48 protein-coding genes (2 of these 48 cut by a window edge) are annotated in these 57,671 nt (G+C 51.3%); 33 read left to right on the plus strand and 15 right to left on the minus strand.

The window, feature by feature from the left end; translation table 11 throughout:
* From rsxD to ACCI51_RS07040, 4 genes are all read left to right on the plus strand, one after another.
* Positions 1-19: the 3' portion of an electron transport complex subunit RsxD gene (gene rsxD, locus ACCI51_RS07025; protein ID WP_371843090.1), read on the plus strand. 1,034 nt of this gene lie to the left of the window's left edge; 19 of the gene's 1,053 nt are visible here — the last part of the coding sequence; its start codon lies off the left edge, out of view; it ends in the stop codon at positions 17-19.
* Positions 19-723: an electron transport complex subunit RsxG gene (gene rsxG / locus ACCI51_RS07030; RefSeq protein WP_371843091.1), complete on the plus strand. Its 705-nt coding sequence runs from the start codon at positions 19-21 to the stop codon at positions 721-723. The genes rsxD and rsxG overlap by 1 nt, the downstream gene beginning before the upstream one ends.
* Positions 723-1,436, plus strand: a complete 714-nt coding sequence (locus tag ACCI51_RS07035) for an electron transport complex subunit E (protein WP_371843092.1) — start codon at positions 723-725, stop codon at positions 1,434-1,436. Before rsxG ends, ACCI51_RS07035 begins: the two co-directional genes overlap by 1 nt.
* Before the next feature lie 352 nt (positions 1,437-1,788).
* The gene (locus ACCI51_RS07040; RefSeq protein ID WP_371843093.1) at positions 1,789-2,499 is read left to right on the plus strand and encodes a TetR/AcrR family transcriptional regulator; all 711 of its coding nucleotides are present in this window, start codon (positions 1,789-1,791) and stop codon (positions 2,497-2,499) included.
* Positions 2,500-2,587: 88 nt separating this feature from the next.
* Here ACCI51_RS07040 and ACCI51_RS07045 read toward each other — a convergent pair whose 3' ends face one another.
* Together ACCI51_RS07045 and ACCI51_RS07050 are read right to left on the minus strand one after the other, a co-directional pair.
* Positions 2,588-3,742 (minus strand): SO2930 family diheme c-type cytochrome, encoded by a 1,155-nt coding sequence (locus tag ACCI51_RS07045; protein WP_371843094.1) that lies wholly within the window; start codon positions 3,740-3,742, stop codon positions 2,588-2,590.
* Positions 3,735-5,036, minus strand: a complete 1,302-nt coding sequence (locus ACCI51_RS07050) for a parallel beta-helix domain-containing protein (RefSeq protein WP_371843095.1) — start codon at positions 5,034-5,036, stop codon at positions 3,735-3,737. Before ACCI51_RS07050 ends, ACCI51_RS07045 begins: the two co-directional genes overlap by 8 nt.
* Positions 5,037-5,288: 252 nt before the next feature.
* Between ACCI51_RS07050 and ACCI51_RS07055 the strand changes: the two genes are divergently transcribed.
* Complete coding sequence (locus tag ACCI51_RS07055; protein ID WP_371843096.1) at positions 5,289-5,789, plus strand: hypothetical protein; 501 nt, start codon at positions 5,289-5,291, stop codon at positions 5,787-5,789.
* A 165-nt stretch (positions 5,790-5,954) separates the two neighbouring features.
* Here ACCI51_RS07055 and ACCI51_RS07060 read toward each other — a convergent pair whose 3' ends face one another.
* From ACCI51_RS07060 to ACCI51_RS07070, 3 genes are all read right to left on the minus strand, one after another.
* Positions 5,955-6,890 (minus strand): alpha/beta hydrolase, encoded by a 936-nt coding sequence (locus ACCI51_RS07060; protein ID WP_371843097.1) that lies wholly within the window; start codon positions 6,888-6,890, stop codon positions 5,955-5,957.
* Between the two features lie 244 nt (positions 6,891-7,134).
* Complete coding sequence (locus tag ACCI51_RS07065; protein WP_299580185.1) at positions 7,135-7,731, minus strand: Yip1 family protein; 597 nt, start codon at positions 7,729-7,731, stop codon at positions 7,135-7,137.
* A gap of 356 nt (positions 7,732-8,087) precedes the next feature.
* On the minus strand, positions 8,088-9,155 hold the full coding sequence (locus ACCI51_RS07070; protein ID WP_371843098.1) for a branched-chain amino acid aminotransferase: 1,068 nt from the start codon (positions 9,153-9,155) through the stop codon (positions 8,088-8,090).
* Between the two features lie 587 nt (positions 9,156-9,742).
* On the opposite strand from ACCI51_RS07070, the gene ACCI51_RS07075 reads away from it, so the two are divergent.
* The 15 genes from ACCI51_RS07075 (at position 9,743) to glpQ (ending at position 28,057) form a co-directional block, all read left to right on the plus strand.
* On the plus strand, positions 9,743-11,038 hold the full coding sequence (locus ACCI51_RS07075) for a tetratricopeptide repeat protein (protein ID WP_299580191.1): 1,296 nt from the start codon (positions 9,743-9,745) through the stop codon (positions 11,036-11,038).
* A gap of 167 nt (positions 11,039-11,205) precedes the next feature.
* Complete coding sequence (locus ACCI51_RS07080; RefSeq protein ID WP_371843099.1) at positions 11,206-12,363, plus strand: hypothetical protein; 1,158 nt, start codon at positions 11,206-11,208, stop codon at positions 12,361-12,363.
* Between the two features lie 17 nt (positions 12,364-12,380).
* Complete coding sequence (locus tag ACCI51_RS07085; protein WP_371843100.1) at positions 12,381-13,607, plus strand: hypothetical protein; 1,227 nt, start codon at positions 12,381-12,383, stop codon at positions 13,605-13,607.
* A 95-nt stretch (positions 13,608-13,702) separates the two neighbouring features.
* Complete coding sequence (locus ACCI51_RS07090; protein WP_371843101.1) at positions 13,703-15,256, plus strand: tetratricopeptide repeat protein; 1,554 nt, start codon at positions 13,703-13,705, stop codon at positions 15,254-15,256.
* 275 nt (positions 15,257-15,531) lie between these two features.
* A complete protein-coding gene (locus tag ACCI51_RS07095) occupies positions 15,532-17,622 on the plus strand; it encodes an SUMF1/EgtB/PvdO family nonheme iron enzyme (RefSeq protein WP_371843102.1) in 2,091 nt (696 codons plus the stop codon).
* Positions 17,623-17,631: 9 nt separating this feature from the next.
* Positions 17,632-17,841: a hypothetical protein gene (locus tag ACCI51_RS07100; RefSeq protein ID WP_299580206.1), complete on the plus strand. Its 210-nt coding sequence runs from the start codon at positions 17,632-17,634 to the stop codon at positions 17,839-17,841.
* A 22-nt stretch (positions 17,842-17,863) separates the two neighbouring features.
* Positions 17,864-18,658, plus strand: coding sequence for a MotA/TolQ/ExbB proton channel family protein (locus tag ACCI51_RS07105; protein ID WP_299580209.1), 795 nt, complete (start codon positions 17,864-17,866; stop codon positions 18,656-18,658).
* A 48-nt stretch (positions 18,659-18,706) separates the two neighbouring features.
* Complete coding sequence (locus tag ACCI51_RS07110) at positions 18,707-20,011, plus strand: hypothetical protein (RefSeq protein WP_371843103.1); 1,305 nt, start codon at positions 18,707-18,709, stop codon at positions 20,009-20,011.
* Positions 20,001-21,083: a VWA domain-containing protein gene (locus ACCI51_RS07115; RefSeq protein WP_371843104.1), complete on the plus strand. Its 1,083-nt coding sequence runs from the start codon at positions 20,001-20,003 to the stop codon at positions 21,081-21,083. The genes ACCI51_RS07110 and ACCI51_RS07115 overlap by 11 nt, the downstream gene beginning before the upstream one ends.
* Positions 21,080-22,084, plus strand: a complete 1,005-nt coding sequence (locus ACCI51_RS07120; RefSeq protein WP_299580218.1) for a VWA domain-containing protein — start codon at positions 21,080-21,082, stop codon at positions 22,082-22,084. Before ACCI51_RS07115 ends, ACCI51_RS07120 begins: the two co-directional genes overlap by 4 nt.
* A 23-nt stretch (positions 22,085-22,107) precedes the next feature.
* Positions 22,108-22,776: a hypothetical protein gene (locus ACCI51_RS07125; protein WP_371843105.1), complete on the plus strand. Its 669-nt coding sequence runs from the start codon at positions 22,108-22,110 to the stop codon at positions 22,774-22,776.
* A gap of 11 nt (positions 22,777-22,787) precedes the next feature.
* On the plus strand, positions 22,788-23,450 hold the full coding sequence (locus ACCI51_RS07130; RefSeq protein WP_299580224.1) for a hypothetical protein: 663 nt from the start codon (positions 22,788-22,790) through the stop codon (positions 23,448-23,450).
* 28 nt (positions 23,451-23,478) lie between these two features.
* Positions 23,479-24,939: a M48 family metalloprotease gene (locus ACCI51_RS07135; RefSeq protein ID WP_299580227.1), complete on the plus strand. Its 1,461-nt coding sequence runs from the start codon at positions 23,479-23,481 to the stop codon at positions 24,937-24,939.
* A 210-nt stretch (positions 24,940-25,149) separates the two neighbouring features.
* Positions 25,150-26,781, plus strand: a complete 1,632-nt coding sequence (locus ACCI51_RS07140) for a long-chain fatty acid--CoA ligase (RefSeq protein WP_371843106.1) — start codon at positions 25,150-25,152, stop codon at positions 26,779-26,781.
* A gap of 178 nt (positions 26,782-26,959) precedes the next feature.
* Positions 26,960-28,057, plus strand: a complete 1,098-nt coding sequence (glpQ, locus tag ACCI51_RS07145) for a glycerophosphodiester phosphodiesterase (RefSeq protein ID WP_371843107.1) — start codon at positions 26,960-26,962, stop codon at positions 28,055-28,057.
* Between the two features lie 39 nt (positions 28,058-28,096).
* Here glpQ and ACCI51_RS07150 read toward each other — a convergent pair whose 3' ends face one another.
* The 3 genes from ACCI51_RS07150 to ACCI51_RS07160 all read right to left on the minus strand — a co-directional run bounded on the left by ACCI51_RS07150 (position 28,097) and on the right by ACCI51_RS07160 (position 31,510).
* A complete protein-coding gene (locus tag ACCI51_RS07150; protein WP_371843108.1) occupies positions 28,097-28,876 on the minus strand; it encodes an enoyl-CoA hydratase in 780 nt (259 codons plus the stop codon).
* Between the two features lie 387 nt (positions 28,877-29,263).
* Positions 29,264-30,184: a dimethylarginine dimethylaminohydrolase family protein gene (locus ACCI51_RS07155; RefSeq protein ID WP_371843109.1), complete on the minus strand. Its 921-nt coding sequence runs from the start codon at positions 30,182-30,184 to the stop codon at positions 29,264-29,266.
* Positions 30,185-30,262: 78 nt separating this feature from the next.
* A complete protein-coding gene (locus tag ACCI51_RS07160; RefSeq protein WP_371843110.1) occupies positions 30,263-31,510 on the minus strand; it encodes a Zn-dependent hydrolase in 1,248 nt (415 codons plus the stop codon).
* A 128-nt stretch (positions 31,511-31,638) separates the two neighbouring features.
* Here ACCI51_RS07160 and ACCI51_RS07165 point away from each other — a divergent pair, with 128 nt between their 5' ends.
* Positions 31,639-31,845, plus strand: a complete 207-nt coding sequence (locus ACCI51_RS07165; RefSeq protein WP_371843111.1) for a tryptophan 2,3-dioxygenase family protein — start codon at positions 31,639-31,641, stop codon at positions 31,843-31,845.
* Between the two features lie 563 nt (positions 31,846-32,408).
* Here ACCI51_RS07165 and ACCI51_RS07170 read toward each other — a convergent pair.
* Together ACCI51_RS07170 and ACCI51_RS07175 are read right to left on the minus strand one after the other, a co-directional pair.
* Positions 32,409-32,831 carry an ExbD/TolR family protein gene (locus ACCI51_RS07170; RefSeq protein WP_299580252.1) on the minus strand — a complete coding sequence of 141 codons (423 nt, stop codon included), beginning with the start codon at positions 32,829-32,831 and terminating at the stop codon, positions 32,409-32,411.
* 186 nt (positions 32,832-33,017) lie between these two features.
* Positions 33,018-33,470 (minus strand): methylglyoxal synthase, encoded by a 453-nt coding sequence (locus tag ACCI51_RS07175; RefSeq protein WP_299580255.1) that lies wholly within the window; start codon positions 33,468-33,470, stop codon positions 33,018-33,020.
* A gap of 268 nt (positions 33,471-33,738) precedes the next feature.
* Here ACCI51_RS07175 and ACCI51_RS07180 point away from each other — a divergent pair, with 268 nt between their 5' ends.
* Positions 33,739-34,143: a hypothetical protein gene (locus ACCI51_RS07180; RefSeq protein WP_371843112.1), complete on the plus strand. Its 405-nt coding sequence runs from the start codon at positions 33,739-33,741 to the stop codon at positions 34,141-34,143.
* 1,357 nt (positions 34,144-35,500) lie between these two features.
* On the plus strand, positions 35,501-36,370 hold the full coding sequence (locus tag ACCI51_RS07185) for a hypothetical protein (RefSeq protein ID WP_371843113.1): 870 nt from the start codon (positions 35,501-35,503) through the stop codon (positions 36,368-36,370).
* A gap of 31 nt (positions 36,371-36,401) precedes the next feature.
* Here the strand turns inward: ACCI51_RS07185 and ACCI51_RS07190 are convergent, their stop codons facing one another.
* From ACCI51_RS07190 to ACCI51_RS07205, 4 genes are all read right to left on the minus strand, one after another.
* Positions 36,402-37,430, minus strand: coding sequence for a phosphoribulokinase (locus ACCI51_RS07190; protein WP_371843114.1), 1,029 nt, complete (start codon positions 37,428-37,430; stop codon positions 36,402-36,404).
* Between the two features lie 24 nt (positions 37,431-37,454).
* Positions 37,455-40,607: an efflux RND transporter permease subunit gene (locus ACCI51_RS07195; RefSeq protein WP_371843115.1), complete on the minus strand. Its 3,153-nt coding sequence runs from the start codon at positions 40,605-40,607 to the stop codon at positions 37,455-37,457.
* Positions 40,608-40,609: 2 nt separating this feature from the next.
* Complete coding sequence (locus ACCI51_RS07200; RefSeq protein WP_371843116.1) at positions 40,610-41,806, minus strand: efflux RND transporter periplasmic adaptor subunit; 1,197 nt, start codon at positions 41,804-41,806, stop codon at positions 40,610-40,612.
* 282 nt (positions 41,807-42,088) lie between these two features.
* Positions 42,089-42,799: a cyclic nucleotide-binding domain-containing protein gene (locus tag ACCI51_RS07205; RefSeq protein WP_371843117.1), complete on the minus strand. Its 711-nt coding sequence runs from the start codon at positions 42,797-42,799 to the stop codon at positions 42,089-42,091.
* A gap of 342 nt (positions 42,800-43,141) precedes the next feature.
* On the opposite strand from ACCI51_RS07205, the gene ACCI51_RS07210 reads away from it, so the two are divergent.
* From ACCI51_RS07210 to ACCI51_RS07230, 5 genes are all read left to right on the plus strand, one after another.
* A complete protein-coding gene (locus ACCI51_RS07210) occupies positions 43,142-44,380 on the plus strand; it encodes a TonB family protein (protein WP_371843118.1) in 1,239 nt (412 codons plus the stop codon).
* Positions 44,381-44,612: 232 nt separating this feature from the next.
* Positions 44,613-46,682, plus strand: a complete 2,070-nt coding sequence (locus ACCI51_RS07215; RefSeq protein WP_371843119.1) for a M13 family metallopeptidase — start codon at positions 44,613-44,615, stop codon at positions 46,680-46,682.
* A 241-nt stretch (positions 46,683-46,923) separates the two neighbouring features.
* Positions 46,924-48,810, plus strand: a complete 1,887-nt coding sequence (locus tag ACCI51_RS07220) for an MFS transporter (protein WP_371843120.1) — start codon at positions 46,924-46,926, stop codon at positions 48,808-48,810.
* A 182-nt stretch (positions 48,811-48,992) separates the two neighbouring features.
* Positions 48,993-50,840, plus strand: a complete 1,848-nt coding sequence (locus tag ACCI51_RS07225) for an MFS transporter (protein ID WP_371843121.1) — start codon at positions 48,993-48,995, stop codon at positions 50,838-50,840.
* A 214-nt stretch (positions 50,841-51,054) separates the two neighbouring features.
* Positions 51,055-51,531 carry a hypothetical protein gene (locus tag ACCI51_RS07230; protein WP_371843122.1) on the plus strand — a complete coding sequence of 159 codons (477 nt, stop codon included), beginning with the start codon at positions 51,055-51,057 and terminating at the stop codon, positions 51,529-51,531.
* A 191-nt stretch (positions 51,532-51,722) separates the two neighbouring features.
* Here the strand turns inward: ACCI51_RS07230 and ACCI51_RS07235 are convergent, their stop codons facing one another.
* Positions 51,723-53,654 (minus strand): FTR1 family protein, encoded by a 1,932-nt coding sequence (locus tag ACCI51_RS07235; protein WP_371843123.1) that lies wholly within the window; start codon positions 53,652-53,654, stop codon positions 51,723-51,725.
* A gap of 161 nt (positions 53,655-53,815) precedes the next feature.
* Between ACCI51_RS07235 and ACCI51_RS07240 the strand changes: the two genes are divergently transcribed.
* The 5 genes from ACCI51_RS07240 to rimI all read left to right on the plus strand — a co-directional run.
* Positions 53,816-54,295, plus strand: a complete 480-nt coding sequence (locus ACCI51_RS07240; RefSeq protein WP_371843124.1) for a glutathione peroxidase — start codon at positions 53,816-53,818, stop codon at positions 54,293-54,295.
* A gap of 2 nt (positions 54,296-54,297) precedes the next feature.
* A complete protein-coding gene (locus tag ACCI51_RS07245; protein ID WP_371843125.1) occupies positions 54,298-54,807 on the plus strand; it encodes a MarR family winged helix-turn-helix transcriptional regulator in 510 nt (169 codons plus the stop codon).
* Positions 54,808-55,184: 377 nt separating this feature from the next.
* On the plus strand, positions 55,185-56,720 hold the full coding sequence (locus ACCI51_RS07250; protein ID WP_299580298.1) for a 2-isopropylmalate synthase: 1,536 nt from the start codon (positions 55,185-55,187) through the stop codon (positions 56,718-56,720).
* A complete protein-coding gene (locus ACCI51_RS07255) occupies positions 56,721-57,494 on the plus strand; it encodes a uracil-DNA glycosylase family protein (protein ID WP_371843126.1) in 774 nt (257 codons plus the stop codon).
* Positions 57,491-57,671, plus strand: the beginning of a protein-coding gene (gene rimI, locus ACCI51_RS07260; protein WP_371843127.1) for a ribosomal protein S18-alanine N-acetyltransferase. 299 nt of this gene lie beyond the right edge of the window; only the first 181 of its 480 coding nucleotides appear in the window; it begins with the start codon at positions 57,491-57,493; its stop codon lies off the right edge, out of view. The genes ACCI51_RS07255 and rimI overlap by 4 nt, the downstream gene beginning before the upstream one ends.

Here is a 57,671-nt window from a genome sequence, read left to right on the forward strand (position 1 = left end):
CGATCTGGAGGAGCACTGATGCTCAAGCAGTCTATGGCCACCAATGCCGTTGTGCTGACTCTGTTCGCCCTGATCACCGCCGGCACTTTGGCAGTGACCCAAATTACCACCCGCGAGCCTATCGAGCGCGCCATACGCGCGGCCTCAGCCAAGGCATTGTTGGAGATCATCCCCCTCGACAGGCACAGTAATGATCTGCTCGTGGACACCTACCCAATCCCCAAGACCTACTGGAGTCAGCTGGGACTTACCCAGGGGGGCGATATCAACTTGGCGCGCGGCAAGGACGGAAAAATTTCAGCGGTTATTGTCCCGGCGATAGCACCAGACGGCTATTCGGGCCCCATCAAAATGCTGGTGGGTATAAATCGCGATGGCACCATTGCCGGTGTGCGGGTGACCAGCCACAGCGAAACCCCTGGGCTCGGCGATAAAGTGGAGTTGAAGAAAAGCGACTGGATACTCCAGTTCGATGGCCTTTCTCTGAAAAACCCTCCTGTCAGTGAATGGAAGGTACAGAAAGACGGCGGTGTCTTCGACCAATTTACCGGCGCTACCATCACTCCGCGCGCAGTCGTCAATGAAGTGCGCCAGGTTTTGGAGTATGTCGCAAAAAACCACCAGCAGATTTTCAATGCGCCAGTATCGAAGCGCGCAGTGGAGGTGGAGAACCCCGAAGTAGAGAACTCAGATGGGGCCCAGCCCAAAACGGAGCAGAATTGATGGCAACCCCCGCTTACGCAGAAATTACCCACAATGGGCTCTGGAAAAACAACCCCGCACTGGTTCAACTACTGGGGCTCTGCCCATTGCTGGCCGTTACCGGTTCCGTGGTCAACGCGATTGGCCTCGGCCTCGCCACCACTGGCGTACTCACCTGCTCCAATCTGGCGGTTTCCTTGGTTCGACGACAAATGCCCGACACCGTGCGTTTGCCCGCGTCGGTCATGATCATCGCCACCTTTGTCACCTGTGTCGAACTATTGATGAAGGCTTTCACTTATGAACTCTACTTGGTACTTGGCATTTTTATTCCGTTGATTGTCACCAACTGTGCCATTCTCGGCCGCGCCGATGCTTTTGCCAGTAAAAACCCGGTCCTGCCATCATTGGTGGATGGTTTTATGATGGGGGTCGGCTTCACGGCAGTTTTGATTGTTATTGGCGCCGTGCGGGAGATACTTGGCCAAGGCACACTATTTTCCGATATGGATCTACTATTAGGCCCTATGGCCAAAGATTGGGGACTGCAATTACTGGGAAGTGACTACCCCGGAGTCTTAGTGGCAGTGCTACCTCCCGGAGCATTTTTGGTAGCGGGACTGTTGATCGCAGCAAAGAACGCCATAGATACGGGCATTGAACGCCGCCGTAGCCAGCAGATCAAAATTGTGTCTGGCACCAAACGCGTGCGGGTTACCGGAAAAATTTCTTAAAACCTCAGCGGCGGCCCTCATTCTAGGCGACAATTTTTTAGTGTAATAAATGCTAATCGATTGTCGCCGAGCTATTTCGAGAAAACATTCTCTAACGCTGAGTCAAAATACCCTCCACTTGACGCCTATTTCTCCATCTCGCAATGCCCTAAATACCCCGCGAAGAAATTTGCACCAATTTAAGGATCTTCGCGCAAGCGAGTCGCCTATAAAGTGCCTAACTGGTGCAACTTTCATGTAATCAAATGTAATAGCTTTATTGCCTCTTTTTGAATTCGTTTGGCTAGAATGGCACGACCGAACAGCTTGCTAGAACAATCGGTGCCAACGCAAAAAGAACAGGGAAACTGCTATGACTGTAGACAACGGAAAGTCTGATCTGGTCTACCACGGCCGCCGCGCACAGCGTGCCGACAGCCGCCTGCGCCGCAAGGCCATTCTCGAGGCCACCCTGCGACTCATCGTAAAAGAAGGGATTCGCGGTATTCGCCACCGCGCCGTAGCCCGCGAAGCCAATGTGCCCCTGGCTGCAACGACCTACTATTTTAAAGACCTTAACGACTTAATCAGTGACTCATTCACTTATTTTGTCGAACAGGGACTGGAAAGTACGCGTCAACTTCAGGAAGAGAGTTTTAGTGCGGCGCGCAATCTATCAGCCCAAGAGCGCGCATCGAGCAGTAGTCACAAGTTATTAGTACAACAGCTGACGCGCTTTATCCTGACACATGTTCGCAACCAGGCGGAAGATCGAGACCGCCGCCTTGTCGAACTGGCGTTCCGCAACGAGGCGCTGCGCAATGAGCAGTTGACCCGAGCTGTACGCATGTCGAACCATGCAAGAGAGTCACTGATTCAGGAATTCTTCCACCTGCTGGGTATAACCGATGCAGAGGCTGCCGCACAAATCGCTCATGGCACGATCCTAAAGCTTGAGTACGAGATCCTGAGTAGCTCCATTGCTCTGGACTCCCCATTACTCGAGCGCACAGTGACCATGATGGTACGCGGCCTCATTCCCGCAACGGCTACTCAAATTGCCGAGAGCGCTGCTTACGGCTGAAATCTATGCTGCTCTTCAGGCCGCGGCACAGTGACAGCGCACTGTGCCGCTTCCCGACTTCTCCAGTCACCTGAAGCAATTCAACGGCCTAGGAACAGCTCCCCGACATCGCCGCCACCCACTGGCGCAACAGATCTACCCCCTCCTCGTGTACCAGACTGCGCCCCAGCTCCGGCATCATTGCCCCGGGGTCTCTGGACTCGACGCGGAAGTTCAAAATAGAGTGGTCAGGCTCTCCCGGTACTATGGCGAACACCCGCCCCCCGCTGCCAGTACCGGCCGCAACCGGAGGTTTACACAGCCCCAGTTTACGCCTGTCTGTCTCACTGTAGTGAAGCATCAATCCCGAGGTATCCGCCGCACCGGCCGGATTGTGGCAGTGACCGCAATTGATATCGAGGTAGGCTCGCGCCCTATTCTCCAGAGGTTTCGATGTATCGGCGTAACTGGGCAGGCTGGGTAGTAAGGCCAGTTCGGGAACGCCTCTGAGATAGCCTGCTTTCTGCCAATGCGATAATTGATTCTCTGTCCCGCTAGAGTAGGGATAAGTCCTGTTTAGATGGCGCGCTCTGGGCCCGAGTGGCGAAATTTCCTTTCCGGTGAAGTTATCGGCATGACATCCAGCGCATTGATTGGCATCGGGCACGACATAGGTAAATGTGGAAACTTCCCCAGAATCCGCCACAAGCTTGAGGGGCGTGATATCACCGGCAATTTCATAAACCGCCTCTGTCTGCTCCGCGTTCCAAATATACGGTATCGCCTGCCAGCCATTCTCGCGCTTTACCAGGAGGCGGGTCTCCACCAACCGTACCGCCTGCATATCCAGCGCCTCCCCCCTGCGCCCAACGACATAATCACTGGCAAAACTGTCGGTACGGACAACGGTTTCTCCTGCCCCTCTGGGGTAATAAAAAGTCTTGGTAAGCACCGTGCCCACCGGGTAATCAAACTGCTCTTCAGCATAGTTTGCTGAAGTCCCCATTGGCATCCACACTGTGCGCAATTTATGCGCATAGTCGGTAAAAAGCCCAGTGTTCAATCCATATGGCAGTACCCGATCATTAGGTATAAAAGCGCCGTCAATAATATTGACCAGATTCCAGTCGCTGAGTCTTTCTGGAATGGTATCCATAGAAAACAGGGTGACTGGGGGGCGATGCTTGTCACAGCCACCAAAGAGAAGAGTCACTGCCCCCATTATTAATAGGCAAACACCACCCCAGGAAACGCTATTATTCATTGCGTCCCTCCAAAATAGCCAGGTGATCGCCCTCCTTGCGCTCCTCAGGTGCCTCGTCAAAATTCAGAACAATTTGGGGCAATTTTTCCAGATGACATAGATGCGCCGAGATATCGGTAGAAATATTCTGGTAATTATTTAAAAAATCTATATTGAGAATACCCGCTTCGGCATTATCAATGCACAACTTCAAGTGCTCTGGCAGAGATCCATCAGACATTTTTTCACGATCGATAACGCCATCCCAAAGTACATCCGGGAGACTTCCCCCCAATCCAAAACGAGCTAGCCTGAGCGCTTTCAGCTCCAAGTGATCCGGTGCCCCTCCCCCGCCAACAAACTCATTATCATAGATATAAATACCCTCAGGGTATGGGTCAAAATCTACTTGTGTGGATTTATCACTGTAATATCCAGCAGTAAAATAACTGCTTATTACGATGTTCGCGGTATCGTTTTCCGCAATCTTATTGTCAAAAATCTCGACTCGATCATTGGAGTTAATAACAATACCCGAACCCGCCGGAACCGCAGCTACCGGGGTTCCTTCATGCCCAAAGTTTTCTACATTATTTTTGAATATTTTATTTTCATAAATACGCGTACTATGCCCGGGCTGCGGCAGATTGGGCATATTAAAAACCAGAACACCACCCGTATTATTGGTGGCCACATTGCCATAAACATCAGCGCCAATCGTATTCTCTATTTCAATACCTGCCACATTAAATTCAGCTCGATTATTACGCACTACCACATTTCGAGACTGCCCCACATAAATTCCCGCATCCGATGCACCAATAGCTACTGAGCCTTCGACCAGAGTATTTTTTGTCTGCACTGGATAAATACCATAGGCCCCATTTTCGGTAGCCGGCCCATTAGTCCACTCAACGCGGATATTGCGAACAACAATATTTTCGCCCTCATTGATCTTTAGAGCATCACCCACAGTGTCCTCTATTGCCAGATTCTCAATTGTGAAATTACTCGCATTGACCAACAGTCCCTCAGCACCCTGTATCTGATTTTTAAATGAGAGAATGGATTTATCCATGCCCACACCACGAATAGTGACGTCATCCACATTGAGAGAGAGACTGCGATCAATTTTAAATTCCCCCTCTGGGATGAGAATAATGTCACCGGGTTTGGCGGCTATTAGTTGTCTCAGTAGATTTTTTTGAAATTCGATAGCAGTTTCTGATTGTCTTGACTGTACTGGTTTATCCGGGGCACAGGCCGATGTCAGCAATAAAGAGAGAGCTATCCCAGCGTAGGGCAAGTTCTTCATGGTTCACCTTTTTATTTGAATTATTTTCAGTAGCTACTAAATCAAGTCTTGATAGGTACGAGTGTACCAATTAGGTCGTGCAAAAAATCTTCTATGCAAGCTTCTGCATAGTATCCAACCCCTACCCAGCCTTCAAGGCACTATTATTATCTAACGATCGGGAATAAAAGAGAGAGTTCGCGCCTGGCATTTAAAGCCACAAACAAGCTGAAGGAGTCAGCCCGCCGACCAACTTAGGAAAGTGCCATCCAGATGAATTTTCGCAACCTTTTATTCATGTGTTTCTTTCTCTGCAGTGGATCCATATTCGCTCAGAAGGCCCCCACTCAATACACCCTAAAAATTGAAATCGAAACACCAGAAGGCTGGCAATTTCATACCCAACAGATATTTAGCGACCCCAAGTTAGACATTGACTCCAAACCACTTTCGGCCCAAACGTCCCCAAAGAAATATCAAGCAGTACGCTGTGACGGGCCTTGGGGAGCAATGATATATACGGTTTCACTCTCCAGCGGCCCTGGCGTTAAAATTCTACACCGTGAAGACACAATAATTATTAAAGTGATTGAATACTCCGTCGATAGCAAGGATAAAACTATCGAGACCATGAGTATTCAATGCATAGATACCGAGCCCACACAAATCATGAATTCAGTTGAGGATGTAAAATTCACAATAGATAAAGAAGTTTCCGAGCAGGTTGAACTTAGCAATGGGTATGTCCTTAAATACCATTTTAAACCCGGTTAACCCCACGATATCCCAAGCTAGTTTCTGTCAACCCCTCCACATCTTTAAGCACTTAGCACTGGGGGCTATGCATCGAAAAAAATTACCGCCAATATTATAACTCGACAGAGTGCCATAGCTTGATCCAAAGGCTTATTAATTTATCACTAATAATTCAGAGGCAATCTAACCATTAAGAAAGCGGTTAATCGAAGAATAGGCTTTCATACACGTCTCTCTAACTAAGTCTTCGATATTTAAAAATCCATGTATGGCATCTTCGAAGTGTACATTTTCGGCATGTATCCCTAAGGATTTCACCTTTTCATAGTAAATTTTCCCCTCATCACGCAATGGACAAAATTCAGCGGTGATGACCAAGGTTTGTGGAAGATTAGCGGTGAAGTCCATATGCAATGGGGAAGCTGCCTTTCTGCACTGCCCTTCCTTAAAATACTTATCGAAAAACCAAGTACACATATCAGCCTCTAATAAATAGCCAACGCCATTTTCATTATAGGATTCGTATCTGGCGACATAATCAACACAGGGATAAATAAGAATCTGCTTTTCTATATCAATTCCCCGGTCAAACTGGGCCAGGTGTGACACTGAGGCAGAAAGCGAACCGCCTGCAGAGTCTCCTGCCACAGATAACGTTTTTCGATAGTCAACATTCTGTCGATCTAGAGTCGCCCAGATGCCCCTGACAACGGCACAGGCATCTTCAATATTCGCAGGGTAAAGATTTTCTGGTGCTAGACGATATTCCCCAGCCACCACAATGTGCTGTGTATTTATTGCCATTTTTCGACAAATCGGATCATAGGCCTTAACACTGCCTGCCATGTGTCCACCACCATGGAAATACACCAATACCGGAAGCGTTTGACCTGGATTCGGGTTAAAGATACGCACCGGAACGTTATACCCGGCAGTATATATTTCTGCATCCATCACACAATCAATATCAGGAATATCGGTCACAAACTCCTGTATCAGCATCTCCGTCTTTTCCCGAGAGTCAATAACGCTAAAAGGAAAACCTTTTGCGGAACGCGCCAATAGCACTTCGTTACACTCTCGAAGAAATGCGGAGAGACTTGGATTTACCTTTCTCAACTTAAACCCCCAAAGAAAAAATTTAACAATAAAACCCGCCTGAAAAATTCCTAAATAGCGATATGAAACCTCTAACCTTCAGATCAAAACAAAGATTATCTTATTTCAAACACTATTCACCTCAAAATAGCGCAGAACTTTTTAACTATAAATATCAAGAAATATGGAGAGAGGTGCCAGCCACTAAAAAAGCAGCTGGCGCACAAAATACGATAATAATTTTTTTGGATTCAGAAGGGCTTATTTAATGAAAGACAGGAGCAGAGACATAACTCCAGAACAATACGGTGCCCACCATGATCATTACGGCAATGACCAGGGAAACGGTGATAATCGCACTGGCGAAGAGGAAGCCCCGTTCTTCAGAAACGCCCATCACAATTGGAATGCCCAGATAAAGTAAATAAACCGCATAAGCGACGGCCACTGTAGCCAGTAAAATATCCAGCCATAACACGGGGTAGATTCCAGCGATGCCCGCCAAAAAAATAGGCGTCGCGGTAAACCCAGCGACAACCACCCCCTTCATTGGGTGCGTCTCTGCGCCATAGGTTCTAGCCATCCAATGGATAAAATAGCCAATCGAGACGACAGCCAATACCATCGTAAAATAAAACACCGCGACTAATTCCAGTGCGCTCTGCCCAGTTATTTTTACCGGCGTTCCGCTACCGATACTCCAACCAACTTGAGTTGTACCGAAATACCAGGCGACTGCAGGAAACAGCGCCAAAATAATGACGTAGGGAATTTGCCGGCGAAGTTTTTTCTCGGGAAGGCTACCGATCAGCTCCCACTGCCTGCGGGGCTGCAGCATAAGGCCGAACATATGGGTCAACATTCTGTTTTCCTCAGGTTCTAGAGAGAACTCTGAGTGCGACCTATCTACTCAAATTGATCTTGAAACAGCCGGTCAATATGAGGGTACCACTAAAAGGCCACCCACAAAGCTCCAGTGCATTTCTTCTTGTTTCGGAATTATTTGTAGGAGCTACAGTCGTTCAAGTCAACCGCAGAGAAGGAATTGGCGGGAATGCTTACATTCTCGTTTCTCGCGGAAACATTTTTTAATGGTACTTTGATACAAATCAACCCGGCCAGAGCGTGGAGGTTCGTGCAGGGAGTATTTAACGCCGTAACCAGCTGCCGATCCGCAGCCGGTTACCTTTATACCTCGGGTACCACTCACCCATCCAGTTAGAAATTTACAGGGTCAACAGGTTGCATCCAGCCAAAATTGTCCTCGGCCCGACCCTCTTGAATATCCAGAAGTGCCTCGCGCAACGCTTTAGCCACAGGCCCCGGAGCCTGGTACAGCTCGTGACTATGCGCTTCATCGCCTATCACACTGATAGGACTGATAATGGCCGCAGTGCCGCAGGCAAAGGCCTCGGTGCAGACCCCAGAAGCGATTTGGCTAAGCAATGTATCAATATGGATAGCACCCTCTACCAAGTCGTAACCCAGTTCCCTGGCCAGCTTCAAGAGCGAATTACGAGTGATACCTTCCAGAATGGAACCGGAGAGCGCCGGCGTATGGAGCTTTCCCTCGATCACTGCAAAGAAATTCATTCCCGAGAGCTCATCCACACGACTGCGATCAGCGGGGTTCAACCAGAGAGATTGGTCGTAGCCACGCTCCTTGAGACGCCCAACGCTGAGTAGCGAGCCGGCATAATTACCGCCCACTTTGGCATCTCCTGTACCCCCCACAGCCGCACGCGCATCCTCACGCTCTACCCAAAGGCGCATATTGCCGGTGTGGTAGGCCTCTGAGGGGCTGGCGATGACATAGAACTCATAGGATGTGCTGGCTGATACCGTTAGGTCCGCCTGAGTACCGATCAGGAAAGGCCGTAAATAAAGTGACTCACCGCGGTTACCTGGTACCAGGTTGGCACAGTACGCAGCGATAGTGCGCACACCATCGAGAAACAGAGATTCGGGCACGGAGGGCATGCACAGCCGCTTGGCAGAATACGCCATACGCGCCGCATTTTTTTCAGGGCGAAACAACGCAATGCTGCCAGCCGCTGTTCGATAAGCCTTCATACCCTCAAAGCACGACTGGGCGTAATGTAGGACCTTTGCCGCTGGATCTATGGTCAGTGGAGCATAAGGAATTAATTCCCCCTGACTCCAGCAGCCGTCCTGACAGACTGCACGAAACATCACAGGGGCCATTGCCGTCCCGAAGCCCAATCTTTCAGGTACTTCATATCCACGCAGACTCACGGCTACTTCGGGGTCGATATAGATGCTCACCGGCACTCTCCTCTCATTCGAATCGGCTGATTATGGCGCCTGACGGTCAGCAATCCAAATGCACCACCCACAGGCCCCATTGCTTTAGTCATTTTCGCCCAATCAGCACCGCTCTCATAGGATGAAAGTCCAGTTAAAGCGTTCCTAGTCCCTTCGCTTCGGGCTCAACGGATCGACACATAAATTTACCCAATAAACTTTTGGCACTTACTTACCGACCTTCAGCACTGTTATTTCTCTGCAGCTGCTAAACCAAAAGGGTGGTCGCAGGCATGCCGGTAACTCTTTCACCGGTTGGTTGAAGTCTCCGTCACAATCCCTCTGATGACAGACTGTGCTGGCTATACTGTTTAATACGCAGCCAGGAGCGCAAAAATAAGCATCCGGATGCGTCTTCTCTGATCGGCCAAAGAGCAAAATCTATCGTGGCCACAGGGTAGTAACAGAACCACATTTCAGGAGAGAGCTTCCACCATATCAGCCGGTTTACCGGCGATCGGGCGGAGACGAGATCCACACCCTGCGTGACGGCTATGGCCTATTGCACAGCTGTGGGCAAAGTAAACCGGAATGGAAGTGGTTCAATCGTGACACAGATAGATACCAGCAATCGCCTTGCTATCGGCTTGATGTTTACAGCCACAGCACTGCTGTGTAACAGCGCCATTGCCGCAGATGACGCCACTGTAAGCCAGCACTCAAAAGCCCCTCCCCAGGCTTTTATTGAAGCTGCCTCCAAACCCCTGAAAAAAACCCGAAGACAACTGCGCCCCTCTGAAGCCGTCGACTATTATCGCGAACGAATCGAAGAACTGGAGGCCGAACATGGCGCATACGGTGTCGGTATTGATGAACAATTACTAGGACTGGCTACCGCATTGCAAAAAGCCGGTGCGCACGACGAAGCCGCCAGCGAATTCCGCCGCGCAATGTTGGTTAACCGGGTGAATGAAGGGCTGTATTCCCTCAGCCAGATCCCAATGATTGAGCGGCTCATCGAAAGCCAGATAGCTCTAAATCAATGGGAGGACGCGAATGACAACCAGCAGTACCTCTATTGGTTGTACGAAAAAAATTACGGCAAAAAAGATCCACGGATGTTACCGGTAATCAACAATTTGAGTCGCTGGCACCTTCAATCCTATGTTGAGAAAAAAGGCGAAACCCTAGTTGAACACCTGATCAGCGCCACCAAACTCTATACCCTCGCTGTCGACATTATCACTAAGAATTTCGGCTCCAATGATCTGCGTCTAGTAGATGCTTTGCGCGGATTAAAGGCCACCAATTATTACTTGGCCAGGTACAAGGGGGAGGCTCAGGCACCCCTTATCGTTAATACCAGCTTTGGCGCAGGGCCCGATACCCATCAACGCAGTACGGTTGATCACTACCGTATGAAAAGTTTCAACACCGGCAAGAAGGCAATCACTCGACTTGTCGATGTTTACCAGAGAAATCCCAAATCGCCACCAGCCGCATCCGCCAAAGCCAAAGTTGAATTGGGTGACTGGTACATGATGTTCAATAAATGGCACTCCGCCCGGCGGACTTACGGTGAGGCTTATCAGGCCCTTTGGGATAACGGCGCATCCAGAGATGAAATTCAGGATATTTTTGGCCGCCCGATAGCTCTTCCCGCACTGCCCATACTGGAATCGGAGAGCAAGGCCCTGGCGAACTCACACATCACCGTTTCCTACGACGTTACCGCGTTTGGCAAAGCCCGCAACATCAAGATCTTACGCTCCTACCCGTCGGACAAGGTACAGGTTCGCTCTAAAGTGCGAAAAATACTTAAACGCGCCAAATTTCGTCCGCGCTTTGAGGATGGTGAGGCGGTAGAAACCCGCGGCATTGTTCAGCGCTTTGTTTTTGATTGAGGTTTTTTCGTCACAGCGATTAACTGGGGTTGTGGAGAGCGCGCAAATAATCAAATAACAACTACTTTTAAATTTCCACACTAGCCATTTTCCGGGCAGCCAGGGAAACGCAGGTATTTTTTCCTGCGCCTCCCCGGCATAACGCCAAGCCCTTAAGGAGAAAAGAGATGACAACTCGGAAAGCGGTACGAAAAAGTCACCGCCAGGGCATTAGCTGGCACACTCTGTTCTCTATCGCTGTATTGGCTTCAGTGGTTGCCGGATGCAAAAGCCAGCAAACCCAATCGCAACCACCGGCAGCGCCATCGATGCCCTCTTCCAGTTCTCAGTCGCAGTCTCAGTCTCAGTCTCAGAGCAGTGCCTCATCAAGCAGCAGTGCACAGAGCTCCAGCCAGTCACAATCAACCAGTAGCAGTAATAGGCAGTCCAGTAGCCGCTCTTCGAGCCAGCCCAGCGCTAATATGCCAACGGCGCAACGCGAATCACAGCAGAATTCCGGTACAGCATCCAGTGAAAAACAGCGCTCCTCCCGCGAGCGCTCAGCCGGCGAAAACATGCCAGAGGCCGATTCTCGCAGCCGCTCCCCCTCCTCCCCTACCTATAGTGATGCGCAGCAATCTGCAGAGGAACAGCGCATGCCGCCAGATCCTTCCTCTGGGGAAGAGGGCACCCCGCCAGAAGATATCGACTTTTCTGAGGAGGAGCAGGCAGCCTCCGCTTCCAGCGCTTCCTCTAGCAGCAGTTCGAATTCCTCAAGTAGCTCAGCCTCCAGCAGCAGTGCCAGCGCCGGGGGACAACCCGGCGACAGCGCCGCGCGCGCAGGTAGTGCCCCCAATGAATCTCCCCGCTCTACCGCGGAGAGAGTGGCTGATTTGGAGGGTCGCTTTGAATCCACCATGGTGAGCTACGACGGCATGATCCTGCGCGAACGCGACTATGTCCGCAACAGGCCAGGATCTACTGCGGGCGAGGCGGAAGAGGAAGCAATGGATGAAGCACCGCCCGGAGAATCGCTGGAAGACTTGATTGAATCCGCCGAAGCCGAAATCCCAGCACCACCGGGAAGCGGATCGCCCAGCGGTCGTGGCCCACAACAGAACAATTCCAGCGGCCAGGTGACAGGCCCCGGCTTACCCGCAAAAGGCCGTCAGGGAGAATACAACCACAGTGGCTCTCAGCCAGTGGTGCCTGCGGATATTCCCAGTGGCACCGATGACGATGTGGTGGCCCGACAAATTCGTGAAGCGGCCACCCGGGAGAGCGACCCGGAGTTGCGAGAGAAACTCTGGGAAGAGTATCGAAAATATAAAAATGCGACGAAGTAGTTATAGAGGACGCATAGATGGCACTTTTAACTCACAGCAATTTTGGCAGTCTGCTGACAACACAACGCGTCATTCTGTTTACGGGAATACTACTCGCAATTCTGTTTAGCGGGTGTACCACGACAGAGGTGCGCACCACGGCATTTACCCCCCTCACAATTGAGGATAAAAATATTGCAGAAGAGCGCCTGCTCGATGTAGGCGTTATTCAGTTTGACCCAGGCATTGAAGGTATTGAAGTCGATGAGGACACTCTGATTTTTCCAGAGTTACGTCAAGCCGAATCCCGATTTATAGCCGTGACCCTAGCCGACTCGCTACAATCAAGCCTCGGCTGGGGCGCTGTGAGGGTGATCCCCTCAGCCCGCACCAATATCGATGTGACTATTTCTGGGAGGATCCTACAGTCCGACGGGGAAACGCTCACAATGGAAGTTACCGTAACGGATTCCCGTGGTCAGCGTTGGTTCACGAAAGAGTATTCTGAGTACGCATCGCACTACGCCTATGATCGCAAGCATCCTACCGAGGGCGATGCCTTCCAGGGAATCTATAATCGGGTTTCCAATGACATGCTCGAATATCGCCAAGGTTTATCCAACGAACAAATTGTCGAGATACGTACAATTTCTGAAATGCGCTTTGCCAGAAGCTTTTCACCAGAGGCATTCAATCGCTACCTGCAGCAAAGCCAGGAGGGTATCTACTACCTAAGTGCTCTGCCTGCAGAAAATGACCCCATGCTCGAGAGAGTGCGAAAAATTCGCGAGCGCGACTATTTATTTGTAGACACTCTACAGGAGTACTACGGAACCTTTGCTAAAACAATGGAAGTTCCCTATCAGGAATGGCGTGCGCGCAGCTATGAAGAAGTACGGCAAATGCGTGAGCTGAAACGCAAAGCCCGCAACCACACCATTATGGGTGCCGCCGCCATTATCGGCGGCATCGCCGCGGCAGGCGCCGGCGGTGGCAGCGCTCAGGCAGCGGGTCAAGTCGGCATTGGTGCAGGCGGTTACCTGATAAAAAGTGGCTTCGATCGTCGTGCTGACGCCAAGATGCATTTAGAGGCATTGCAAGAATTAGGTGATTCCATGGAGGCGGAAGTAGAGCCACAGATCGTCGAGCTTGAGGACCGCACAGTAACCCTAAGTGGATCGGTTGAAAATCAGTATCGACAGTGGCGAGAAATTTTAAAGGAAATTTACGAAGCTGAAACCGCTTCTTCCGAAACCAAAATATGAAATTTTACGCATTATTGAGGTAAATCCATTCATTTTTACATTTTGCAAACACCCAAGATCTTCACCGGGTAACTGAATAACACGGCGGAACCACTATGCAGCACCGCAATAACGCCAAGGAAGATTCAACTCCAATCGAGCCCGCTGAATTTAGTTTTGGCGGTGAGGGAGCTCGCACACCAACGAGTACTGTTCAGCACGCAGAAAAGCGCAACAAAGACAGTTCCTACTGGCCCCTTATACTTGGAACAATTATGTTCAGCGGATTAGTGGGGGTCTTTTGGGGGTTACCACAAATTGTAGAAACGCCAAAATTACAGTCCGATGAAACGGTATCTGCAACAGCGCAGAATAAGCCAGAAGAAAGTCCCATACCGGCTTCTCCTTATTCAGATGCCGAAATCATGCAACAGCGCAGAGATGTGCAAAAAATATTGCAAGACATTCTCGTGCTTAAGGAGGAACTACAGGAGCGTCAAGTAGAAGTGTGGGCTTTTGAGGATTTTTACGCAGCTGAAGATCTAGCCCTTAAAGCCGATAGTATCTATCGCAAACGGCAATTTATGCAGGCCCTGGAAAAATACCAGGAGTCTCTGCAAGCATTGGAAACACTGCGTGATAGCATCCCTGAGCGTATAGAGACACACCTCACGGAAGGCAATCGGGCGCTGGATACAGGGCATCTCGATGCGGCCATTGATGAGTTCAACCTGGTACTGACCATCTCAAGAGATCACCCCAGAGGTCTTAAAGGGCTGGAGCGTTCCGATACATTACCATTAGTCTGGTGGTCGTTTATTCAGGGCAAACAAGCCTATCTGGATTCCGATTTAGATCTAGCAAAATCATCCTTGAAAAAAGCACTGTCTATAGACCCAAAAACTGTCCCAGCCCAGGCTTTGCTGGCAAAGGTAGAGATGGAAATAACAGAGAGGGACTATAAGGAAGCGATGTCCGAGGGCTATGCCGCCATCGCTGACAAGAAATACAACTCCGCCAAACAGTTTTTTAATCAGGCACAAGCATTAAAACCCAAAGCCAAGGCGCCAGTAATTGGCCTAAAGCAGGCACGCAATGGCGTCGAACGGGAAAAAATTAACAAACTATTGAGTTTGGCACGCTCACATGAGGAAAAAGAAGATTGGCACGATGCTCTGAGTAGCTATACAACTTTGCTCAAAAAAGATGGGAGCCTGGTTACTGCCGTAACCGGTAAAGCAAGAGCCTCTGCCAGGGCAAAATTAGATGACCAATTACAAGAACTGCTCAAGGATCCCCTCACCTTAAGCGAAGGCAAACGTAATCATTTTGCTCGCAAGGTACTCGCAGATGCAAGAAAGGTGAAATCACAAACACCGCGCCTGGCCACCCAAATAGAAAACCTGGAAAATGCGCTCACCCAATCCCTGATACCACTTCCCGTGCGCTTTAAATCTGACCGAAGCACCAGTGTCACAATTTACCATGTTGGAAGGCTCGGCAATTTCGACCAGCGCGAAATTGCCTTAAAACCCGGTCGTTATACCGCGGTAGGCACCCGCGAAGGATATCGTGATGTCCGTCGTGAATTTATTGTAAAGCCAGGAAAACCTGTCACAGAAGTTGTTATTCAATGCGCCGAGAAAGTAAACGGCGCTAATAATAGCTAAATGCTCGAACCCATAAGGCGAAAGAAAATCTAATAAACAGATATTCGCATAGGGTCTGTCTTGAAATGAATCATCAGATTCATTCATAGGACAAGAAGTGTTCTGTGACAAATGGCTCGCTGATTGCCGTCTCTCCGGTACCAGCGAGCTAAGCTTTATTGCACACAGAAAAGCATCCACCCAAGCTTTGGTATCCACAACACAATAGAGTGTGATCGGCCGATATCAGGGTTATTGCGATAACTCCATAATGAAACAGCAATAGGGAAGCATAAATGGCAGTAAAAGAGGCAGTACCTGCCCAAGATGAGAAATCTGCAATCGATGACTCCCCACTCATCGAACCTATAGGGTTTACGCCTGTTCAGATCAACTCAACCCGCACGCGCTTATTTTTCACGAAGCGTGCCCTGATGGTGGCGGCCTGTTTATTGTTGAGCCTCTTAGTACTGATCTATTTAGTTATCGCACGCTCCCTTATTTTTGAGACTCAGCCGAATAACGCAGAAATCAGCATCAGTGGTTTTGCCTTGCCACTTGGGGATGGGCACCTGGTATTACCAGGTAACTACAGTTACACCATCAGCGCAGATGGTTACCTTTCCAAAAGTGGCGAGGTGGAAGTCAGTAGTGATGGGCACAGCCGCCACACTGTGACTCTGGAAAAACTTCCCGGCCACCTGCAAGTGGAGACTGATCCGTCCGTACCGGTTAAGGTATTAATCAATGGCAGCGAGGTCCCCAATAAAAACGGACTGGTTGAAAACCTAAGTCCGGGCGGGCTGCGGGTTACCGTACTCTCCGATCGCTACCTGCCTTTTACCCGTGAAATTAAAATTGAAGGGCTTGACAACACTTATCGACTGGCCGCCAATCTCCGCCCGGCCTGGGCCAATATCCGGATTAGCAGTAATCCTCCAGGTGCCACAGTCAGCGCCAATGGAAAAGTGTTAGGCACCACCCCCCTCAATACAGAGCTAGTCCAAGGCGATAGGGTTGTCTCTATCTCCCTACCAGAGCATAAAACTGTCGATGTACCTGTGGCTGTTACTGCGGGTGTGGATCAAACTCTTCCCACGGTGAATCTCGGACCCGCCGATGGTCTGCTACGGGTGGTTACCACCCCCGAGGGCGCGGGCGTTACCGTTGATGGTGAATTTCGTGGTCACACTCCACTGGAGCTCGAGCTGACATCGGGGAAAATTCACCGCTTACGTTTTTTTAAGGATGGCTATGCATCGATTGAGCATACCGTAGATCTATCCGCCGGCATGGAGCGCGACCTCAATGTCAATTTAAACGCAGTGTATGGCAGGGTATACGTAACAAGTGTCCCCTCTGATGCAGAAGTGTACATTGATGGACAGTACGCCGGTAAAAGCGGCCAGACGTTCAACCTCCCCGCCAAAAGTCACAATATTGAGGTACGTAAAAATGGCTATAAAGCCTTCGATACCAAGGTAATACCCAGCGCCAAATTGGAACAGACCGTACGGGCCGTATTGTTGACCAGAGAGCAGGCTCGCTGGCAACAGGTTCCCTCCAGTTATCGTCACGGCGCAGGAGGGACCATGAAATTGATGCGACCCAATGCCGTATTTACCATGGGTTCCTCACGTCGTGAACAGGGACGCCGAGCCAATGAGGTAATGCGCCAGGTTTCTCTCAACCGCCCTTTTTATATCGGAGCCACTGAGGTTACCAACCGCGAATTTCGTCGCTTTAAACGCATGCATACCTCTCGACATGTCAACGGAGTAAGCCTGGATAATGACAACCTCCCCGTTGTGAGTATTAGCTGGATTGATGCCGCCCTATTCTGCAATTGGCTCAGTGATCGCGATGGCCTAGCACCGGTTTATCTCACCGAGCGTGGACGCATCGTAGGTTTTGATTCTGCGGCAGATGGCTATCGCCTACCCACGGAAGCCGAGTGGGCCTGGTTGGCCCGCTATGATAAAGGCACCATGCGCAAATACCCCTGGGGCAACGAACTCCCTATCGGTGCCAACTCCGGAAACTACGCCGATAGTCACGCAGCCAAACTAGTACCGGCTGTTTTACGTACCTATAGCGATCGCTATGCCGCAACAGCGCCGGTTGGTAGTTACAGCCCGAACCCCCTCGGTATTTATGACCTGGGCGGCAATGTTTCAGAGTGGATTCACGATCTTTATACCATTGGCACTGGGCTCTCATCGCGCCTGGAAGAAAACCCGGTGGGGCCTCAGGATGGTGACTACCATGTAATTCGCGGCTCCAGTTGGCGACATTCAGGTTTGACCGAATTACGGCTTTCTTACCGCGACTATGGTGAAGGTCCTCGCAATGATATTGGTTTCAGAGTGGCGCGCTGGATCAATTAAGGGAAAAACATGTTTAGGATCCTTTTAATACTCATCACTTTTTTTTCAGCATATTTGGTTGCTGAGGAACAGCAAGACAACGATAAAATTTCTGTTGCTCAGGTGAATAAAGAAAAACCAGACAAAAATAAAAATAAGCGCCGCAGTAATTCTGACGACTACAAATCCTCAGAGGAGATATCCGAGGATTTATCCGTTGCCTATCCAGTGGACATTTAGAGAAGCAGCCAAGAGCACTATCATGAAATTTAAATCTTCCGACTTTATTTTCCAGGTATTCGCGCTGCTGGGCTCAGTTATCCTTGTTCACGCGATTTATGTAGCTATCATCCGGCCCAATGCAGATGCTTTGATCGAAGAGCAGCTCGCCCGGGAAGCCGCAGGGGAAACCTACGTACAACAGCGCTCAATCTATATCGTAATGAGGGATTATGAACAAGAGGCCTGTTTTGTATTGATGCTTTGGGCTATGGCCATCATGGGCTTAAAAGCACACAAAAGCATCCGCGAGCGCAAGCTACTCAATAAGGCTCTGCTCAATATTAGTGAGGGCACGCCCATACTGCCTGAGGATACCCGTGATCTCTCTCGCCCTATTCAGGCTCTCCCCGAGGAAGAGCGAAGTTTCCTGGTGCCCAGGGCCCTACTGACCGCCCTACAAAGATTCGGCTCGACCAAAAATGTTGCTGCGGTATCCAATTCGATAAAAGAAGTGTGTGAAACCGAAGGTGACCGTCTCGACTCCGAACTGGCGATGGTGCGCTATATCACTTGGGCAATTCCCTCAATCGGGTTTATTGGCACAGTACGCGGCATCGGCGAGGCCCTAGCCCAGGCTCACAAAGCCGTTGAAGGTGATATTGCCGGGGTCACCGTTAGCTTGGGGGTCGCCTTTAACTCCACATTTATCGCCTTGGTAATTAGTATCGTCATCATGTTTTTTACCCACCAGTTACAGCTGATGCAAGAGAGACTGGTACTGGACACACAAAGCTATTGCGATAACCGCCTACTGAGATTTCTCAAAATCAGTTAACCGTCATCAAGAATCACTATCTCCGATATTGGCCGTGAGGAATACTCCATGGGACAAGGCGTCCTTGAAATCAATGACTGTGGTTTAAGGGTTTTTATCGGCACTACCGAAGTTCTGGAAAGTCCCGGCATTGCCGTCATTGAACCCAGCCGGGTTCACATAGGCACCTCCGCGCAAATGCGTGCGCGCAGCCACCCTACTCAGGTCAACAATCAGTTCTGGCGAAGACTCAGCCTTGAATCGTTGAAATCAGCCAATCAACGCTGCCGTCATCACGCCGACCTCGCCTACTGCCATCTACAGGAAATAGCCGAACACTGTGACCTTCCCGAGGAGCTGGTATTGGCGGTTCCGGGTAACTTTACCCGTGAACAGCTGGCTCTATTGCTTGGAATCATCAATGAAAGTGATATGAATGTCGTTGGAATGGTTGATTCAGCAAGCGCTGCGATCGGTGATCTGGCGCCCTCCGGCCTGCAAATCTATGTTGAGTTGCAACTGCATCAGACGCTGGTTTCCCGTGTCATAGTGGAGCAACACGCCACTGTAAAGTCTGCCGAGAGTGTTGCCGATGCTGGCTTAAATCACTTCCAAGAGGCCTGGGCACGGGTATTTACCGATGCTTTTGTTATGCAGTGCCGCTTTGACCCGCTCCATTCGGGTGAGTCTGAACAACAACTTTACGATCTGATGCCCCAATGGGTAAATTGCGCAATGCACCAGGGCGAAGTGTTAGCGGAACTTGATGATCGCACTGCAAAAGTATCTTTACGCCAACTTCAAGATGCCTCCGCCCCCATTCTCTCTCGGGTACGAGCCATGATCGAGAACCACGCGGAAAGCGACAGCGTGAGCTTTATTTCCCATCGTTGGGCCGACATTCCCGGAGGCTTACAGCTGGCGCAGCGAATGTATCTTCTTTGCAGAGACAGCATCGCCCAATCAATTAAAAATCGGTGGAAAGAGTTACGCAGCGACGATTCCACGCTGCGCCTTGTCAACAGCATCAGTGCGGTTCCGGAAAGCAAAATCACCGTGCGCCTGGACACGCCTAAAGAAGCGGCAGCAACGCACTTATTATTTGGCCATCGCGCTCTTGCTGCACAACAGCCTCTCTTTGTTTTCTGGCATGAAGATAAATTCAAGGTAACCCCCACACCTCCTGACCACCCTGCGGCAACGGTCACCAACCATGCCGGCCGTTTGGCACTAAGGGTCGATGCGGGTATCCACCTGATGCTGAATGGTGAGGAAATTGCCGCTCCGGTTAATCTCAATGCCGGAGATAGGATTGGTATTGCGGATAGACAGGATGTCATAACCGCAATCAGCGTGGAACGCTATGAGACGTAAAAATCGGCGTTTCTCCACCTTTAGCCTCTCCTTTCTTGACATCATGTCTTGTGGATTTGGTGCCGTTGCCCTGATTTTCCTGATTATCAAGCACGGCTCTGATCACGAGATAGAAGTGGAAACCGAAGACCTCAGCGCCGAGGTCAACCTGCTTCAAGAAGAGGTTGAATTTGGTGAAGAACACCTTGTTCAGGCCCGCAATACACTGGACATCGTTAGCGATGAATTGGTTGATGCCCAGGGATTAGCACGCCGAATACTGGAACAAATTCAGGACGTGAAAGGAAATATCGCAGAAATAGACAGCGTCGACGAACAGGAAGATATAAAAAGGCTGCAAGATAAACTAAAAAAACTGAAGCAGGCCAAAAAAAATCTGGAAGAGGAAAACAAAAAGCTCGGAAATAATGTGCGTAAATATGTTGGCGATGGCGATCGTCAATATCTCACAGGACTTCGGCTTGGAGGCAATCGAATCCTGATCCTCCTCGACGCTTCTGCTTCGATGCTCGGTGATGAACTTATCAAGGTTATTCGCGCCCGCAACATGTCTTCAAGGGTAAAACGACAAACAGAAAAATGGCGCCGAGCAATCAATACCGTCTCCTGGCTCACCGCCCAGTTGCCTCCAGATAGTCAGTACCAGATCTATACTTTCAATACATCTTTTCGCGCCGTCATTGCCGGAACGGAAGATCGCTGGCTCAATGTGGATGATCGCGACCAGCTGGACAAGGCCATCAAGGGATTGGACGAAGTTGTGCCTGAGCATGGCACCAGTTTGGAAAGAGTATTCAATGCCATTCACGCTATGAAATCTTTACCCGACAACATTATTTTGATTACCGATGGCTTGCCCACCCAGGGCATGAAGCCCCCCAGAGGTGCCACAGTATCCGGCAGAGAGCGGCGTAATCTGTTTAAACGAGCGGTGAAAGTTCTTCCCAGAAATGTGCCGGTTAACATAATACTGACCCCCATGGAGGGAGACCCTTTTGCCGCCAGTGAATTCTGGAAGCTGGCAATGCAAACGCAGGGCTCTTTTTTGGCACCATCGAGGGACTGGCCATGATCAGCTCTTCAAAAAAGAGACGGCAGGAAGAATTCAGCATCTCTTTTCTCGATGTAATCTGCTGTGGTTTTGGAGCCATTGTTCTATTACTGATGATTGCCAAAACTGCCGAGCCTATTGTTTTAGAAGAGGCCGAGATAGACCTGGAAGCGCAGGTTATCGAGTTGCAACAACAACTTGCTCAGATTCGTGGCGAAACCACCATTCTTAATCGCGACCTTAATGCCAAACGTGAACAGATCGATATTGAACACAAACGCATAGCCAACCTACGTGGAGAACTGGAAGCTCTACAGGCTGTTTACGCCAGTAAAACCGAAGGTCAGAGTGAAGAAGGGAAATTAAAAGGTAAGTTAACCATAGCCCTACAGTCAATGACCGATGAAATGCGGCGCCTGCTTGGGGAAAATTACCAACGCAAGAATAATGTTATCGGTGGCATACCCGTCGACAGTGAGTACATCCTTTTTATTATTGATACATCCGGCAGTATGTTTAACTACGGATGGGATCGTATGATGTCAGAAATGGTCAATACCCTGGATCTCTACCCCAATGTCAAAGGTATTCAGGTAATGAATGACATGGGAGATTACATGTTTTTCAATTACCGTAATAAATGGATCCCAGACACACCTGGACGTCGTCAGGCAATTCTTCAACGACTTAAGACCTGGAATCCTTTTAGTAACTCCAGTCCTGTAGAAGGTATTCAAAAAGCGGTACGCAGCTTTTACGATCCCAGCAAAAAAATCAGTATTTATGTGCTCGGGGATGAGTTCACAGGAAAGTCAATACGTAATGTCATGCTCGCCGTAGATCGCGTCAATGCTCAGCATGGTGAGGGAAAACGCAATATTCGTATCCACGCAGTGGGGTTCCCCATACAGTTCTCACGACCTCCCCATTTACAAACCACCGGTCTTCGCTTTGCCGCCTTAATGCGAGAATTAACCTACCGCAACGGTGGCACTTTTGTTGGTCTTAATGATTTTCGCTAGCTGATTTACACCAGGAGTCATTCATGATGTACAGGATAAAGGAGGCTTCCACATTTCATCTGGCGATTGTGGTCATTATCTCCGTATTACTCGCAGCTTGTTCACATACCGTGCAGGTTGAAGGGCGATACCCCTCTCCAGTAGGACAGCAGCTTCCTCTCTCTGTGGGCATTTACCTCAGTGAGGATTTTAAAAATTATACCTACCAAGAAGAAAGTGAAGATCGGGAGGAATGGAAAATAAATACTGGCAGAGCCCAGGAAAGCCTCTTTGAGACAGTACTCGGCTCTATGTTTCTAAATACGGTCTCTCTATCGGAGTACCCCCAGGATCTGCCCGCCAATGTAGAACTTGTCATAGTCCCCGAGGTGAAAGAGTTACAATTCACCATGCCCCGGGAGACCAGAGTTAATATTTTTGAGGTTTGGATCAAATATGACATGAATGCCTATGATTCCCGCGGAAATCAGGTAGCTAGCTGGGTAATCACAGCCTACGGAAAAACCCCTACAGCGTTTTTACAATCTCAGGAAAAAGCACTCACTCAAGCTATCAACATCGCCTTGCGCGACGCCGGAGCAACCCTTTATACAGGTTTTGGGAAAGTACCTGAATTACAGGCATTTCTCTCAGGAAAACTCAGGTCCGCCTCATTGCAAGAATTCAAAGTGAAGTCCATCAAGGCTGAATAGAGGATTATATCGTGTTCAAGCCATTCATTGTTTTAATTCTGATATTCCTCAGCGGCTGCACCACTGTCGTTATTGATGAATACAGACGTAGTGACGGTGAGCTCGCTGCTGGGGACTCCGTGGTAATTTTGGGCCGACGCCATTCCAGTGACTATGAAACTGAACCCAATCTCATCGCCTGTGTAGGCCGGGAATTACATAACCCGGAGATGGGGGTTAATATTATTCCTGAGAAGGAATTTGTCGACATAATGTATCCCTGGTTCGAGCCGCGAACTGCTCCTATGCATGTGCGTTCACTGGATCGCCTGATGGAAAATAGAGAGGTCAGGGAGAAAATGGAGGCCTACGGGGTGAAGTACATTGTGTGGATAGACGGCTCCACTGAAACCACTGCCAGCGCGGGTTCTATAAGCTGTACTATCAGTACCGGTGGAGCCGGTTGTTTTGGCTTCGGGACCTGGGACAAGGAATCCGATTACGAGGCCTCTGTGTGGGATTTCCGCGATCGGGAACTTTCCGGCAAACTCAGTGCGGATGCCAAAGGCACCTCCTATATGCCAGCTATCGTTATTCCGATCCCTCTCATTGCCAGAGTACAAAACAATGCTTGTAAAGGCATGGCGGTACAACTTCAACAATTCCTAATACCCGCAGCAGCAACCAGTTCATAAATAATAAACAAGCAGGGAGGCTGAGGTAATGCAATATTTGGTAAGACTGTGCGTCGCTCTATTGTTCACAGTATGTGCGGCCTGCGCATTCAATCCGGCCACCAACCGCCCGGATCTGGTTTTAATGTCCGAAGACAAGGAGATTTCCATTGGCAAGGAGATGCATGAAAAGCTGATCGAAAGTACTCCAATTTATCGGGACCCCGTGCTTGCCGCCTATGTAGATCACGTAGGGCAAAAGATTGCAGTGGCCAGTGATAGACCCGATATCAAGTACCATTTCACCATCATCGACAGCCAGGATATCAATGCCTTCGCTCTGCCGGGCGGCTATGTCTATATCAATCGCGGCCTACTTACCTACCTCCACTCCGAAGCAGAAATGGCCGCGGTGCTTGCCCATGAAATTGGACATATCACCGCACGCCATGCGGTTCGCCAAAAAACAGCCTCCACCGGCGCGAGTGCCGCATCGGTATTATCTGTGCTCGTCACCGGTAGTCGCGTTGTTGGTGATGCCGCCAATCTGTGGAGCACCGCAGCAGTAAAAGGCTATGGAAGAGAAATGGAATTGGAAGCAGACCGCTTTGGAGCCCAGTATATGTTCAAGGCCGGTTATGATCCAGAAGCCATGATCAGTGTCATCGGCATACTTAAGGATCAGGAAACGTTTGCTCGCCGACGAGCAAGGATTGAAGGTAAAAAACCACAGACCTATCATGGTGTTTTCTCCACCCACCCCCGTAACGACATTCGTCTACAGGAAGTCGTCAAAGCAGCTGGCACCCTACCAGCAGAAAACAAGGACATTAAGGTCGCCTACTATCGTGAAAAAACAGATGGTTTGATTTACGGCGATAATGCCAGGCAATCCAACAAGAACCGCTTTAACCACAAGCGCCTCGGATTCTCCCTCCTATTTCCCGATGGCTGGACAGTGGCCAATGAACGCTCCTCTATCGTCGGCACCGCCCCTGACAATTCAGCCAAAATTACTATTAAGGTTGCGAAACGCGATGGGAACCAGCCCGCCGATATGGCATTACGAGAAGAATATGATTCAAATAAATTTGAACAAAGTGAAAAGCTAGATCAATACCAGCTTGAGGGTTACACCGGCAAAATATCCAGTTCCAAGAAGAAAGGCCTGGACCCAGACCGAGTAGCCATTATCTATTATGGTAGCCGTCAATTTATGCTTGAGGGTAAAATTATTGATACAGAGTCCCAGGAAAAGGACCATCTTGAACATTATGACACGCTATTTTTAACCAGTATCCGTAGCTTTCGCCCCCTGCGTAAAACCGATATTGTAGAAAAAGATATTAGACGCCTTCACTATGTAAAAGCCAATGAAAAAACCACTTTCTCTTCTTTAGCCAAGCATATGGAAATTGGAGAGTATGCAGAGGAGCAGCTTCGCCTTCTAAATGGTTATTATCCACGGGGCGAACCCGAACCCGGTGAGTGGATAAAAATAGTGAAGTAAAAAAAACGACATCCTCAGAAATATATTTTGCACTTATGTAGATATTCTGTATATATTTCTTAGCCCCACAACAAGACTGCCCATTAAGTAAAGTTATATTCAGTAACTTTTAGATTCATGAGTACCAAAAAGGGACCAATGGACTCTATTCTAAAAAACCTTATAAATAATCTATAAAAGCAACCATAAATATAACAATAGGAGACAAACATGAATGGCATGATGATGCAGTCTCAATTGACCCTCACCGGTATTATGCAACATGCACTGAGTAATTCACCTGATAGTGAAATTGTCTCTGTTACTCAGGATAATCCACAGTTTCGTTATACCTATAGAGATGCTTTTAGGCGTTCCGCACAGCTCGCCCAGGCACTGTCTCGGCTCGGCGCCAATCGTGGAGACCGTATCGGCACGCTTGCCTGGAATGATCATCGCCATTTCGAACTCTATTATGCCACTTCGTGCAGTGGGCTGGTTTGTCACACTATCAACCCACGTCTATTTCCAGAACAAATTCACTACATCATCGAACATGCCGAAGACCGCTGGCTATTTGTAGACCCTATGTTTGTCCCATTGATAAACAAAATGGCGGAAAAGTTTACCAACCTTGAGGGTATTATTGTATTGACCGATAGGGCAAATATGCCCGAAAGTCAGCTGTCCAATTATTTCTGCTATGAAGAATTCCTCTGTAGCCACTCTGGCGATTTCCACTGGCCTGAATTGAGTGAGCAAAGTGCGGCGGCACTCTGCTATACCTCTGGTACCACCGGCAATCCCAAGGGGGTGCTCTACTCTCACCGCGCTATGACCCTACATACTTACGGGGTTCTCCTGCCGGATGTTTTTGCCATTCGCCACAATGAAGCCATTTTGCCCGTTGTCCCCATGTTTCACGTCAATGCCTGGTCCATCCCCTATGCGGCACCAGCCGTCGGCGCCAAGCTGGTTTTGCCTGGCCACAAAATGGGCTGTGGCGAAACACTCTGCAAACTTATGCAGCAGGAATCGGTCAACATCGCTGCGGGTGTCCCTACCGTCTGGCTCGCACTGCTCAAATATTTACGCGAAAGTGAAGAAACGATTTCCAGCCTCAATCGTGTAGTCGTCGGCGGCTCCGCCTGTCCATGGCGCATTATGGAAGAGTTCGAGGATAGACATGGTGTCTACACACATCATGCCTGGGGCATGACAGAGATGAGTCCACTCGGCACTTACAATGCACGAGTAGATCCCAGGTTGCCGGCAGCACAAGCCAAGACTCTTCGCCTCAAACAGGGGCGAGCAGGGTTTGGAGTGGAAATGCGTATCGTCGATCCTCTCGGAAGCCCACTACCCCATGACGGTATCGAATTTGGCGCATTACAAGTGCGGGGCCCCTGGGTTTGCGAACGCTATTATAAAGCGCAGGAATCCGCCCTCACTCCCGACGGTTGGTTTGATACCGGCGACGTAGCGACGATTGATCCTTTAGGCTACCTGAGCATTACTGATCGCACCAAAGATGTGATTAAATCCGGAGGTGAATGGATTTCCTCTATTGAGTTGGAAAACTTCGCGATGACCCTGGATGGCGTTGCCGAGGCAGCAGTCATCGGAGTCCCCCATGAAAAATGGGCCGAGCGGCCGCTATTGATTGTGGTGCCCGAAGCGGGAAGTAGGCCCGAGCCCAAGAAGATACTACACGCCTACCAAGGACGCTTTGCAAAGTGGTGGATTCCCGACGACTGCGTCATTTCCCAGGAGCTACCCCATTCGGCTACGGGTAAGATCAGTAAAAAAGACTTACGTGAACAATTTTCTCAACATCTCTGGTCACAAGCAATGTCCGTATAAGGCCCCCTGAGAATCAATCCATAACCGGGCACTGAGCCCGGTTTCTTTTTTAAAAAACCCAACGGCAATTCAAAAATGTCTTATGGTTCACATTCTCTCTCGCTATACTGGCACTGATATATCCCTGTCATATTTTTTTGCTAGAAAGTTTCCCACATTAATTTGGGACGCCGTGCAAATGTTCAAAAAAATCCTATCTACATTATTAATCATTGGCTCTACCGTCGCGAGTATCACCTGTGCCGAAAGTACAGGTAGTGGGTCCAAGCACCCGCTAATCATTGCTCACCGAGGTGCATCCGCTTATTTGCCAGAGCACACACTAGAAGCTAAAGCCATGGCTTATGCCATGCGCCCAGATTATATCGAGCAAGACCTAGTACTTAGCAAAGACAATCACTTGATTGTTATGCACGACATCTACCTCGATAGCACGACCAATGTAGCTGATGTCTTTCCAGGCCGGGCTCGTGAGGATGGCCACTATTACACCATCGATTTCACCCTTGAAGAGCTAAAAAAGCTGCAGGTCAGCGAAGCCTTTACCATAGGAGAAAACGGCCCCCAGGCAAAATATCCAAACCGTTTTCCCCTGTGGAAATCCAGCTTCCAACTTTCCACTTTCGAAGAGGAGTTAGAGCTGATACAGGGCTTAAACAAATCCCTCGGCTACGAGATCGGTATTTACCCCGAAATAAAAAAACCCTACTTTCATCACTGGGAAGGCAGAGATATCGCCGCGGAAGCTTTACAAACACTCAAAGAATATGGCTATACCGATAAACAGCAAAAGGTGTTCTTGCAGTGTTTTGATGCTGAGGAATTACAAAGAATAAAATTTGAGTTAATGCCCGCCCTGGGTCTAGATCTGTCACTCGTTCAACTAATCGCCGCCACCAGCTGGGGAGAAAAACTCGTTGAGGTTGACGGTACTCTTCAAAATTATGATTACGATTGGATGTTAGAGAGGGGTGGCTTACGCAAAATAGCCAACTATGCCGACGGTATCGGACCTTGGTACCCCATGCTGATAGAAATTGAAGATGGTCAACCAAGGGCCAATAATGTGGTACGCCGTGCGCATCGTAGAGACTTGCAGGTTCATCCCTACACATTCCGTGCTGATCCGGCACAGCTACCGGAACAATTCGAGAGCTTTAATCAATTTTTACATTTTGCAGCCTATCAACTGCGTGTAGATGGAATTTTTACCGATCAGCCTGATCAGGCTGTCAATTACCTATCCCGCCCCCGCCCGAGAAAGGCTGAATACTGAATCTGTATCAAAAAAATGGCCGCTTGCGCGGCCATTTTTTTAATCGAACTTAGAAAAATCTGCAGGCCGCTTTTCCATAAATGCGGTTGCCGCCTCTTTAAATTCTTCGGAGGTTAAACGATCCTGGAAATGACGCCCCTCTTCCTGAATAAATTCAAGTCCCTTTTCCTGAGTCGCCCGACGCAGTAACTGCTTGGATAAACGTACTGCGGCCGGTGCCTTGGCTGCCAGCTGGGCGGCCACTTCACGCGCCCGTACAATTGCCTGCTCCGGCTCCACGGCGGCATTGCAAATACCAATATCCACCGCTTCCTGCGCCGAAAACTTTTTGCCCAAAAGCAATAATTCAGAGGCTTTGGCATGACCGGTAATACGGGGCAGCAGGTAGCTGGAGCCGTACTCAGGACAGAGCCCCAAATTGACAAAAGGCATCTGGAACATTGCATCGTGCCCGGCAAACGACAGATCACAATGCAACAACATAGTGGTACCAATACCCACCGCAGGGCCATTCACAGCAGCGACCACTGGCTTTGGAAAGTTGTAGAGGGCACTCATAAACTGAAAAACAGGAGAGCCCTCACCCTCAGCAGAGCCACTGAGGAAATCCGTCAAGTCATTACCACTGGTAAAAATACCCTCGGCACCGGTGATAATAGCTACGCGAATCTCACTATTATTCGCAGCACTATTCAGTAGCTCTGCCATGGCGGTGTACATGACCATGGTCAGGGCATTCTTGCGCTCCGGACGATTGATAGTAATTTCTAGGATACGCTCATTTACCTGAGCCTGAATTTCCGCACACGCGCTTTGCATAATGTTCTCCGGGTTGGATTCATTTGGGACTGAGAGACTGCCGCTGTTGGCCTAAAGCAGAGTTGCGCGTGGACGCAAAACGCCTGTTATAAATACCGGGACACAAATCAAAACATCGCTTGTGACATAAGCTGCGAATAGGTTTGATTACAGCTAATTCACACCAAAGTCCCGCAGGGGCCCGTGAAGGGAAGCAACTTTGAGCCCGTTAGTTTGCACTTCAAACGCTTTTAAACCGGTAAATAGCCGCGAACCACTCATTACAGGCGATTCATATTAACCGCTATCCCCACTTAGACGAGTTCATAAACAACCACATTCGTTGACGGGAATAGCCCGGTGAAGTCCGATCACCGAGCAAAACAGGCGCTATTCAACTTCATCCAATTAAAACTTTGCTGCCGAGTCCCTGCGCAAGGGTTGACACATGCAGTGCACGCCACCACCACCAGGAGTGATCATCGAGATATCCGGGTCAATAACCTCCAAGCCGTGGGCACGACATTTTTCAGCAAGACCTATATTGGCCTTCGGCAGCATCACACGGTCGTTGCCCAGGGCCACTACATTAACCCCCAGCTCTAGAACTTGCGGGAATGGAATATCGATAATTTCTATATTGCGACTCTTAAACCACTGCACCAGTTCCGGCTCTACCGCATCGACACAGATTGCCGCCAGTTTTTCAGCCAGCATCGCAACCATGACATCGATATGCAGGAAGAAGGGATCAAACTGGTAGCCTTTTACCTCCCAGCCCTCCTTTTCCACCCAGCGCTTCATCTGCGCAAAACCTTGGGGACTGGTGCGCTCCCCGGAATAACCGCACAAAATCACGCCCGGCTCCAGCACCATAAAATCGCCACCTTCTAGGGAGCCCGCAGTGATTACATCGTAAATGGGAATATCCAGTTCCGCATATTTCTTTATGATCGGAGCCCACTCCCCCCGACGCCAGGGGCTGTACATCTGAGTCACAATTGGCCCCCAAGGCGTCATCACTGAGGAATCACGTCCATAGATCTGGTAAGGCAGGCTGCTATCCGCTGGGATGAGATGAGTGTTGACCCCCGCTTGACGATAGGCGTCCAGCATTTCCCCGTGCTGTGCCTCAGCCACTTTGTGGTCGAACTGCATTCCCAGGCGCTCTGCACGGCGGGCACTGGCATTCCCCGTGCGCCAGCTAAAATTATCCACAGGACCGATAAGTACATCGCGCAGCACACCGTACTCTGAATCCATCCCCCAGTTTGTAAGCGGAGTTGTACCGCCGTTATCCTTGCGGTACTTCAAAGTAAATTCACTCATCTGATTTATCCAAATCTCTTCTCATATAGGGACTCAGCCATCTCGGCAGAGCGCGCTCAATATTCTTTTTTGCCGGTATCAACCCAGCTCCGCACTATTGAGCATCGAGTGTAATAACACATTACAACCGGCTTCCAGATGGCCCGGCTCGGCCGATTCTGCCTCATTGTGCGAAAGCCCACCTGCACAGGGCACAAAGATCATCGATACCGGGGCAACCCGGGAGACATAAACGGAATCGTGTCCGGCTCCGGAAACCATCTTGCGATGACTGTAGCCCAAACTCTGTACCGCACTATCCACCGCTTCGATGCAACCGCTATCAAAAGCCACCGGTGGTGAGAACCACTCCTCGCGAATATCAACGGCAACACCGCAGGCCTCCTGCACTTGTTTCGCCACCCGGTAAAGAGTGCGGTGTAAGTGTTCCAACCCCTCCGGTGTCGGGTGACGTAAGTCGAGTGCCAATACAACTTTTTCCGGCACCGTATTACGGCTACCCGGCGACGCGCGCAGGTCGCCACAGGTAATTCGAGCATCTTCGGAGTAAGCCCTAACTTCTCCGTAGAGCTTTTCGCACAGCCACGCCATAGCTTGTACCGGGTCGCGCCGATCTTCCATCGGAGTGGGCCCTGCATGGCAGGGGGTACCAAAGAAAATCACATCGTACCAGCGGATTCCCTGAACACCGGTTACGACACCTATCACCTGATCCTGCTTTTCCAGAATGGGCCCCTGCTCGATATGCGCTTCGAAAGCCGCTTTGATTGGTGTTGGCTGAACCGCTTCATCCCCCAAATAGCCGATGCGCTCCAGCTCTTGCCCAATGGTGATCCCAGACTTATCCATACGACTGTGGCCATACTCGAGGCTAAATTCCCCGGCCCAAACGCCTGATCCAACCATGGCCGGAGAGAAGCGAGCGCCCTCCTCATTGGTCCACACCACCACTTCCAGCGGCGCTTTGGTCTGGACCCCATTATCCACAAGGGTGCGCAGCACTTCGAGACCGGCCAATACACCATATACCCCATCGAACTTGCCGCCAGTCGGCTGAGTATCCAGGTGCGATCCGGTAATTATCGCAGGCAGGTTATTGTCGGTACCGGCCCGGCGGGCAAAGATATTACCCATGCGATCCACTCGGATTTCACAGCCAATTTCCCGGCACCAGCGCACGAATAGATCGCGCCCTTTGCGATCCTCATCGGTTAGTGCCTGCCGATTACAGCCGCCGGCAGGGGTTGCGCCTATTTCAGCCATTTCCATCAGGCTTCGCCAGAGACGTGCGCCGTCGATACGCAATTGTTGAGGGGGATTTTCCATTCAATAAACTCCGGACCTAATATTCAGGATCATACTAATCACTTTGCCAAAAGATATGTTTTGATCCTGGCAGATTAAAGAGAGCATTATTTCGCCACTGATCAAAACTCGACCAATAAATCGCTTAAATGACGCTCACCTATCGCTCATACCTGAAAATAGACGAACTTCTGGAGTGCCAGAACCCACTATCCAATGGCCCTGAGCACGATGAACTTTTGTTTATTGTGATACACCAGAGCTACGAGCTGTGGTTCAAGCAGATGTTACATGAACTGGACTTCTGGTGTGGCTGTACAATACCGGCGGTCACAACCGCGCCCTGCACACCCTAAAGCGGATGAATACGATCTATCGTTCCCTGATCCAATAAGTGGATATCCTTGAACCCCTGACGCTACTCGCGTTTCTCTACCAAGCCAAAGATCCAAAAAACTGAAACACTATAACCGCGCTCATGCCTTTGCCGGCGTTTTTCTAAGCGCCTGGAAGCTCCGAACTTAGGGGACACATTCCTGAAGCTTCTGCCTGAAGAGCGGCACCAGGTAACCCAGAGTGCACTGGACAGGGATTTTAGCCAAATTGCCAAACCCTTTCCCGAGGCTCAGAAAATACAGGTCGATATCGACTCCGCTTTGCCGCAGTGGCGCTATCGCGCATGTAAAGATGGTAAAGGCAGTAAAGGGGGTACAAGGGGATCAAGTGGTTTGGGCTACCTGCAGAGCAGCCCGTACAAAGCGGTTTTTGCGGACCTTTGGGCAATCGTGCCGAACTCTGACAAACCCAAGGAAGGTGCGGTCTGAGGCAATAAATATACAGCGGCTGCAACACAGCCATAGGTCATACAGACATAAAAAAAGCCAGCAATTTGCTGGCTCTTCTCTCTGCAGTGGCGGGCTTACTTCTCGAAAGGTACCAGGGATACCTGAATAGCCGGGCTCACTTCCTTCGCAGCATCTGCGATCTGCACATAGGTGTCCGCACTGGACTTGTTGTGTGCACGTACAATCACCATAGCCTGAGGGTTCTCGGCGTACAGCTGGGCGATACGAGCGCGAACAGCACGGCTGTCAATACGACTGCCAGCCAGGCTGATATCATCGTTAGCGTTTACCACCAACAGGATGTTCTGTTTGTCAGTATCGGGCGGGGTGTCCTGAGTCTGATTCGGATCAGGTACATTTACGTCCAACGCTTTCTCTTTAACAAAGGACGCCGTTACGATAAAGAAGATCAACATGATAAACACTACGTCCAGCATGGGCGTGAGGTCGATATCCGCCTTTTCCTCTTCTACGGCCTTTCCGCGTCGTCTACTCATAAAACACCGTGCAGTTATCAAATACCAAGGGTGCCGGTTTAACCGGTCTCATCTGGTGGGCAAGATTGCCGCGAATCGACAGGCATTGCAAGCACAACCTATAATCAGGGGGAATAGCCCTTTAAAATCAACAAGTTACAAAGTTATCCTCAGGCAACCAGATCATTTTTTAACCGAAATGTCCGACTAGCGCTGCTCCAAGTAATTCTGATAATCCGGCACTTCCCGGTCAAATGTCCGCTCCATTAGGGACGACTGAATCATCATATCGGCACTGCTCGAATTACAGGCAACAGGGATATTCCAAACCGCCGCAATACGCAGCAACGCTTTCACATCCGGGTCATGGGGCATGGGTTCAAAGGGGTCCCAAAAGAAGACCAACAGGTCCACCCGTCCCTCAGCAATACGCGCTCCCAATTGCTGGTCTCCCCCTAAAGGACCGCTCAGTAATTTCTCTACCTTTAAGCCAGTAGTCTCTTCTATCTTGCCGCCCGTCGTGCCTGTGGCCAGCAAGCTGTGTTTTTCCAGCAACGAACGGTGCCTAAGGCACCACTGGATCATGGCTTTCTTGCGATTATCGTGGGCTACCAGAGCGACACGTTTACTCGCGGGCAGCGCCTTAAAAATATATTCCATGCAAACCTCAGTACGACGTTACGCCCTTGATCTTACGCCTTTATAGTATCCCAACCTCATAAAACTTGTTCTTGATGCCCCCAGCAAGTCCGCGCGAATAGCACCAAGAAACCTCAGAATAAATCGGAAATTCGTCTGCAGCCCTCAATAACTGCTTTCGAAGTCCTCTCTATTAGGGATTTATACTGAGAGACCTAAATTGCTGCCCACAGAAATGTATTCGCCCCGGTATAATGTAAAAAATCTCGTACCTAAATAAGGAGTGAATATGAGTGTAGGGGCCTGGGAGCCACAGGTGGGTGGCCAGCAAGAAGAAAACCATCGGGAGTTCGACCGGGATCAACTGCAGAGGCTTATTAGTGCCGCTCTATCTGATAACGCCCTGAGCGGCGCACTGGAAGAGGAAGACTTAAACTCTTCTCAGCTTATCCGCCTGCCAGCACAACAGTGGCTAGAGGAAAGCCAGCATTGGAACAACGAGCAGCTGTGGCAATTAATACGCTTCTTTACCATTGCGGAAATGGAATTGCCCGGTTGGGACGCCGGAGCTGAGTCTGCAGTCATTCCCTTGGCCAAAGTACTTCGCAAACGCAAAGCCCCTCTGCAACGCGAACAACTCCTCTGGCTGCGCCAACATTCCAATAATCGCTATCTACCTTACGGGCCACTATAGCCGGCCGAAACAACAAGACTCGGTGATGGAGTCCTAAAACACTCTATCACCAAAGTCTTCATGTATTGCCATCAGATCCTGTAAACGGTACACCGTATTCCCCAAACCTCGATAACTCCGCAGCCTCAATTACCGGTTTCAGCCTGCTCCTCCCCTATCGATAGTGAATCGCCAGCCAACGTTAATCCTTTCCCATAGACCTCCTCGGGAATCATTCGCTGCAATCGTCAAGTTACATATTGGATACCGATCCATGACTATCACATGCTGCAAACCATAAAGGACCAACCGTTCTAAAATAGAAATTTGTCACTAGATAGCAAAAGGCACTTATTCAGAACGGCTAGGCTTAAATCAAGTTGCGCAAACCAAAGCTATTCTCCCCCTAAATACTCAGCGAATACCCACTAACTTTTTCCAATCCACTTAAAAGCTTAAACGGCCTCTAAATAATTCCGTGGTGCCTCTGGCTTTCAGAGATACCCAAATCTGTAAAGGCTGTCACAAAATGTGTTTCGCTGGCCTCTAGGCAACATAAAGTCATCCAAAATCGGCTGCAACCGGAAAATAGCCCTATAGATAAAATGGCTATGTCTGCAATCAAGCCTCTTACGCTCCCAGTTGAGGGATCGACGAATACAATGGGAAGCTTTATCGAACACCGAGAGGCTACAACACCCGCATAGAAAATGCGGGGGAGCTGGAGTTATTGGAGGCTCTTTAACTACAAAGCGAATCGAGCAAGCCTGTTTTTGCCCAGCCTCCGCCTAAAAAAACAGAAATACGGCATTACAACTTGAAAGCCTAGTTAACGACACCCTCATTCGTGGGGCCACAGACAACCGTCGATTACTGTCCGTTAAGTTTTGTTAACCCGATTTCCCCCATCTAAGCAAGGGACACCGGTCAATATTCCGCTAAAGTCACAGCCACAAATACACACCACTCGTTAATCGCTCACGTAAAAAAGCACCCGTCAATAATCCATAGAAAATCACTCAACTATTCACTTGTATTTTCACATACCGGTTAACTCTCTCCGAGATAAAAAACACACTTTTACTGTTCGACACTCGCGACTCCATCTTGGAAAGCTCTCCATTTGGGCCTTTAAATTGGAAATATATAAAAAAAAACCATTTTTTTTACATTAAATAGCAAAAATCCCCATAAAACACTTGCATTTAGGTATGCAAATAAGCTGCAATTAGCGCCGCTCACTTGGGGGGACTCACTATCAATTGTTTTCTGCCGAAAACAGGCGTCTTCGGCGGTGCATTTCACCGTGAAGATGGCTGAGAATAATTGATAGGAATGCCCCCATTTAACAAAACAATACTTTTTCAGGGATATTTAAATGGCTACAAAAAAAGCACCTGCAGTCGCCACTAGCGATGTTGCACAAATGGAAGCGGAGCTGCGCTCCCTTACCGCCAAACTGGAAACTGCCCGTCTCAAGCAAGAGAAGGACACAGCCGCTAAAGCAGAAAAGTTGGCAAATAGTGCCAAGAAAGCTGCAGCGAAAGCGAAAGCAACTCAAGATAAAGTTGCTACCGTACGCGCTAAGAAGAAAACCCCCGCACAGCAAAGCCAGCTGAAAAAAGCTCGCGAAGCTGCCGCAGAGGCCAAAACAGCCGCTGCTGAGGCCAAGACTGCCGCTGCAGAAGCTAAAGATGAGCTGGCAACCCTTAAAGCGGCCAACAAGCTTGCCGCTAAAGTCGCCAAGATTGTCGCCAAAGAAGAAGCGGCAATTGCCAAGAAGCTAGCCGCCGACGAGAAGAAAAAAGCTGCAGCTGAAGCCAAAAAAGCTGGCGCTACTGCCAAAAAGAAAAAAGCTACTACCGCAAAGAAAAAGCCTGGCCGCCCAGCCAAGGCTGCTAGTGCCGCGAAAAAGCCCGGCCGTCCGCCCAAAGCTGCTACCGCTGCCTCTGAAGAATCCAAAAAGAAGCCTGGCCGCCCCGCTAAAAGCGAAGAAGCCAAGAAAAAGCCTGGTCGTCCCAAGAAAACTGAAAGCGCAGCCGCAGCAACTGAAGCTGCTCCTGTAAAGCGCGGCCGCGGCCGTCCGCCTAAGGCAGAAATCTCGAAAAAGAAGCCCGGTCGCCCGGCTAAAAGCGAAGAAGCAAAGAAAAAGCCTGGGCGCCCCAAAAAAGCTGAGGCCGCAGCCCCAGCAACAACTGATGCTGCTCCTGTAAAGCGCGGTCGCGGTCGTCCGCCCAAGGCTAAGTAACACAGCCTATTAGCTGGAGCCCCTGCTTCAGCTAACTAGACCCCGGCAAGTCCGGGGTCTTAGCCCTCTCACTCTCCACGCCCCCTGCAAGCCAGCTCCCTTGTACCCGGTGGTCCTCCCCCAGGAACAACACACAATCTGCCCATGTGGGCATATCAAGCATCAGATTTCGCGTTATCCGCTCGTAGTGTTCAATAAAGCGATCCAACTCAACATCTTGCATACCCGCCCCAGTCCGCTCACGTAATTTTTTCTCTTGTAGTTTACGCCACGTAAAAATAGCCTCCATACCCGGCGCGCGCAGCATCACCATAGTATCTACCCAGTTAAACAACTCACGATAGGGTCCCTCCAGCTGCCGGTTGATAAACTCTCTCCAAACCCCAGAAGCATCTTCCGATCCCTCCAATGAATTAATAGGCTGTAAAGGGGTTGCCGATGGCCTTGCCCCAAGGCACCAACCTTCAAGCAGGACAATATCTACCCTTCCTTTATGCACTGGCCATAAATCCTTGGGCACCCTTTCATCCTTCGATTTATCAAAACGTGGTAGGGGTATCCGGGATTGCTCATTGGATTTACAAAGCGCAGCTAAAGTCTCCATGCCCAATGGCACATCGTGAGTACCCGGTACTCCGCGAGTGCGCAAAAGCGGGTGAATTTCGTGCGAGAGTTGACGTCGCTGGGACTGAGTCAGGTAGATATCGTCCAGGGAAAAGGTGCAACAGTTGAACCCCAGTTGTACAAGAGCTTGGCCAATAAACTCGGCCAACGTGGATTTACCCGTGCCCTGGCCACCACTAATTCCTACAACCAAAGTGTTGTTCGTTTGATGACTCTCAGCCAGCCATATTGCCAAAGGTAGGTAATAGGCCTCTATATCCCGATAAAATTCTGCCGGCAACCGGTGCTGCTGAATAAAGTCCTCAATCATCGAGCGCAGCCGTCCTTCGGCGAGTCTACGGCTGCGACCGGTAATTTCTCCCGGCCAGTGATTCATCCCCATAATTTCCGTCCAGACAAAGAAACGGGGGCTATAGCCCCCGAAAGTTGTGATCACAAAACCTATTCACCCAAGCAAAATTTACTGCATTTGGGAAGTTGCCATATTCCTCCAGGAAAATTTCTCCCGCAAATGCCCCGGCAAAACTAAAAGCACCGGGGTCACCAATAGTGTGAGCAGCGTGGAAAAGGACAAGCCATATACAATCGCGCTAGCTAGCTTGACCCAGAATGAAGCGATTACACCGTCGACCACAATATTTCGCCCCACCATATCCACACTCACCCCGAGAGCAAGTGGCAACAAACCCAGAATGGTGGTCGCGGTGGTGAGAAATACCGGACGCAACCGTTGGGTGGATGCCTTGAGTGCCGCCTGTGCCGTAGTAAGTTCCGGCTCACTCTTGCGCACAAAGTTGTAGGTATCAATCAATACAATATTGTTGTTAACCACAATGCCCGCGAGCGCAACGATCCCTACCCCGGTCATAATGACACTGAACGTACTTTGGCTGAGCAACAGACCCAGAATCACACCAATCGTCGACATAATTACTGAAGACAGGATCAACAATGATTGATAAAAGCTGTTGAACTGAGTCACCAGCAGGATAAACATCAGAAATAGAGCAAGCAGAAAAGCAACGCCTAAAAACTGAAAGGACTCACTCTGTTCTTCATCGGCGCCACGAAAAAGTAGCTCCACACTCGGATTTACCGGATTTTTCTCGAGCCAAGCCCGTATTTCTTTCACCTTATCATCCGGCAGTATTCCCTCCTGAGCATCGGCTTTAATCTGCATGCGGGTAATACCATCAATCCGTTCAATCTTGTCCACTTTAGGCATAGCCGCCTTGTGTACAAAACTGCTGATGGGTACGGTGCCGCGAGGAGTATTTACCTTGAGTTGATCCAGCGCAGCGATACCTCTAGCACTTTGTGGATAACGAATACGGATATCCACCTCCTCATCGGTATCATCGGGACGATATTCCGCTACACGCACACCATTGGTGACCAGCTGCACCGCACGCCCGACTTCGGTAAGGTCTGCCCCATAAAGTGCCGCCTTGGCGCGATCCACCCGCACTTCCCATTGAATACCCGGTAGTGGAGCGGTATTGACAATATCCCGCAAACCATTGAAATCATCTTCCATGGCCCGGTGCAAACGCCAAGTTTCCGCCAATAGTTGCTCGTAATCCTGTCCGCGCAATTCCAACACAATATCCTTACCCACCGGCGGCCCACCCTCCATAACATTGGCTGTCACCTTGATGCCGGCAAAATCGGCTGTGCGCGAGCGAATATCCGCAAAGACTTCACGGCTGCGTCGCTCGCGCTCTTCAGCGGGTAATAATTCCACCAACATATTGGCAATCTGATCTGGCGCGCGATCAGAGTTCCCGGAAATACCACCGGAACCAATGGTCGTGTGGGCAATTCTTACTTCGGGAATACTGAGAACGGCTTTTTCCACCTGAGCCACAAGGACCTTCTTTTCCGCCATGGACAAATTGCCCTGGGCCCGTATCTCCACATTGCCGTATTGCTCTTCGGTTTCTGTAAAAAATTCAACCCCGGCCCCATAGCGACCAAACGCAATAAAAATGGCAACCAGTAGGAAAATGGTGGTGGCAAACGCCATGGCTGGACGCCGGAGAACAAATGCCAGTAGGCGGGCATAGTAGCCAGTAATTCCCGGCAATTTCGTGGGCTGCCCCTCCTCTAACTGTTTTAGGTAACTGCGTGTTGAGGAGGTCAGGTTACTCTTACCGAAAAGAGAGCCCAACACCGGGGCAAAAAAGAGCGCGTATAAAAGCGATCCCGCCAATACCGCAAATACGGTAACCGGCAGATAACGCATAAACTCTCCAACGACCCCCGGCCAGAGCATGATCGGCAGAAAAGCGGCGAGCGTGGTCGCCGTAGAGGCCACCACCGGCCAAAACATCCGGCTGACAGAAGCGATGTACGCGTTGCGGGCGGACATGCCCTCCGCCATCTTGCGATCGGCAAATTCGGTGATCACGATGGAGCCATCGATCAACATGCCGAGTGCCAGCAACATGCCGAACATCACCATAAAATTGAAAGAGTAACCAAGATACCAGGTGACTATAGAGCCAAATAACAGTGAGAACGGCACCCCCAGCCCCACCAAGATACCGGAGCGGAAACCCAGTGCCGCCACCACAATAATCATGACCAGCAGCATCGCGGTGAGAATATTGCCCTGCATCTCACTGACCATATCCCGCGCAAAATTGGATTGGTCGAAGACAAATTCCACATCCACACCGCGAGGCAGCGCGCCCATCTCTGCCAGCACTACCGCTCTAACCCGGTCGGCCACATTGACAGAGCTGGCGTCGTTGCGCTTTTCAACATTAATCGCCAGGCCGGGGCGACCGTTGATACTGGTATAACTCACCGCATCCTTAAAGGTGCGTCGAATATCGGTGACATCGCCCAGGGTCACCACTCCATCTGTGGAATTTTTCAGGGGGATCTCATAGACATCTTGTGCGCTCTCGATCAGGCCCGGAACCTTGACGGAAAAACGCCCCCGATTCGTATCCAACTCACCTGCAGGAATTAACAGGTTATTACCCAGTACTGCATTGATCAGTTCGGCACTGGTGACCTGATAGTGTTCCAGGCGCACGGGATCAATAATTGCTTCAACCACCTCCTCGCGATTGCCGTGTAAATCCGCACTTAGCACATCACTGATATTTTCAATTTTGCGCTTTAGCTGTTGGGCACTGCTGAGTAATACCCGCTCGCTGACTTTTTCTCCCGAAAGAGTAACCACAATCGTGGGAAAAGGTTGGGCCGATGCCTCTTCAACCACTGGCTCCTCCGCATCTCGCGGCAATTGTGCGCGGGCACGCTCCACGGCGTTGCGAATATCATCTACCGCATCATCCACATCAATCGCAGAGTCAAATTCCACCACAATATAAGCCAGGGACTCGCGGGCTACCGCAATCACCTCGACAACGCCCTCCACTGCGCGGATTTCCTGCTCCAGGGGACGGACCAGCAAACGTACTCCATCCTCGGGGGAAATCCCCTCATGGGTCACCTGGACCATAACAAATGGTGGATTTACTTCAGGACTGGACTCAATCGTCATAGCGCCACGAGCAACAAGCCCCACCAAGACAATCAGTAACATCAGGCAAATAGCGCTGCGATTGCGCTCAATCGCACTCTCCAATAATTTCATCGCTATTTGCCCTCTTGTGGGGATTGCTCCTGGGAAGCGGGCATTAATACCGGCTCGGGGGCGACATCGAAAGGCAGGGACGGCTCCTCACCTTTTGGCTCGGGGGAGTACATATCGACACGAACAATATCTCCCTGGCTCACATATTCCTGACCGACGGTAATCAATGTGACCGGGTCCGGAAGACCACTCACCCAAACACCCTCCTCACCATCACCTACCAGAGTGACATTGATAAAATGGACCTGATTATTCTCGTCGAGGGTACGCACACCCAGAGTCCCACGATCATCCAGCGTCAGCAGAGAAGAATTTATGTAGTGTGCCAGCACTTCCCCCGTGGGTAGGGCCAAGCGGCCACTCAACCCCCCGCGCAGTAGAATACCGGGATTGTTCACCGCCACTTCAACCCGGTAGGCCCGGGTAATCTCTTGGGCCTGCTGGCTGATATAGCGCAGTTTGCCCTGCACAGGAATACCCCGCTGTAACTGCGCACTGGCGGGACCTGCGGGAATCAAGTTGCCCACCTGGTTTTCCGAAACCTCGCCAACCACCAGTAACGGGTCCAAGTCCAGCAGGGTCGCGCACTCTTCTCCCCGCCGGATAAAGTCACCCAGCTCCACGGCACGCTGATTTACGACGCCATCGAAAGGTGCGCGGATTTTCAGGTTATCCACCATCACCTTCGCCTGGGTAAAATCCGCCCTCGCCTGAGCCAGAGCCACCCCCTGTTGGGCCATGGCTGTATCCGACTGTAGCCCTTTTTTCTTCAGGCGCTCGGCGCCGGTATAGTCCAGCTTCGCTTTATGCAGTGCCGCTTTGGCGAGGGCCAGTTTTTCCAGGCGGTCCTCTGCCTCAATTTCACAAATCACCGCCCCCTTTTGCACCAAGCTGCCCTCAGGAACTGGAAGCCGGGAAATAACACCGTCCAATTCCGCTCTCAGGCGCACACTGCGATTTGCTTCGGTATGGCCATTGACCAACACCCGCGTTGCATAGGACTGTGCCTCGATGCGCCGGGCCTGAACCCGCATCGCAACCTCCGAAACAGGTCCCTCTTTTTCGTCGCTGACGGCACTGTTGCTCTTTTCCTCCTCTGGCAGCACTACCCCACTGAATAGCCAGACAATGGCCAGCAGGGTGACGAGCAGAGCGATTCGATAATTTCGGTTAGACCAGATAGATACCAGTGCGCGCATAAATAGAAACCTGTGAGGCACAAATAAAGCTGCCGGCAAAAGCGCTGGGCGGCGATTTGAGTAGACCAAATTTTACACAGCCCCGTCTTATTCCTGAATTGAATTCTTATGGAAATAGATCAGCCGACAAACTTAGGAGGCCAGTAACCACTGAGAGGCCGAGTCCATTCAGTATAAGAAGGAGCACCCCTTATGGGGCAACGCTACGAAAATTTGCGAAGATAAAGGGCGGAGGGTAGCCAGACCCAGTCTGAGGCTCTGGCTCAGCGGTGTTTCTGGACATTAAGAGAGCATGGATTCCAGAAAACCTAGCATATCCGACTCATCATCGATCAATTCACCGGAACCAAATTCCGCATTCCAATCGAGAAGAATGCGCGCCAAGGCCCGAGCCTGAGCGGCCAGCGCTGTCAATTCCTGCCGGCAATTCTTCGGCCCCGTGTACAACTTTAACTTGCGATGGCTATCCGCAAGCTGGTGGGCGGGATACTTGGAGCGGTACACCTCCAGCTTCCAGCGCAACGAATGCACCATATTGCGATAAAACGTTAATTTTGCGGGAAGCTGCAACAGGGAGAAGTCCTCCAAGTCACCAAACAGGGTGCAATCGAGCCCCAACACCTGGGTTTCACGGCTATTGTGGGCGGCAAAGACATTGGCACTACGGGGCTCCGCCAACAACATCGAAAGATCACCAAATAATTCTCCCGGCCGGATAACCGCCAGGGTGCGCTCGCCGGAGCTTCCATCCCCTTGACTGGCGGCCTCGACCTGTACCTGCAATTCACCGCGCAACAGGAAAAAAACCCACTGATCGACGTCCCCGGCGCGCAACAGTTGCTCCCCCGGCTCCAGGCTCAGGAGTCGGGAGCGCTTTAGCAGCACATCGTATTGCCATTCACTTGTTGCACGAATGTCACGAAAAAGATGAATGACATTTAGCAGTCTATCCACGGCTTCCCGTGGATAGTCAATAAGGGGTTTAATTTCCATACATACCGCAAAATTAGTGAAAACCATTCCATTTTTCGCTAAGTGCCGCAAATGCCACTCAACGATGCGCGATTCTAAACGATATCGGTCTGCCCCACCCAACAATGGGTATGACAATCGTTTCCCGCCGTAGGCTCTCAATGCCCTGAGTGGGGACATTCTAACCGCTCCAGGCTTGAACTCCATTGCAGTTGCAGTAGAGTTAGGCGAAGTGTTGAGCACAGTGTGCTCGCTCACACTTTAAATGCGCACTCTTTCATCTGACGTGTGTGCACTGGGGAGGGGCCCCTCAATCTTAATTACCGGAGCCTGTGTGTCCGGACATTCAGACACCATAGAACAATGAAATCGATAAAAATTGTCTTCTCACTTTGGGTGTTTTCATTTGCTGTAACTGTATCAGCGGCACCACTCTTAAATGGCCTTGCGCTCGAACAACAGTTCAATAAAGAGCTCTATATCGCCGCTATCTACTCGGAAAACCTCTCGAATGACTCCGCCGGGCTACTCAACAGTGACATTCCGCGCCGCCTAGAAGTGCGAGTATTGGCCAATAGCCTGCCCGCACGCCGTTTCCGTAACCAGTGGATGGAAAGTATTGCGATAAACAACAGCGGCAATACCTTGAGCAGCCAGGCGGAGACTATGGTGACTTTCGCCAACCTGTTTAAAGGCCGCTTGCACCGGGGGGATCAGTTAGCCATCGACTTCGCCGCAGACACCGGGATCACCACGGTTTCTCTCAACGGAATCACCCTGGGAGAAATTGCCGACCCAGCTTTCTTCAACACCCTAATGCGCGCCTGGATTGGCCCCGTACCTCCCTCAACAGATTTTCGCGACGGCCTCCTCGCCGCCGGTGATATCCCCGCTGCTCTGCGCACCAGTTTCGAAGCCCTAGAACCCACCAGTGAGCGCATCGCCGAACTGCAGTTAAAACAAATTGGCCAAGAAGAGGCCCTCGCCGCAGCACAGACGCCCGAGAAAGACGAAGAATTGTCCAAACCGAACCTGGTTGATGTCGATCTCGCCCCGCCCACAATGACCTTGAGCCCGGCGGTTCCCGCTGCTTCTGAAGCCTTGGAAATCGTTGCGGAAAGTACACAGCAGGCTGCCCAGGCGGCCAGCGCCAATTCACTGGCGGAGGGAGAGCCCCTCGAACAACAGGGCAACAGTAACAGCGAGCCGACGCAATTGGCCGCAATCAGTCCCGAGAATGCAGCGGCCGCAGAAATCGATGAGGAGTTCGAAGAGGAAGAAGAGGCGCCTCTAACAGCTGGTATGATTCTCGCCCGCCAAATTTACGCCTCCACTCTACTGCGCCATACCTACAACCATATTCGCTACCCCAAGCGCGCCCAGGAACGCGGCCAGGAAGGCAGTGTACGCCTGAATGTGGTCATCAACTCCCGCGGCGAAGTGCAGGAAATCCTCGCGGTGCAAGAATCCCGTTTCGGCACCCTTAATCGTGAGGCCCAAGCAGCAGTAAAAAGGGCGGCCCCCTACCCGGTCGTGCCCTCGCAATTGGGTGAGGAGACGTTCAGTTTCTCCCTGCCAATTACCTTTAACCTACCGGATTGAGCCGCACTCTTGCCAAAGCCCCACTGTGTGGGGCTTTTTATTACCCTGGCCGATGAACCCGACACACAATACTCGCGTCGACACCCCCACTGACCAAGTGTTTCACAGACTCGCAACCGCCATTGGCCGTAGCTCATCCACGGCTAAACGCAGTGGCCTTGCCTAACCTCACGGTCACCTTTTACCATGTAGGTTTGATTCAATTGAACAAAATTTAGCCAGAAGAGCCGAAATGAAAAAGCTAGTATTACCTATCGCTATTGCAGGCATCCTCGCCGGCACCCAGCTTTCCCTGACCGCACACGCCCACGATCACAGCGGCTCCGGCCATCACAAGGCCGCAACCGAACAGGAACAGCTCACCTCTGGTATCGACCTTAGCGCCATGGATACCAGTGTGCGCCCACAGGATGACTTCTTTGCTTATGTTAACGGCACCTGGCTTGAGAACACCGAAATTCCCGCCGACAAATCCCGCTGGGGTGGTTTCTCAATCCTGAGAGACAAGAGTACGGAGCAGGTTAAAGCACTGATTGTGGAGGCCGGCAAAGGCGCCAGCAGCGCCGATGCCAAGCAGATTGGCGACCTCTATAACAGCTTTATGAATGAAAAGTTGGTTGAGAAAAAAGGTATCACCGCTGTCTCCGCCGAGCTCACCAAAGTCGATGCGATTAAGACCCGCAAAGATCTGACCGATTTCTTCGCCTACGCCGATATCGCCGGTTACAACGTCCCCTTCGGCGGCACTATTTATCAGGACCTCAAACAGGTCGAAAACTACATCACTTTCCTGTGGCAGGCCGGTCTGGGCCTGCCGGATCGCGACTACTACTTCGAGGATACCGAGAAGAGTGAAGGGCTGCGCAAAGCCTATAAAGAGTACTTGGTACAACTGCAGGAGCTGGCCGACCTCGATCAGGCCGAGGAATTCTCCGACAAGGTTTTCAAGCTGGAGAAAAGCCTGGCCGAACACCACCGCACCCGCCTGGATAACCGCGATCCCGACAAGTACTACAACAAGAAATCCGCTGCCGAGCTGAAAAAGCTGATGCCCGCCGTGGACTGGGACAGCTACCTGAAAACAGCCCAACTGGCCAAGGCCGATAGCTTTATTGTGGGCCAGCCGGAGTACCTGGAAGCCGCCAACCAAATCATTGTCGATAACGACATGGCCACTTGGAAGCGCTACCTGAAGATCAAGGTACTCTCTGCCATGGCACCTTACATGCACAGTGAGATCGCCCAGGCGCACTTCGATTTTTACAGCACCAAGCTGCACGGCGTAGAGCAGATGGAGCCCCGCTGGAAGCGCGGTGTACAATTTGTTAATGGCGCCGTAGGTGAGCTTGTAGGCAAGCGCTACGTAGAAAAATATTTTCCACCGGAAGCCAAGGCCCGTATGACCGTATTGGTGGACAATCTCAAAGCCGCCTATCGCAAATCCATCGAATCCCTGGAATGGATGAGTGATGACACCCGCAAACAGGCGCTGCTTAAGCTGGAAAACTTCAACACCAAAATTGGCTACCCGGACAAATGGCGCGACTACTCCGCCCTTGAGGTGGAAGCCGACAATTTAGTGGCTAATGTGCTCGCCGCCAACCTATTTGAAGCGAGCTACGAACGCAACAAGCTGGGCAAACCCATCGACCGCGACGAGTGGGGCATGAGCCCCCAGACCGTGAATGCCTACTACAGCCCGGCGAGGAACGAGATCGTTTTCCCCGCCGCCATTCTGCAGCCGCCCTTCTTTAATATGAAGGCGGATGATGCGGTGAACTACGGCGGTATCGGCGGTGTTATTGGTCATGAAATTGGCCACGGCTTCGATGATAAAGGCAGCAAGTTCGACGGCAGAGGCTATCTGAATAATTGGTGGACCGATTCCGACCGCAGCAACTTTGAAAACCTAACCGGCAGACTGGTTTCCCAATACGACGCCTATGAGCCTCTGGATGGTGAGCACATCAACGGCAAGCTGACCCTGGGTGAGAATATCGGCGACCTGTCCGGCCTGGGCATTGCTTATAAAGCCTACAAAATGTCCCTGAACGGCAAAGAAGCCCCGGTCATCGACGGCTTCAGCGGCGATCAGCGCGTATTTATGGGCTGGGCGCAGGTATGGCGCAGTAAGATCCGCGATGAAGCTCTGAGCGGCCGTATGAAAGTGGATACCCACTCTCCCGCGGAATACCGGGTAAAGGGCGTTCTGCCCAATATCGAAGCCTTCTACGACGCTTTTGATGTAAAAGAGGGCGACGGTATGTATTTGCCTGAAGAGGAGCGGGTGAAAATCTGGTAAGAGGCTATAAAAAATCCGGCTATTTGTTGCCGGGTTAATCGCACCACCCACCACCGGCCGTTTCTGCGGCCGGTGGTGCCCTGTCGGAACTTCCCCGCGCAACCTTGCTGTTCTCTTCTTTATCACTACTTCGACTATTTTTGCCTAGCCGTACCACTTATTTCGTTGTCACTACAAGCTGGACAACACAGTGCGCCAATGGCTTAAGATTGACCGCGTGCTTTTAAAAGAGATAACGCCAATGGCCCATCGCACCCAATTCCAGCTGCTCACCAGCCGCCGCTTTCTGCCGTTTTTTATTACCCAGTTTCTGGGCGCTTTCAACGATAACGTGTATAAAAATGCACTGATCGTCATGATCGCCTTTCGCCTGGTGGAGAGCGAAGCCAACGCGCTGATCAATCTCGCCGCCGGCCTGTTTATCCTGCCCTTTTTCTTATTTTCCGCCTCTGCCGGCCAGCTGGCGGACAAATTCGACAAAAGCCGCTTAATTAGACTCATCAAATTCGGCGAGATCCTTATTGGCGCCCTGGGCGTCGGCGCCCTCTACAGTGGCAGCCATATCTTTTGCCTCGCTGTGCTTTTCCTACTCGGCATACAGTCGGCATTCTTTGGCCCGGTGAAGTACGCCATCCTTCCCCAGGCCCTGAAACGCTCCGAGCTGGTTGGCGGCAACGCCCTGGTGGAAATGGGTACTTTTGTGGGTATCCTGGCCGGCACTATCGTCGGCGGTTTGCTTGCAGGATTCACCGGACAGGGAGAACACGGTCTCTTCTATCTTGGCTTGATTATTATGGGGGCCGCCACTTTTGGTTATCTGTCGAGCCGCTGGATTCCACAGAGTCCTGCGCCAACACCAAACCTGCGAATAAACCCCAACCCCATCACGCAAACCAGCAAGATTCTCAGTACCACCGCCAAAACCCCATCCATTTTTTACGCGATTATTGGCATCTCCTGGTTCTGGTTACTGGGCGCGGCCTACCTGACACAGATTCCCAGTTTCACCAAAAATGTACTGGGAGGAGATGAATCCCTCGTCACTCTGTTGCTGAGCGCCTTTACTATTGGCATTGCCCTGGGCTCCATGCTGTGTGAGCGTCTGTCCGACGGCCATATCGAACTGGGCTTGGTTCCACTGGGCGCCGCCGGGCTCACCCTTGCCGGTATCGCTCTGTCCATCGCCGGAGGCAGCTTTACGGAATTGCAGCATCCCACCCTGACAGCGTTCTTCAGCAGTGACGGCGCCATCGCAATTCTCAGCTGTATCGTCCTGTTAGGTATTTTTGGCGGCCTCTATATTGTGCCCTTATACGCAATGATGCAGGACCGCTCGCCTCGTGAGATTCGCGCACAGATTATCTCGGTCAACAATATCCTCAATGCCCTGTTTATGGTGGTCTCGGCGCTACTCGGTATTCTCTTCCTGAATATTCTGGATGCGACAATCCCGCAGTTTTTCCTAATCATCGCCTTGATGAATGCCGCCGTAGCCATCTTTGTCTTCACCAAAGTACCCGAATTTGCTATGCGCCTTCTTATCTGGATGCTCTCCCACACAATGTATCGGGTGAAACATCAGGGGCTGGAGCGGATTCCTGCAGAGGGCCCGGCATTGATTGTGTGCAACCATGTGAGTTATGTGGATGCCCTGCTTCTGGCCGGTGCCGTACGCCGACCAATTCGCTTTATCATGTACAAGCCGATTTATGAAATCCCGGTGCTGCACTTTATTTTCCGCACTGGGCGCGCTATCCCCATCTGCTCCAAATCGCAAGATCCCGTGGGCTATGAACAGGCATTTAGAGAGATTGAGCAGGGGTTAAAAAATGGTGATCTGCTGTGCATTTTTCCCGAGGGACAGCTCACCAAGGATGGCGAATTACAGCCATTCAAAGCAGGGATTGAAAAGATCCTGGAACGCACTCCGGTACCGGTAATTCCCATGGCCTTACGGGGCCTGTGGGGAAGCTTTTTCAGCCATAAAGGCGGCCACGCTTTTAACACTTGGCCGAAGCGCTTCTGGTCCAGGATCTGCGTGGTGGCCGGCACCCCGGTTGAGGCACCCGAAGCCAAGGCGCAGACCCTACACGATGAGGTTCTGGAGCTTCGCGGGAAGCGGCGATAGTCCTGGGACGGGGTTGGTAATCAGCCCCGTACGTTTTTTTACGCCAGCACAAACTCGCCCCGCCAACTAACCTATCCACTCCCTGCTAAGCTGACTTTTATTATCACGCCCCCAGTAGTCAGCGCATATTTTGAAAAATACCTGGTGGGCCCTGTTCGCTCATTCCTCACTGGCGGACGCCAATGGCTCAGCACAACCAATTCGCACTTCTGTCCAAGCGCCGCTTCCTACCGCTATTTCTCTCCCTGACAAGTGCCGCTTTCAATGACAATATTTTCAAAAATGCTCTTCTGGTCATGCTGGCATTCCGTCTGGCGGAAGCGGAGGCCAACGCCTTAATCAATCTGGCCACCGGTTTTTACATATTACCTTACTTTCTATTTTCGGTAACCGCTGGGCAGCTGGCCGATAAATACGATAAGAGTCGGATTATCAGGATCCTGAAGTTGGCGGAAATTATTATCGTCGTATTCGGAGCCTACGCCCTGATTTACAACAACCAGGTGCTGAACTTTGTGGTGCTGTTCCTCCTGGCAGCTCACACGGCGATCTTTAGCCCCGTGCAATATGCCCTTTTGCCCCAGCACCTGAAGCGTAGAGAATTAATGGGCGGCAATGGCCTGGCACAAATGGGTTCTTTTGCCGGGGTACTCTCCGGTACTATCGCCGGTACCCTATTGGCAGGCGATACAAAACCAGGGGAATCGGGCCTCGCCGAGTTGAGTGTAATCATGGCAATGGTTGCGATATTGGGTTATCTCGCCAGCCGTATGATCCCTCCGGCAACGCCTCCAGCCCCCAAATTGCACATCGACTGGAACCCTATCTCGCAAGCTTGGCGCATTCTGCGTCTGACCATGAAGAACCCTTCTGTCTTCTATGCGATTCTTGCATGCTCCTGGTTCTGGCTGGTGAGCTCCACTTACCTGGCACAGGTACCCAGTCTCACCAAAAATGTACTAGGTGCCAGCGAGCCGGTCATCACGATTATTCTGTGCTGCCTGTCCATTGGCGTCGCAACGGGGTCACTTATGTGTGAGGCGCTTTCCCGGGGGCGTATCACATTTGGCATAGTACCGATTGGAGCGCTGGGTATTACATTAGCCGGCTTGGGCCTCGGTATTACCGTGGATCAATTTGAAACTCTGTCCGGGGCATCTGTCACTGAGTATTTACGCAGTGATGGCGCCTACGCAGTACTGATATATACCACCCTCCTGGGTATTTTCGGGGGGATTTTTATCGTTCCTCTATATGCAATTATGCAGGACAGGACCGATAGTACTGTGCGTGCACAGGTTCTCTCCCTCAACAATGTGTTGAACGCTCTATTTATTGCCTCTATTTCGGTGTTAAGTATTTTTCTTCTGGATGTACTGAAAATCACAATCCCACAACTGTATATCCTGATGGCAGTGCTAAATGTCGTGGTAATGGCTTTTCTCTTTGTCAAACTGCCCCAATTCATTGTGCACTTATTCCTCTGGCTCTCCTCGCATTTACTGGCTCGCACTAGCTATGCCCACCTAGATCGTATCCCGAAAAATGGTTCCGTCATGCTGGCCTGCAATCCCGCCGGGAAACTGACATCGGTGTTGCTTATGGATTCCCTGCCGAGATCCGTACGATTTATTATTCCCGAATTTTTATATAGGGCGCCTTTACTGCATTTTATTTTTAAGTATTACGGTACCGCCCCTATTGTTTATGAACTACCACTGAAAAGTGTCAATCTGCGCAGTGAAATACAACAGGCCCAGGCTGACGGGGATTTACTATGCTTTTTTCCCGGCTTAGACGCAGATAGCAGCCAAGTCCACTCCGCAGAGGCATTGTTACAAGCAATTTTAACGGACACAGTTACCCCGATAATGCCACTTTACCTGTGTGAATCGCCCCACGAAAAGCCAGGTAGCTGTAATCGCAGCAGGTTTAATTTCGTTCCCAAGATACACATCCGTGTCGGGCGGGCTCTCAGCGCAAAGGATTTCATCGGTTCACCCCTAACGGATCAGTATTCCAAAATGTAATATCCACAACGCAGGTTTGGCATCCGTTATGAATCGGGGGGATAACCCATTGATGCCGTACAAAAGCTGCCCCGCAAGACCAACACCGGATGGCTCAAAACCAATTTAAACTGCTCGGCAAGCGACACTTTCTACCACTTTTCATCACTCAAGCGCTCGGAGTCTTTAACGATAACCTGCACAAAATGCACTGATCATCATGCTGGTGTTCCGCATGGCGGAGAGCGAAGCCAACGCCCTGATCAAAGCCTCCCCACCAACACCAAAATTATCTACCCCCTGGAATCCATTGGCACATACCATGCGAGTCATGTACTCGGTATGGCAAACACCCTCGGTGTTTTACTACATGATCGCCATCTCGTGGTTCTGGCTGATATCCGCTGCCTTCTTAACCCAAATTCCCAACTTTAACCACGATGTTCTCGGTAGTAGCGGAGAGGTGGTCACTCTGCTGCTGTGCAGCTTCACCGTGGGAACGGCCCTGGGCTCACTGTTGTGCAAATGGTTATCCCGAGGGCGTATCGAGCCAGGGCTAGTGCCACTAGGTGCTATTGGCATTACCTGCGCAGGCTTGGCGCTGGGTTTTTCTTCCAATCACTTCCGCACGCTCTCCAATACAGGCCTAATTCCGTTTTTTAACAGTCCCCGCTCTTATTTTAATCTGCTGTATATGGCACTTTTTTCTTAATGCCCTGGTTGTCGCTGGACAACCGGTAGAGGGGATCGATACCGGCGCGGAGAACCTACAGAGGCGGGTGCGAGACTTGAAAGAGAACTAATCGGGGAGCTTCCCCCTCAACCATTTCGACCGGCAAAGGGGAGATGGGGAAATTCTGCGTTAGAGGATACCCGCACTACATCGCGGGTATCCTCGTAAATTTAAGCGATCTTCGCTGAGGTCTCAGATGCAGCGCTGCTCTTTCTCATTAACCACAGTGCCCCGATCAGAACCAGAGCCTGCAGACCAATACCCTGCCAGGTGGAATAGATACCCAGCCAGTCCAAGCTGAACTGCACCGGTAGCGGGGATATTCCAATCCAGGCCGCTTCCTGTAGTGCCGCCACCGCCTTGCCTGCGAGGACAAATGACAGCGCCAGCAACACGTAGGTGGTCGCGGTGAAGAATTGGCCTATGGGCAGGCGCACTGAGTAGCGCACCAGGACAAAGCCCAGTACCGCAAGCAGTGCTATACCAGCACCGATCCCCATCCACAGAGTGCTGTAGTGGCCGGTGGAAGTCTGTGCCAGCAGGGATTGATAAAACAGAATAGTCTCGAAAATCTCGCGATACACCGCGATAAATGCCAGCCCCGCAATCCCCCAGAGCGCACCAATGCTCAGGCTGCGGTCGATGCTGTCACGGATGTACTTTTGCCATTCGTCGGCTTGGGTCTTGCTGTGCATCCAGAAGCCGACATAGAAGAGCACCACCGCAGCCAACATCGCGGCAACACCTTCCATTACCTCGCGGCTGGCACCGCTGATAGAAATCAGGCTCTGGGCAGCAACCCAAGTGGCAAAGCCCGCAGCGAAGGCGGCAATCCAGCCGATATGCACAAATTTAAGCACATCGCGGCGGCCGGTTTTTACCAGAATCGTGGTCAGGGCAAGCACTACCAGCAACGCCTCCAATCCCTCGCGCAAAAGAATCACCAAGCTGGCAATAAAAAGTGCGGCGCCGGATAAGTTGTTCTCTTCCATCAGCGACTCTGCCTGGGCCAACTGCCCCAGGATCATATCGACCTGTGCCTGCACCAGTTCGGGATCGCTGTCAGCATTCAGCTGGGCGCGCAGGCCCAGCAGCTCACGCTCGGTGGCCAGGCGCAGGTCTGCATCCAGAGAGTCGAGGGCATTTTCCGCCATCTCGAAGCCATCCAGATAAGCACTGATCGCAAGAGTGCGGGCGTTGACGAAATCGCCCTCTTGATAGGCCGCCAGGGAGGCCTCCAGTTGGGTCCGTGCCACATCGATCGGGGCACTGCTTTCTGTGGTTTCTGGAGCAAACAGAGCGCTCGGATCCGCTCGCAGTGCCGCCACAGCCAGGGTACTGATCTCCGGGCGGTCATTGCGCAGAACCTGTGGGCTGTACATGATCAGGTCTTTCAAACCCGGCCTAGCTTCATCCCCAGCAAAACTCTCTCCGATAAATGCCTGACTGCCCACGTAGAAAGCCAGGGACCAGCGCTGTTGTTCGGTGAGGTTTGCAAAAGCGGTCATGGCGGTGCCATCAATACCGTTACTGATCGCATCGTAGAGCCCCAGCAGAGAGCGATTTTCCGCCCGCTCGCGCTCGTGGAAATTTGTTGGCCCGGGCTCCAGGCCTGCCGCCATAGGGCCATCGCCCTTACCTTCCACACCGTGACAGGCGATACACTGGGCTTGATAGAGCGCGTGACTTTCCTCCTGACTGAGCAGGGCGCGCGGCAGGGACAGGGCCGGAGCAATAGAGAGCAAGCCCTGACGCAACTTGGCCGTGTGCTTCTGCACTTCCTCGATACCGGCTTTGCGCTGAATAGCCCCCTGCAGAGCTTGGGCCTCAGCGCGAATTACGCTTGCCTCGGCGGAGTCTGCCAACCGCTGGCCACGATCGATCAGCAACTCGGCGAACTCCTCCATCTCAGCGTACTCATCGGCATTAACGATCTCACCCCTGGCTACTGCCTCCGGGTAATCCACACCAATATACTCCGCCATCTGCATTAATTGGCGCAGCTCCTGTTCAGAGAGGCCCGCTTGTTGGGCCTTGGCGGGGATTATCGTAATGGCCAGCAGCGCCACAAACAGGCGAGCCAGGTATAGGGAAAGGCGCATGGAGGGTCCTTTTCAGTTGCCGCAATCAGAATTAGTAATGTGGCCCATAATATAATTGATAATCATTCTCACAATAAAGCCCGCACTGAAACTTACAAAAATCTTGCAATTTGCATTGTGCACAACTAAATTTTGCACAATGCAAATCAATGGAGCACCCCATGACCGACCTCTACACAATTCCCGTGAAAACCGCCAGCGGTGAGACCGCTTCCCTGGAAGATTACAAAGGCAAGCTGATCCTTGTGGTCAATACCGCCAGCAAATGCGGCTTTACCAAGCAATACAAGGGCCTGGAAGCTCTCTACGATCAATATAAAGACCGCGGCCTGACCGTCCTCGGCTTTCCCTGTAACCAGTTCGGCAAACAGGAACCTGGCAGTGACGACGAGATCCAGGAGTTCTGTGAGCTGAATTTTGGCGTCAGCTTTCCCGTATACGCCAAGCTGGACGTCAATGGCCCCTCGGCTCACCCCCTGTTTATCGAGCTGAAGAAGCGCGCTCCAGGTCTTCTCGGCACCGAGGGCATCAAATGGAACTTCACCAAATTCCTGATCAGTAAGGATGGTAAAGAGGTCAAACGCTACGCGCCAAAAGACACTCCAGAATCCCTGCAGGAAGAAATCGAACGGATGCTGTAACTGTGATTTGTGATGATGATTCCGAGCTGGCCCTCAACCGTCAGCTCTGTTTTGCCCTCTACGCCGCATCCAGGGCCATGACCAAAGCTTACCAACCCATGCTGCGAGATCTCGGCATCACCTACCCTCAGTATCTGGTACTGATGGTGCTGTGGGAGTGGGTCGGTGAAAACGATCATGAAAGTGGGAGCAGTGACGATAGGAGTCTCGGTGCCTTGGGACAGCGCCTGATGCTCGACTCCGGCACCCTCACACCTCTGTTAAAACGCATGGAACAGCGCGGTTTGGTGGAAAGAGCGCGGGCGCCATGGGACGAGCGCATCACCCTAATCAACGCCACCGCTATCGGGCTGGCACTGAAGCCCAGAGCCAAGCAGTGGGTTCAGCAACATATGCAGGGTTCTGCCATCAGTCGTGCCGAAGTGGAACAACTCCATGGCGATATCTGGCACTTCCTGCGCAAGCTGGAAGCAGTAAAACCTCATGAACCTGAGCAAGGGCCGGAAAGATAACAACCAGAATCCCCGGCCTGACCCCAAGCCCTCCCCAAGGGGGCAAAACACCTACCCAAACGGCATCAAATTAGGACAAATCAATCACACAATGATGATTATCAAGAAATATTAGGATGGGCATTGACCGCAAGATCAAATAACATCCATAATGTGCGAAATCCAGTCCGAAGCCGGTATCACCAAACATGAAGACTGACCACAGACTATTTAGCCCTCCGCACTGCGCCCTAGCTTTCTCGCTACGACTGCCCCTACGCGGCATATAATTTTTCTCCCTTCACCCCAAACAGAATTCCCGACTTTATTTGGACGGTGCCTAGACAGCGGCGAAGCCCCTTGTTTAGCCTCGAAACAAATAAGGAGAAGAAACGAAAATGAGCACGAAAAAAGATAAGTTAGTCATTTTTGATACGACTCTGCGCGATGGTGAGCAGAGTCCCGGCGCCTCTATGACGAAAGAGGAAAAGGTACGCATTGCCCGTATGCTAGAGCGCATGCGCGTGGACGTGATCGAAGCCGGCTTTGCCATCGCCAGCCCCGGCGATTTCGAGGCTGTACAGGCCGTGGCGGAGGCCGTGACCGAATCCCGTGTCTGCAGCCTGGCCCGCGCCGTGAACGGCGACATCATCCGCGCCGGTGAAGCCCTGAAAAAGGCCAATGCCTCCCGCATTCACACATTTATCGCCACCTCACCAATCCACATGCAGTACAAGCTGCAGATGGATCCCGAAGATGTGCTACAACAGGCCGTAAAGGCGGTAAAAACTGCGCGGCAGTTTACCGATGATGTGGAATTTTCCCTGGAGGATGGCAGCCGCTCCGAACCAGAATTTATGTACCGTATTATTGAAGCGGTCATCGCCGCCGGTGCCGGCACCATCAATATTCCCGATACCGTCGGCTACGGAGAGCCCGGCGAGTATGGAGCCATGTTCCGCCGGGTCATCGAAAGTGTGCCCAATTCCGACAAGGCCATCTTTTCCACCCACTGTCACAACGACCTGGGCCTCGCCGTGGCCAACTCCCTGTCCGCCGTTATGAACGGTGTGCGCCAGGTTGAGTGCACCATCAACGGCCTGGGCGAGCGCGCCGGCAACGCCTCCCTCGAGGAAATCGTTATGGCGGTTCAGACCCGCCAGGACCTCTACCCGGTAGACACCGGCATCGACACCCACCATATCGTACCCACTTCGCGTATGGTCTCCTCAGTAACCGGTTTTCCGGTGCAACCCAACAAAGCCATCGTTGGCGCCAATGCTTTTGCGCACGAATCCGGCATTCACCAAGATGGGGTGCTCAAGCATCGCGAAACCTATGAAATCATGCGCGCCGAGGATGTGGGTTGGGGGCAAAATCGCCTGGTACTGGGCAAACACTCCGGCCGCGCGGCGGTGCGCGCCCGCTACGAGGAGCTGGGCATCACCTTTTCCGATGGCGAGGAGTTCCGACAGGTCTTCCTACGCTTTAAGGATCTGGCCGATAAAAAACACGAAATTTTTGACGAAGACCTGCACTCTCTCGTGACCCTGTGCGAGACACCATCGGAGCGCTTCCAACTGATAGATCTGGATGTGCGCACCAAAATCGGTAGTGCCCCTCAGGCCTTTGTCCGTTTGTCGATTGACGGTGAACCCCACCAGATCGAAGCTAAAGGCGGCGGCCCGGTGGATGCCACCTTCAAAGCCATAGAGCATATCGTCAACAGTGGCGCCGATTTGAAACTGTATTCTGTCAACGCCGTGACCCAGGGCACCGATTCCCAGGGGTCGGTAACTGTTCGCCTGGAGAAAGACGGCCGCCTGGTCAATGGTGTGGGCGCCGATACCGATATTTTGATTGCCTCGGCACAAGCCTACATGGATGCGTTAAACTTGCTGGCCATTAGTGCGAGTAAGAAACAGGGCGTGTAAGTGAACGAACTGCAGCGAGCGGAATATCTGTCGGTACTTGGTGTAGCCAGTTATGTGCCGCGCTTTCTATTGCCGCTCGCACCCGAGCCCCGCCAGGCCCAGCTGCCTGCGGTAGAGCCCGCCTCCAATGGGACTCCAGCGCAACCTCTCGGGGGCAACCCCCTGCCCCAATCGACGGCGCAGATTATCGAGACCCCGGCCGCGAAAGAGGGGAATCCTGTAGCGGCGGAGATCAGTGCACTAACCCATGCGGCAACTCTACAAACACCGATAAAACCCGCTGTGGCTGCCCCCGTGGCGGCACCGCAACAGCGAGTGCAGCCCTTTGTACTCAACTGCTGGCGCATCGGCGAAGCTCTGCTGGCGGTAGACAGCCACGAGCCCGGTGCCGCGCTGCCCTTGGACGCCCTGTTCGGCAATATCATACGCGCCCTCAACTGGCACGAACTGCCGCGGCAGCAAGAGCGGTTGCACTGGCCCATGGCGGAAAACCGCTTTGGGCCCGCAGCGGATGCCACCGAGGCACGCGACACTTTCTCCAGCTGGCTGGAAGCCTCCTGCTCCCGCAATCCGGTGAAATCCATCTGGCTGATGGGCCAGGAGGCACGGGAATACTGTGCCCCCCTGGCCCTAGATAAAGACATCAACGATTGGGGCGGAGTGCGTGTTCTACCCATGCCGAGCTTGTCCCAACTGTTACAACAACCGGAGCGCAAGCCCGATCTGTGGCAGCTGCTGCGCAAAACCTACCCGGTTGAGACCCGCACACCATGATGCTTTCGCAGACAGACGGGCTGGAGTTGCGCCGCGCCGAGGAGACAGACTGCAAAACCCTGGCCTCCCTGGCACAAAGTGCCCACAGTCATCCATGGAATGAAGCACAATATCTACAAAGCCTGAAAACCGGACACCAGTGCTGGCTGCTTCTAAATAGTGAAGGGGACCTCGTCG

The sequence above is a fragment of the Microbulbifer echini genome, assembly GCF_041447225.1.
Classification (GTDB): Bacteria; Pseudomonadota; Gammaproteobacteria; order Pseudomonadales; family Cellvibrionaceae; genus Microbulbifer; species Microbulbifer echini.

What these genes read in the sequence shown, in the direction of transcription:
- rsxG (WP_371843091.1), top strand. Translation starts at nt 19, where the DNA reads ATGCTCAAGCAGTCTATGGCCACCAATGCCGTTGTGCTGACTCTGTTC.
- ACCI51_RS07035 (WP_371843092.1), top strand. Translation starts at nt 723, where the DNA reads ATGGCAACCCCCGCTTACGCAGAAATTACCCACAATGGGCTCTGGAAA.
- ACCI51_RS07040 (WP_371843093.1), top strand. Translation starts at nt 1,789, where the DNA reads ATGACTGTAGACAACGGAAAGTCTGATCTGGTCTACCACGGCCGCCGC.
- ACCI51_RS07045 (WP_371843094.1), bottom strand. Translation starts at nt 3,742, where the DNA reads ATGAATAATAGCGTTTCCTGGGGTGGTGTTTGCCTATTAATAATGGGG.
- ACCI51_RS07050 (WP_371843095.1), bottom strand. Translation starts at nt 5,036, where the DNA reads ATGAAGAACTTGCCCTACGCTGGGATAGCTCTCTCTTTATTGCTGACA.
- ACCI51_RS07055 (WP_371843096.1), top strand. Translation starts at nt 5,289, where the DNA reads ATGAATTTTCGCAACCTTTTATTCATGTGTTTCTTTCTCTGCAGTGGA.
- ACCI51_RS07065 (WP_299580185.1), bottom strand. Translation starts at nt 7,731, where the DNA reads ATGTTGACCCATATGTTCGGCCTTATGCTGCAGCCCCGCAGGCAGTGG.
- ACCI51_RS07080 (WP_371843099.1), top strand. Translation starts at nt 11,206, where the DNA reads ATGACAACTCGGAAAGCGGTACGAAAAAGTCACCGCCAGGGCATTAGC.
- ACCI51_RS07085 (WP_371843100.1), top strand. Translation starts at nt 12,381, where the DNA reads ATGGCACTTTTAACTCACAGCAATTTTGGCAGTCTGCTGACAACACAA.
- ACCI51_RS07090 (WP_371843101.1), top strand. Translation starts at nt 13,703, where the DNA reads ATGCAGCACCGCAATAACGCCAAGGAAGATTCAACTCCAATCGAGCCC.
- ACCI51_RS07095 (WP_371843102.1), top strand. Translation starts at nt 15,532, where the DNA reads ATGGCAGTAAAAGAGGCAGTACCTGCCCAAGATGAGAAATCTGCAATC.
- ACCI51_RS07100 (WP_299580206.1), top strand. Translation starts at nt 17,632, where the DNA reads ATGTTTAGGATCCTTTTAATACTCATCACTTTTTTTTCAGCATATTTG.
- ACCI51_RS07105 (WP_299580209.1), top strand. Translation starts at nt 17,864, where the DNA reads ATGAAATTTAAATCTTCCGACTTTATTTTCCAGGTATTCGCGCTGCTG.
- ACCI51_RS07110 (WP_371843103.1), top strand. Translation starts at nt 18,707, where the DNA reads ATGGGACAAGGCGTCCTTGAAATCAATGACTGTGGTTTAAGGGTTTTT.
- ACCI51_RS07115 (WP_371843104.1), top strand. Translation starts at nt 20,001, where the DNA reads ATGAGACGTAAAAATCGGCGTTTCTCCACCTTTAGCCTCTCCTTTCTT.
- ACCI51_RS07120 (WP_299580218.1), top strand. Translation starts at nt 21,080, where the DNA reads ATGATCAGCTCTTCAAAAAAGAGACGGCAGGAAGAATTCAGCATCTCT.
- ACCI51_RS07125 (WP_371843105.1), top strand. Translation starts at nt 22,108, where the DNA reads ATGATGTACAGGATAAAGGAGGCTTCCACATTTCATCTGGCGATTGTG.
- ACCI51_RS07135 (WP_299580227.1), top strand. Translation starts at nt 23,479, where the DNA reads ATGCAATATTTGGTAAGACTGTGCGTCGCTCTATTGTTCACAGTATGT.
- ACCI51_RS07140 (WP_371843106.1), top strand. Translation starts at nt 25,150, where the DNA reads ATGAATGGCATGATGATGCAGTCTCAATTGACCCTCACCGGTATTATG.
- glpQ (WP_371843107.1), top strand. Translation starts at nt 26,960, where the DNA reads ATGTTCAAAAAAATCCTATCTACATTATTAATCATTGGCTCTACCGTC.
- ACCI51_RS07150 (WP_371843108.1), bottom strand. Translation starts at nt 28,876, where the DNA reads ATGCAAAGCGCGTGTGCGGAAATTCAGGCTCAGGTAAATGAGCGTATC.
- ACCI51_RS07155 (WP_371843109.1), bottom strand. Translation starts at nt 30,184, where the DNA reads ATGAGTGAATTTACTTTGAAGTACCGCAAGGATAACGGCGGTACAACT.
- ACCI51_RS07160 (WP_371843110.1), bottom strand. Translation starts at nt 31,510, where the DNA reads ATGGAAAATCCCCCTCAACAATTGCGTATCGACGGCGCACGTCTCTGG.
- ACCI51_RS07165 (WP_371843111.1), top strand. Translation starts at nt 31,639, where the DNA reads ATGACGCTCACCTATCGCTCATACCTGAAAATAGACGAACTTCTGGAG.
- ACCI51_RS07170 (WP_299580252.1), bottom strand. Translation starts at nt 32,831, where the DNA reads ATGAGTAGACGACGCGGAAAGGCCGTAGAAGAGGAAAAGGCGGATATC.
- ACCI51_RS07175 (WP_299580255.1), bottom strand. Translation starts at nt 33,470, where the DNA reads ATGGAATATATTTTTAAGGCGCTGCCCGCGAGTAAACGTGTCGCTCTG.
- ACCI51_RS07180 (WP_371843112.1), top strand. Translation starts at nt 33,739, where the DNA reads ATGAGTGTAGGGGCCTGGGAGCCACAGGTGGGTGGCCAGCAAGAAGAA.
- ACCI51_RS07185 (WP_371843113.1), top strand. Translation starts at nt 35,501, where the DNA reads ATGGCTACAAAAAAAGCACCTGCAGTCGCCACTAGCGATGTTGCACAA.
- ACCI51_RS07195 (WP_371843115.1), bottom strand. Translation starts at nt 40,607, where the DNA reads ATGAAATTATTGGAGAGTGCGATTGAGCGCAATCGCAGCGCTATTTGC.
- ACCI51_RS07200 (WP_371843116.1), bottom strand. Translation starts at nt 41,806, where the DNA reads ATGCGCGCACTGGTATCTATCTGGTCTAACCGAAATTATCGAATCGCT.
- ACCI51_RS07205 (WP_371843117.1), bottom strand. Translation starts at nt 42,799, where the DNA reads ATGGAAATTAAACCCCTTATTGACTATCCACGGGAAGCCGTGGATAGA.
- ACCI51_RS07210 (WP_371843118.1), top strand. Translation starts at nt 43,142, where the DNA reads ATGAAATCGATAAAAATTGTCTTCTCACTTTGGGTGTTTTCATTTGCT.
- ACCI51_RS07215 (WP_371843119.1), top strand. Translation starts at nt 44,613, where the DNA reads ATGAAAAAGCTAGTATTACCTATCGCTATTGCAGGCATCCTCGCCGGC.
- ACCI51_RS07220 (WP_371843120.1), top strand. Translation starts at nt 46,924, where the DNA reads ATGGCCCATCGCACCCAATTCCAGCTGCTCACCAGCCGCCGCTTTCTG.
- ACCI51_RS07225 (WP_371843121.1), top strand. Translation starts at nt 48,993, where the DNA reads ATGGCTCAGCACAACCAATTCGCACTTCTGTCCAAGCGCCGCTTCCTA.
- ACCI51_RS07230 (WP_371843122.1), top strand. Translation starts at nt 51,055, where the DNA reads ATGGCGGAGAGCGAAGCCAACGCCCTGATCAAAGCCTCCCCACCAACA.
- ACCI51_RS07235 (WP_371843123.1), bottom strand. Translation starts at nt 53,654, where the DNA reads ATGCGCCTTTCCCTATACCTGGCTCGCCTGTTTGTGGCGCTGCTGGCC.
- ACCI51_RS07240 (WP_371843124.1), top strand. Translation starts at nt 53,816, where the DNA reads ATGACCGACCTCTACACAATTCCCGTGAAAACCGCCAGCGGTGAGACC.
- ACCI51_RS07250 (WP_299580298.1), top strand. Translation starts at nt 55,185, where the DNA reads ATGAGCACGAAAAAAGATAAGTTAGTCATTTTTGATACGACTCTGCGC.